This window comes from Vibrio sp. H11 (genome assembly GCF_004804295.1).
GTDB classification, from domain to species: Bacteria; Pseudomonadota; Gammaproteobacteria; order Enterobacterales; family Vibrionaceae; genus Vibrio; species Vibrio ostreae.
Window position 1 is genome coordinate 1 of the sequence record NZ_SSHN01000016.1, and the last position, 57671, is coordinate 57671.

Consider the following 57671-nt stretch of genomic DNA (forward strand, 5'->3'; position numbering starts at 1 on the left):
TGACTGCGCCACAGCACTTCAGCGATGTCAGCCATCCCCATCGGGGCGCCTGGGTGACCAGAGTTAGCCTGTTGTACACCATCCATGCTCAGCGCGCGGATTGCGTTAGCCAGTTGTTTACGGGAAGACATGTCAGCTCCTAAAGCAATATGCGAAAAATATCCGTCGGTCGCCAATTGACCTCACCAAGCCGCTTTCAGGGCGTGACGTTGAGGTCAATCGGGGAGAAAATTGGCCGATATTGTCGCAAAGCCGGATCGGCACTGCAAACCTTTTGCTGGCGCTTTGTTCCAATTTTGCAATGCTTTACGACATATTGATGCACAAAGCCTGCAAAAGTCCTGCCGATAAGCAAACGTTTGGTTAGCAATCAGACAAAAAAAGAGCTTGTAATTTAAGCATTCAAAACTAGAATAGACGTCTAGATGTAGAAACGCCTACATAATGAACGATTTTACAGAGCAGTGACCACGGCGCACTGCTCTTTTGATTATAGAATTGGAGCAATCATGGCTAAGCACCTGTTTACTTCTGAATCAGTATCAGAAGGCCATCCGGATAAAATCGCAGACCAAATCTCTGATGCGGTTTTAGATGCCATTTTGGAACAAGATCCAAAAGCACGTGTTGCTTGTGAAACTTACGTGAAAACCGGCATGGTTATGGTCGGTGGTGAAATCACCACTTCAGCTTGGGTTGATATCGAAGAGCTGACGCGTGAAACCGTACGTGAAATTGGCTACACCCACTCAGACATGGGTTTCGATGCGGACTCTTGTGCGGTACTGAACACCATCGGTAAACAGTCTCCAGACATCAACCAGGGCGTCGACAAATCTGACCCTAAAGAACAGGGCGCCGGCGACCAGGGCATCATGTTCGGTTATGCATGTAACGAAACTGACGTGCTGATGCCTGCACCAATTACATACTCTCACCGTCTGGTTGAGCGTCAGGCGAAAGTGCGTAAGAACGGCACCCTGCCGTGGTTGCGTCCGGATGCAAAATCTCAGGTCACTTTCCAGTACGACCAGGGCAAGATCGTCGGTATCGACGCGGTGGTTCTGTCAACGCAACACTGTGATTCAATCTCTACCCCGGATCTGCGTGAAGCGGTGATGGAAGAGATCATTAAGCCGGTTCTGCCAGCTGAATGGCTGAACAAAGAGACAAAATTCTTCATCAACCCAACCGGCCGTTTCGTTATCGGTGGTCCTATGGGTGACTGTGGCCTGACCGGTCGTAAGATCATCGTTGATACTTACGGCGGCGCAGCACGTCACGGTGGTGGTGCATTCTCTGGTAAAGATCCATCAAAAGTAGACCGCAGTGCAGCGTACGCCGCGCGTTACGTAGCGAAAAACATTGTTGCTGCCGGTATGGCTGACCGCTGTGAGATCCAGCTGTCTTACGCTATCGGTGTTGCGGATCCAACCTCAATCATGGTGGAAACGTTCGGTACTGAAAAAGTCTCACACGACATCATCATTGAAGCGGTACGTCAGTTCTTCGATCTGCGTCCGTACGGTCTGCAAGAGATGCTGAACCTGCTGCAACCTATCTACAAGAAGACCGCAGCATACGGTCACTTCGGCCGCGAAGAGTTCCCTTGGGAAGCCACTGACAAAGCCGCTGAACTGCGTGACTTCGCGGGTCTGAAATAAGTTCTTTCAACGGACATAAGTTCAGCCAGCGCACATCATAAAGCGCCACATTTCAAAGCCCTTGCCATCGCGCCAGGGCTTTTTTATTACCCCTCTTTCTTGCCCGCTTACTTGCCCGCTTAGCTCGCTGCCTATCAGTGCTTTCAATCTGCTATTGCCTGGTTAAATTTTATTCGTTTATTTGTGTTTTTGCTGCACGTCAGCAATAGTTAATACGAACATACCGAATAGTTAATACCAACAGACGCAATCGTTAATACCAACAGACGAAATAATGAATACCGATAGAATTGATACTGCGCTGCCCGGGGGACTTTCCTCTTCAAGACACCACGCTCTTGCAAGGCACCCCGCTGGCTGCGTTCCTTATCCCACTGCTGTGCCTAATCGATCAGGGAGGATTTATGCCTCGTACGGTTCACTCTTCCGACTTCGACCATAAGCAAAAAGAAGTCGGTCCACAGGAATACGCCCGCACGCTGCCATGTAACTCGGTGAGTGTGTCTGCTCCGTTTCACTGGCTGGCGCTCGGCCTGCATGACTTTATCCGCATGCCGCTCATCAGCGCGTTCTACGGGCTGTGCTTTATGGCCGCCGCGATCGGTATTGTGCTGCTGGTGCAGTGGCAAGGCACCCACCTGGTCATTCTGCCCAGTCTGGTGATCTATATGCTGATTGGCCCTTTCCTTGCGCTCGGTTTGTACGCCGCGAGCTGGGAACGGGAGAAAGGCCACTCCGCCGGTCTGCTCCATTCGATTAAAGCCATTACCCGTAACTCCAGTTCACAGTGGGCATTTGCGGTGATGCTGGCCGTGGCGATGATTTTCTGGATGCGGATTGCCGCGCTGCTGCACGCGCTCTATCCGTCGGTGCAGGGCGCGCCGCTGACCGACTTCCTGCCGTTTCTGGTGATTGGCTCGCTGGTCGGTTTCGTGATTGCCTGTGTCATCTTCAGTATCTCGGCGTTTTCGATTCCGTTGATGATGGAGCGCCGCGTCGATGTGATGACCGCCGTGTTCAGCAGCTTTAACGCGGTGAAGTCCAACATTCCGGCCATGATCGTCTGGGCCGGGGTGATTGGCGGCGGGATCCTGATTGGCTTTGCCACCTACGGTATCGGTATGCTGTTTACTATGCCGATTCTCGGCTACAGCACCTGGCACGCCTACCATGCGATCATCAAGAAGAAACATGACGGCTAATCCTGGCCACAAGCGGACAATGTGTAACAAATGACACTGATGTCAAAGGTCTCCAACCTGACTCACTGTCCCGTCCACTGGATACTACAGCGAGTACGGTCAACAGTGTTATGATAAAACCTCAGCCAAATGCTGAGGTTTTTTTTATCTTTTCTCTCGTGCCCCCGTGACCACACGCCGTTACTGAGCACGCTTCGCCGGAGTCCCTGTTTGTGGTCGATTTTGAACTGCAGTATCGCGCCAAAGCGCAAATTCAACGTTGTATCGACAAAGCCGAGCGCTATTTTAAGCGTCCCTTTGCCACTCCAAAGCTGAGCTTTCAACTGCGCGGTAAAGTGGCCGGCAAAGCCTATCTGCAGTTGCAGGAGATCCGTCTCAATCCGGTGCTGTTTGGCGAAAACCCGCACGCTTTCATCGAGGAAGTGGTGCCGCATGAAATCGCCCACCTGATCACCTATCAGATTTACGGCCGGGTGCGCCCGCACGGCAGCGAGTGGCAACACATCATGACTGAGGTATTTGGCGTGCCCGCCAATACCACCCACCGTTTCTCGGTCGCCTCAGTACAGGGCAAGACCTTTGAATATCTGTGTGCCTGTAACCGTTATCCGCTCTCGGTGCGCCGCCACAATAAAGTGCTGCGCAATCAGGCGGTGTACCGCTGCCAGCAGTGCCAGCAAACTCTGACCTTCACCGGCAAACAACTCTCTTAAAGCTGCGTCTGTGCGGCCATTGCCGAGCCTGATTTTATCGGACGTTATATGTTAACGGCCACCGCAGCGCGCAAGTTTTGGTCAGACAGTGCGCTGCGTTCCGTAATGATAAAAACATCTGCTCAAACTGCCATTTATGAGTGATAGACTGGAAAAAATCACACTATAACCAGTCTTTACTATGTTGCGTTTATTACTTGCGCTGGGCTTAAGCAGCCTGGTTTCGGCAGCCTGGGCTTCAGCACCGACCTCTTTTTATCAGGCCAAAAAGGCCGCACTGACGATTTATCAGGATCATCCGGTCAGCTTTTACTGTGGCTGTAACATCACCTGGCAGGGCAAAAAAGGCACACCGGATCTGCAGAGTTGTGGCTATCAGGTGCGCAAACAGCAAAAACGTGCCAGTCGCATCGAATGGGAACACGTTGTTCCGGCCTGGCAGTTTGGCCACCAGCTGCAATGCTGGCAAAAAGGCGGGCGCAAAGAGTGCTCACGTCATGACGCCACCTTCAAGCGTATGGAAGCGGATCTGCACAATCTGACCCCGGCGATCGGTGAGGTGAACGGCGACCGATCCAATCTCAACTTCAGCCAGTGGAACGGCATCGACGGTGCGACTTACGGCCGCTGCGAAGTACAGGTCAACTTTAAACAGCGCCGGGTGATGCCGCCGGAGCGCGCGCGCGGCGCGATTGCACGGACCTATCTGTATATGAGCGATCGCTACGGTTTTCGTCTCTCCAAGGCCCAGGCTCAGTTGATGCAGGCCTGGAACCGCCAGTATCCGGTTAACCAGTGGGAGTGCGTGCGCGATCAGCGTATCGAACGCATTCAGGGCAACCACAACCCGTATGTCATCGAGCAGTGCCGCAGCTACGCACTGAGCGCCAAACCTTAATCGTACGCGCTTTATCATCTGCGCGATAATCCGCGCGGCCACACCACAGCCTGACTGCCCGGCCGCAAGCGGCCTATGACCATGCTGACAGATGACCATGCTGACTTTGCGCCAAAACTGACTTTGTGCCAAAACAAGGGCAATCCGAGATTGCCCCTTGTTTTTTTGCTGTAAAGCGCCCATCTTAAGGGCCAGATAATTAGCATAATTTCAGGAATACCAGCATGCGAGTTCCCCGTATTTATCACCCGCACCCTATTACTCATCTTGGCGCGCTCACTTTGAGTGAGGATGCGGCCGGTCACATCGGGCGCGTACTGCGCATGCAACCGGGTCAGGAAGTGCTGCTGTTTGACGGCAGTGGCGCGGAATTTCCGGCTGTGATTACCGAATCCGGTAAGAAGCAGGTGGTGGTCGAACTTTCTGAGCGGGTTGAGAACAGTATTGAGTCCCCGCTCGATCTCCATCTGGGACAAGTCATTTCCCGTGGCGATAAAATGGAGTTCACCATTCAGAAATCGGTCGAGCTCGGCGTCAACACCATCACACCGCTCATCTCTGAGCGCTGCGGCGTCAAGCTGGATCCGAAACGGTTTGAGAAGAAACTGCAGCAATGGCAGAAGATAGCCATCAGCGCCTGTGAACAGTGTGGCCGTAATATCGTGCCGGAAATTCGTCCGATCATGAGCCTGGAAGCGTGGTGTGGCGAGCAGAGCGACGCGCTCAAACTCAACCTGCATCCACGCGCTAAATATTCCATCAATACCCTGCCACAGCCGGTAAGCAAAGTGCGCCTGCTGATTGGCCCGGAAGGCGGCCTGTCATCACAAGAGATCAAGATGACCCGCGATCACCAATTTGAAGAGACGCTGCTCGGCCCGCGCGTACTGCGCACCGAAACCGCAGCCTTAACCGCAATTACAGCCCTGCAAGTTCGCTTCGGCGATCTTGGCTAACGGAGATGAGCATGATTAAACTCGGCATCGTAATGGACCCGATTTCGTCCATTAACATCAAAAAAGACACCAGCTTCGCCATGATGCTAGAAGCGCAACGTCGCGGTTATGAGATTCATTATATGGAGATGAATGATCTACACTTAGATCAAGGCGTCGCCATGGCTGACACCAAAGTTGTCGAGCTGAAAGAAGATCCAACCGGCTGGTATGAATTCAAGTCCGAGCAATCCATCGCCCTGTCTGAACTCGACGCCGTGCTGATGCGTAAAGATCCTCCGTTTGATACTGAATACATTTACGCGACCTACATTCTGGAACGTGCAGAAGAAGAAGGTACCCTGGTGGTCAACAAGCCACAAAGCCTGCGTGACTGTAACGAAAAACTGTTCACTGCCTGGTTCCCGGAACTGACGCCGACCACGATGGTGACGCGTAAAGCCGAGAAGATTAAAGCGTTCCGCGAGCAGCATGGTGACATTATCCTTAAGCCTCTCGACGGCATGGGCGGCGCCTCGATTTTCCGGGTCAAGCAAGGCGATCCGAACGTGTCGGTGATCATTGAAACGCTGACCAACCAGGGACAAAACTACTGCATGGCACAGACGTTCGTGCCGGATATCAGCAACGGTGACAAACGTATCCTGGTGGTGGATGGTGAACCGATGCCTTACTGTCTGGCTCGTATTCCGGCCGCCGGTGAAACCCGTGGTAACCTGGCTGCCGGTGGTCGTGGTGAAGCACGCCCGATCAGCGACACTGATCGCAAGATTGCCGAAACCGTGGCACCGGTACTAAAAGAAAAAGGTCTGATCTTTGTCGGCCTTGACGTCATTGGCGATAAACTGACTGAGATTAACGTGACCAGCCCGACTTGCGTACGCGAGATTGAGGCGGCCTTCGATATCTCAATCACAGGTAAACTGATGGACGCGATTGAGCGTCGTATCAAAGCCTTGTCATTGTAAGGAGCTCCGCTCCTGAAAATTGGGCCTCACTCGCGGTGCAAATACCGCAGTGCCGGCCCTTGCAAGTGGAGACACAGATGAACCTGACCAACCATTTTCTCGTCGCCATGCCGAGCATGCAGGATCCTTACTTCAAGCACAGTGTGATTTACATCTGTGAACACAATGAAGAGGGGGCGATGGGGCTGATGATCAATGCTCCGATTGATGTCACTGTCGGCGGGATGCTCGAGCAGGTTGAAGTGGAAGCGGCGTATCCGCAGTCACACGCTGACAGCCTGAAACGTCCGGTATTTAACGGTGGGCCGATTTCGGAAGATCGCGGTTTTATTCTGCACCGTCCGAAAGATCATTATGAATCGAGCATTCATATGACCAACGAGATCAGTGTCACCACCTCAAAAGATATTCTGACGGTACTGGGCACCGATGCCGAGCCAAGCGGCTACATTGTCGCACTGGGTTACTCCGGCTGGTCGCCGGGTCAGCTCGAAGATGAACTGGCGGAAAACTCCTGGCTGACGATTGAAGCCGATCCGGAGCTGATCTTTAACACCCCGGTGCATGAAAAGTGGAATAAAGCGATTCAGAAACTGGGTATTAATCCGCACCAGCTGTCCACCCAGACCGGACACGCCTGAGCGGCGCGCAATTTAAGAGAAACACCCTATGTCACGCACTATTATGGCGTTTGATTTCGGTACTAAGAGTATCGGCAGCGCCATTGGCCAGGAAATCACTGGCACCGCCTCACCATTGAAAGCGTTTAAAGCCAACGATGGCATTCCCAACTGGGATGAGATTGAAAAGCAGATCAAAGAGTGGCAACCCGATCTGCTGGTGGTTGGCCTGCCGACTGACCTGCAAGGCAAAGCGCTGGAAACCATTACCCCGCGCGCCAAGAAGTTTGCCCAGCGGCTGCACGGCCGCTACGGCCTGCCGGTCGAACTGCATGATGAACGGCTGTCAACGGCCGAAGCGCGCGCCGAGCTGTTCTCGATGGGCGGCTACAAAGCGCTGAGCAAAGGCAACGTCGACTGCCAGTCGGCGGTGGTGATCCTGGAAAGCTGGTTCGAAACCCTGTGGGGCGAATAGCGACTGACTGCGCAGCATTTCCATCCTGCTCCAGCAACAGCATGTAAAAAACAGCCTGCTTCGGCTGTTTTTTATCATTCCCCATCACCCCGGGCGCTGAATCCATATACACTTAGTCCATATACACTTAGTCCATATAAACTTGGTCCATATAAACTTAGTCCATATCAATCTGCACATTCGCCAGTGAACCGCCGGACAGCGCAGAACCCTCTGTGCCCGAGCGGGTTTTGAGCATCAGACGCAGATCATTGGCCGAATCGGCACTGTGCAGCGCTTCCTGCTCATCGATTTTATCCTCTGCCACCAGCTGGTACAGCGCCTGATCAAAGGTCTGCATGCCGTTTTCACGTGATTTGGCCATGGTCGCTTTCAGTTCATGCAGATCGCCGCGCCGGATAAGATCCGCCACGCGCGGACTGTTGAGCAATATTTCAAACACCCCGTGCCGCCCCTGACCCTGTTTATCCGCCAGCAATTGTTGCGCGATAATCCCTTGCAGGTTGAGCGACAGATCAAACAGAAACTGCTCGCGGCGCTCTTTGCTGACCAGATGTAAAATGCGCTCCAGCGCCTGGTTGGCATTATTAGCGTGCAGGGTAGCCAGACACAGATGGCCGGTTTCGGCAAAGGTCATGGCGTATTCCATCGTCTCACGTGTGCGGATCTCCCCGATGACGATCATGTCCGGCGCCTGACGCAGCGAGTTTTTCAGCGCCACTTCAAAACTGTCGGTATCCAGGCCGACTTCACGCTGGGTCACGATACTGCGCTGATGGGGATGAACGAACTCAATCGGATCTTCCACGCTGAGGATATGCCCGCTGCGCTCGGCATTGCGATAGCCGGTCATCGCCGCCAGGGTGGTCGACTTACCGGAGCCGGTCGCTCCCACTACCAGCACCAGGCCGCGCTTGGCCAGTGCCAGATCTTTCAGTACCGGCGGCAAATCGAGCTGCTCAAAGGTCGGGATGTCGGTTTCGATGCGGCGGATCACCGCGCCCGGCTGCTCGCGCTGCATAAAAGCACTGACCCGGAAACGGCCAAAGTCACGCACCAGGGCAAAATTAGCTTCATGGCTGGCGGCAAACTCTTGCTGGCGGGCACTGTCCATCATCGCATCCAGCAGTTGCCCGACCTGAGCCGAGCCAAGTGCACTGCCCTCAGCCTCCAGTGCACCGTTGACCCGGTACAGCAGCGGCGCGCCGACCGTGATATAGATATCGGACGCTTTACGCGTCACCATGCCCTGCAGGCACTCATCGAGTTGCATCATGCTCTCTTTATCCTGATTACTCATAAACGCTCGGCCAGCAGCTTAAAACCCAGCAATATCGGTGGCGATTTTTTGCTGCACTTCAGCCTGATCCACCAGCCCTTTCGCCAGCAGCTGCTTGGCATTCTGCTCCATGGTCTGCATGCCGTGCATGGCACCGGTCTGGATAATCGAGTACATCTGCGCCACTTTATCCTCGCGGATCAAGTTACGGATCGCCGGTGTGGCCAGCATCACCTCATGACAGGCCACCCGGCCACCCCCGACCCGTTTGAGCAGCTTCTGGGCGATCACCGCGCGCAGTGACTCCGACAGCATGGAGCGCACCATAGATTTATCATTGCCGGGGAAGACATCGATAATCCGGTCGATGGTTTTCGCCGCCGAGCTGGTGTGCAGGGTACCAAACACTAAGTGGCCGGTTTCTGCGGCGGTCAGCGCCAGGCTGATAGTCTCCTGGTCACGCAGCTCACCAACCAGAATCACATCCGGATCCTCACGCAGCGCGCTGCGCAGCGCATTTTTAAAGCTATGGGTATCGCGGTGCACTTCACGCTGGTTAATCAGGCATTTATTGTTGCTATGGACAAACTCGATCGGGTCTTCAATGGTCAGGATATGTTTATTATGGTGGGCATTGATGTAATCCACCATCGCCGCCAGTGTGGTCGATTTACCGGAACCAGTCGGGCCGGTGACCAGCACCAGGCCTTTCTCATAGTTGGCGATTTTACTGAAGATCTCCGGCGCTTCCAGCTGCTCTAAACTTGGAATCGTGGTCGGGATGGTCCGCAGCACCGCTGAGGCACCACGCGCCTGATGAAATGCGTTGACCCGGAAACGGCCGACCGACGGCAGTTCAAAGGAAAAGTCCACTTCGAGCCGTTCTTCATACTCGCTGCGCTGGGCATCGTTCATAATTTCAAAAATTAATCGATGCACGTCAGCATGGCTAAAAGCAGGCACACCAAGCTTTCTCACCTCGCCGTCGATGCGAACCATCGGAGGAACGCCTGCAGAAAGATGTAGATCTGACGCATTATGTTTTACACTAAATTCCAGTAATTCAGAGATATCCATTTAATTTTCCTATGGTCAACAGACCCAAATAAGTCCGGCTATGAGTAGTATTCAACAAAATCTTGAACTTATCACGGCGCAGATCGCAAGCGCACAACAAAAGTGTGGTCGCGCTCCAGGCTCAGTGCAACTTCTGGCAGTGAGCAAGACTAAACCGGTTGAAGCCATTCTGGAAGCTGCCGCGGCAGGCCAGCGCAGCTTTGGTGAAAACTATGTCCAGGAAGGCTGCGATAAAGTGCAGTTTTTCGCCACCCAACATCCTGAGCTCGATCTGGAATGGCATTTTATCGGCCCGCTGCAATCCAATAAAACCCGCCTGATTGCCGAGCACTTTGACTGGATGCACACCATTGACCGCGCCAAGATTGCCCAGCGCCTCAGTGAACAGCGTCCGGCCCATCTGCCGCCGCTGCAGGTGCTTATCCAGGTGAATACCAGTGGTGAAACCTCTAAGTCCGGCATCAGTGCGCAGCAATTATTTCCGCTCGCGGAATTGATTTCTACTCTGCCGGGCCTCACGTTAAGAGGATTGATGTCAATTCCGGAGAACGTCACCGACTATCAGTCGCAGTTGGCCGCCTTTCAGCAACTGGCCGCGTTAAAACAGCAACTGGCGGACAAGTTTGACGGCATTGATACCCTGTCGATGGGCATGAGCGGCGATATGGACGCGGCAATTGAAGCCGGCAGTACCATTGTGCGCATCGGTACCGCGATTTTTGGTCAGCGCGATTACAGCCAGAAAGGGTAATCCGCGCCGTGATCCAGGGTGTGGTTAACGTACCATTTGCCGCACCGTTTTACCGTCTGTAACGATTTAAGCGGGTGCACCGCGCAGACAGACTGTACCCTAAGTCATCAGTCTGGTTGTGACACGAATTTGGAACTCAGGTCTGCGGCTCTGAGCCGGTATCGGCCGATATCAGCACAGGTCAGCAGCCACAATATTGGACAAGAGAAGCATGGAACAAAGAACCGTCGCCTTTATCGGCGCAGGAAACATGGCACACGCCATCATCGCAGGTTTGGTCAGCAGCGGCTATCCGGCGCAGAGCATCATTGCCACCGCACCTTCTGAAACCCGCCGCCTGCCGCTGGAGCAGAACTATGGTATCCGCACCAGCAGTGACAACCTGGCGGCGGCCAGCGAAGCCGATGTGGTGGTGCTGGCAGTCAAACCGCAGCTGATGGCTGAGGTTTGTAAGCCGCTGCAGGCGATCGATTTTTCCGGCAAGCTGGTGATTTCGATTGCGGCTGGTGTGTCGGCGGCGCGTCTCAATGAGATGCTGGCAACGCAACTGCGTCTGGTGCGCGTCATGCCAAACACCCCTTCGCTGGTGAACCGCGGTATGGCCGGTCTGTTTGCCTCCCCGCAGGTGGCCGAGCAGGATAAAGTGTTCACCGCAGATCTGATGCGCGCCGTGGGTGAAGTATGCTGGGTGGAACAAGAGTCAGGCATTAACAGCGTGATTGCTGCGGCAGGCAGTGCCCCGGCCTATTTCTTCCTGTTTATGGAAGCAATGCAGGCTGAAGCGATAGCCCAAGGCTTTGACGCGGCAACCGCGCGTCTGCTGGTGCAGCAGTCAGCGCTCGGCGCTGCGGAGATGGTTAAAGCCAATCCGCAGATTGAACTGTCGACCCTGCGTGAGCAGGTGACCTCGAAAGGCGGCACCACCGCCGAAGCCATCCGCACTTTCAATGAGCATCAGCTCAGTGAGATTGTCGCGCAAGCGATGCGCGCTGCCGTGAGCCGCGCACAAGAGATGGAAAAATTATTTTAATATTAACGATCGTTTCATTACCCTAGTGCACACTCAATACTTCCGCTGCCGCACCCGTGCCAGACAGTGGTAAATTGTGGAGTGTCAGACCCAACGATCATCCTACGCAGTAAGGGCAACCTATGAATGCAATGAGTTTTTTAATCTCCACCCTGTTTGATCTTTATATCATGGTCGTGATTCTTAGAATCTGGCTGCAGGCAGCGCGTGCTGATTTCTACAACCCATTTTCCCAGTTTGTGGTAAAAGCGACCCAGCCGGTAGTCGGCCCGCTTCGCCGTGTTATTCCATCCGTCGGCAGCCTGGATCTGGCCACGATCTTGTTCGGTTATGTGTTGTGTATTCTCAAATACGTTGCCCTGATCCTGATCGCCTCCGGCGGCAGTGTGGTATTCAGCGCTGACTTCCTGTTACTTGGCCTGTTGTCGCTGATTAAAGCGGCCGGTGGCCTGCTGTTCTGGGTACTGCTGCTGCGCGCGATTCTGAGCTGGGTTAGCCAGGGTCGCAGCCCGGTGGAGTACGTGTTCCATCAGCTGACCGAGCCGATGCTGGCGCCGATTCGCCGCGTGATCCCTGTGATGGGCGGTTTTGACCTCAGCGTACTGGTGCTGTTCATTGTGCTGCAGTTTGCTAACTTCCTGATGGGTGACTTTATCGGTCCTATCTGGTATCAGCTATAATGAAAGCAGCCTGGTTTGACGGGGACGATCTGGTGTTACGGCTGTATATTCAGCCCAAAGCGAGCCGTGACACGATTGTCGGTTTGCATGGCGATGAGCTCAAAGTGGCGATTACCGCCCCGCCGGTGGACGGCAAAGCCAACGCACATCTCAGTAAGTTCCTGGCAAAACAGTGTAAGGTAGCGAAAGGACTGATCGCGATAGAAAAAGGGGAGCTTGGCCGCCACAAACAAGTGCGCATCAGTGCTCCGGTCTGTCTGCCGCCGCCGGTTGCGGCACTGCTCAGTTAATTACATACTTCCCCACCTTATGGTGGGGATTGTTTTTAGAGCAGTGCCATTTTATTACCATCCCGAACCTGCGGGGCGGGTGGGTCTTTTATGGAGAAAGCCCTTATGCATCTGAAACATTCACTGCGCCAGCTCAGCGCGCGTCACTGGGCACTGGGCCTGCTGCTGATGGCCATTGCGCTACCGGCCAGCGCACAACAACAGATCACGATCAAGGATATTGAGGTACACTACTCGGCGTTTAACTCGACCTTCCTCACGCCGCAAGTCGCCACGCAGTACCAGTTGACCCGTAATGGCTACTCGGCCATCCTCAACGTCAGCGTACTCGATACGGCCGCGCTGGGTAAACCGGCCACCGAGGCTAAGCTCTCCGGCCAGGCCAAGAACCTGATCGGCAACATGCGCGAGCTGGAGTTTCGCGAGGTGAAAGAAGGCGATGCGATTTATTATCTGGCTGAATTTCCGATCAGTAACGAAGAAAACCTGACCTTTGACATTGACGTCAACGCCGGGATGAAAGGCGCCGGCAAGCTCAAATTCAGCCAAAAATTTTATGTAGAACCGTAAACAAAATTGAGATAAGCATGAACAAGATTGTATTGGCCACTGGTAACCAGGGCAAAGTACGCGAAATGGCCGACCTGCTGGCCGAATTTGGTTTTGACGTGGTCGCACAAAGCGAATTTAACGTCTCTGACGTGGCAGAAACCGGCACCACCTTTATCGAAAACGCGATTATCAAAGCGCGTCACGCCGCCAAAGAGACCGGTATGGCGGCGATTGCTGATGACTCAGGCCTGGAAGTGGATTACCTGGCCGGTGCGCCGGGTGTCTATTCTGCCCGTTACGCAGGTGTTGGCGCGACCGATGCCGACAATCTCAATAAGCTGCTTGAGGCGATGCAGGGCGTACCGCAGGAGCAGCGCACGGCGCGTTTCCACTGCGTGCTGGTACTGATGCGTCACGCTGACGACCCAACACCGCTGGTGTGCCACGGTAAGTGGGAAGGGCGTATTCTGGAGCAGGCTCAGGGCAGTAACGGTTTTGGCTATGATCCTGTGTTCTTTGTACCGCAAGAGAACTGCGCTTCGGCAGAGCTTGAACCGGCGCGTAAGAAGCAACTGTCACACCGTGGGCAGGCATTGCACAAGCTGTTTCAGGCGATTGAAGAACAAAAGCAGTTTGCCATTGAAGAGCAGAAGCTGTGATGTTAACTCCTCCGGCGCTGAGCCTGTATGTGCACATTCCGTGGTGCGTGCAGAAATGCCCGTACTGCGACTTTAACTCGCACGCCCTGAAAAATGATATTCCGGAAGATGAGTATATTGATGCCCTGCTGGAAGATCTCGATACCGATATTGAGCGTTATCAGCTCAATCAGGCCCCGCGCCCGCTGCATTCGATTTTTATCGGCGGCGGTACGCCAAGCCTGATTTCAGCCGAAGGCATCGGCCGACTGCTGCGCGGGATTGAAGCACGGATCCCGTTTCAGCCGGAGATCGAAATCACCATGGAAGCCAACCCGGGCACGATTGAAGCCGAGCGTTTTGCCGGCTACCGCAGCGCGGGCGTGACCCGGATTTCAATTGGGGTGCAGAGCTTTGAGCCGGAGAAACTGACCCGCCTCGGCCGCATTCATGGTCAGGCTGAAGCGGTCAATGCCGCCAAACTGGCGCACCAGATTGGCCTCAACAGCTTTAACCTTGATCTGATGCACGGCCTGCCGGATCAGAGCCTGGAGCAGGCGCTGGCTGATCTTGACCGCGCGATCGAGCTCGATCCACCGCACCTGTCCTGGTATCAGCTCACCATCGAGCCCAATACGCTGTTTTACTTTAAGCCGCCAACCCTGCCGGATGATGATGCGCTGTGGGATATTTTTGATCTCGGCCATCACAAGCTGACCGAGGCCGGTTATGTACAGTATGAGATCTCCGGTTACAGCAAACCGGGTTATCAGTGCCAGCACAACCTCAACTACTGGCGTTTTGGTGATTATCTGGGTATCGGCTGCGGCTCGCACGGCAAGCTCAGTTTCAGTGATGGCCGCATCGTACGGACCACTAAGGTGAAGCATCCGCGCGGTTATCTGGCGGCCTATCAGAATCTGACCAAGCCGTATCTGGATAACGAGCAGCTGGTGGCCGATATCGATCGTCCGTTCGAGTTCTTTATGAACCGTTTCCGTTTGATCGAGCCGTGTCCGAAAGCTGACTTCACCGCCACCACCGGCCTGCCGCTCAGTGTGATTGAACCTACCCTCAACTGGGCGTTGCAGCAGGGCTATCTGAGTGAGGATACCACCCACTGGCAGATCACCGAGAAAGGTAAACTGTTCTTAAACGATCTGCTGGAAGCCTTTATGGCGGAAGAAGAAGACAAGTAGCTTCCGTAGCTTGCTCACCTCATCGAGGTTATCTCAGCTGCTGTTCGTGAATGAGAAATAGCAAAAAGTCAGCCGATTGGCTGACTTTTGTCTCTGCAGAGCGAATGATCACACTCCGGTGCACTCAGAAGATAGAGCGGCCGATTCGCTGCGCCAGCAGCTCAAGTGCCCGGGTACCGGCCAGTGAGTTACCGCACGGATCCAGCTCCGGTGACCAGACCGCGATGGTCATTTCGCCCGGCACGATAGCGATAATACCGCCGCCGACCCCGGATTTACCCGGCATGCCGACCCGGTAGGCAAACTCCCCGGCACCATCATACAGGCCACAGGTCGCCAGCAGCGCGTTGATCTGCTTACTTTGCGTGGCAGTGATCACCGGCTCGCCGGTATGCACCGACACGCCTTTATTGGCCAGATAACTGAACATTTTCGCCAGCTCGACACAGCTCATTTTCAGCGCGCAGGCATGAAAATAGTTATTCAGTACCGGCAGCACTTCGTTGTCAAAGTTACCAAACGCACGCATCAGATAAGCGATGGCCGCGTTGCGGTCGCTGTGCATCATCTCCGACGCGGCGACCACTTTGTCATACACTAACTGTGCTTCGCCGCTCAGTTGGCGCGCGAACTCCAGCAGGCGCTGGCGCGGCGCCGACAAGCGGCTTTGCAGCAAATCGGCAATCACAATCGCCCCGGCGTTAATAAACGGGTTGCGCGGAATGCCCTTCTCCATTTCGAGCTGGATCAGCGAGTTAAACGCTTGTCCGGACGGCTCCTTGCCGACCCGGCGCCATAGCTCATCCGGCTGATACAGATTCATGGCCAGGGTCAGGCTGAGCGCTTTCGAGATCGACTGAATCGAGAAGCCCTCGTGCGCGTCACCGGCGGTGATCACGTCACCCTGATTGGTGTACACGGCGATACCCAGCTTGTCATTCGGCACCTGTGCCAGGGCTGGTATGTAGTCTGCGACTTTTCCTTGTCCGATCAGTGGGCGAACTTCATCCAGGATGTCCGCCAGTATGTCTGAGGTCGGTTTCATGTCTTCAACTGTCTTGGTTGTTATTGTTGTTGATAGGATATGAGGTGCAGCCAGCTCAGGCTGCGCAGTCAAAAAAGCCAACATTGCAGTCATGTTGGCTTCGTTTCACGTTATGCCCGGTCAGTATCAGTTGCCCGGTCTGGCTTGTCCAGCGTTAGCTGGCGGCCCAGATTAACTGATGCGCTGAAATTTGATGTCCCACACACCGTGGCCGAGACGGTGGCCACGCTGTTCAAATTTGGTCAGCGGACGATCCGCCGGACGCTCGACAAAATCGCCTTGCTGCGCGATGTTCTGGTAACCCGGCGCCTGATTCATCACTTCAATCATGTGCTCGGCGTAGTTTTCCCAGTCGGTCGCCATGTGGAAGATACCTTCACCCGGGATCAGCTTCTGACGCACCATCTCCGCGAACTCCAGCTGCACGATACGGCGTTTGTGGTGACGCTTCTTGTGCCACGGGTCCGGGAAGAACAGCTGCAGTGTCGTCAGGCTGCTGTCAGGAATCATATTGGCGAACACTTCCACCGCGTCGTGACACATCACGCGCAGGTTAGTCACCCCCGCCTCACGCGCCGAAGAGAGACACGCCCCCACACCCGGGCTGTGCACTTCGATACCGATGAAGTTTTTCTCCGGTGCATTCTTAGCCATCTCAACCAGAGAGGCGCCCATGCCAAAGCCAATTTCCAGTACCACAGGGTTACTGTTACCAAATACCTCGCTCCAATCCAACAGAGCATCCTGATAATCAATACCCATGGTTGGCCAACACTCTTTCATCGCGGCTTCCTGACCTTTGGTCAGACGGCCTTCACGACGAACGAAACTGCGAATTTTACGCACAATTTTGCCGTCTTCAGTGAACTCATTTTTGGTTACTTCAGTCATGGATATTGCCTGCTTAATTTTTACTCTCACTCAAAGGGCTTGTGATTATCCAAAGAATTGCTTTGGGTGCAAGTGTTATTGCTAACCAAAGAACCGCAAAGAGAGCGAAATAACCGCAAATATTGTCTGTTTTACTTCTGGTAAAATATGTGCTGCAATTTTGCCCCATTATTATTCTTAATACAGAGCAAGTCGTGACTCCTTTCGCTAAGGCTATTCTTACCTGGTATGACGCTTACGGGCGTAAAAACCTGCCGTGGCAACACAACAAAACCGCATACAGCGTCTGGCTGTCGGAAATTATGCTGCAACAGACTCAGGTTGCTACCGTGATCCCTTACTACCAGCGCTTTATGCAGCGCTTCCCGACCGTGACTGCGCTGGCCGCAGCCGAGCAGGATGAGGTGCTGCATCACTGGACCGGCCTTGGCTATTACGCCCGCGCGCGTAATCTGCACAAAGCCGCCAAGATTGTCGCCACCGAGTACGGCGGTGAGTTTCCGACCGACATTGAGCAGCTCAATGCCCTGCCCGGCATCGGCCGTTCGACTGCTGCCGCGATTTTGTCTTCGGTGTACAAACAGCCGCACGCTATCTTAGATGGTAACGTCAAGCGTACCCTGGCACGCAGTTTTGCGGTCGAAGGCTGGCCGGGGCAAAAGAAAGTTGAGAATCAGTTGTGGCAACATGCCGAGCAGCACACTCCGGCCACCGATGTCGACAAATACAATCAGGCGATGATGGATATGGGCGCGATGATCTGTACCCGTTCCAAACCCAAATGCAGCCTGTGTCCGGTGATGGAGTTCTGCAGCGCATACCAGCAAGGCAACCCGCTCGACTATCCGGGCAAAAAGCCGAAGAAAGACAAACCGGTCAAAGAAACCTGGTTTGTCATGCTGCATCACGGTGAAGACGTGTGGCTGGAGCAACGGCCGCAAAGCGGGATCTGGGGCGGCCTGTTCTGCTTTCCGGAAACGGCCGATGCCGCGATTGAACACGCTCTGGATCAGCGCAGTATTGCTGATAAGCTGGTAGTAGCGAAAAAGACTTTAATCGCTTTTCGCCACACATTCAGCCATTATCACCTCGATATTACTCCGGTTTTGCTGGAATTATCCGCCAAACCCGACATCATCATGGAAGCGGACAAAGGTCTTTGGTATAACTTAAACCAACCTGAAGAAATCGGCTTAGCTGCCCCTGTAAAGCAGCTGCTGCAAAGTCTTCCATTTGAAATTCATGCATAAAAAATTAAAGAGGAAGTCGTTATGAGCCGCACTGTATTTTGTGCTCGACTACAAAAAGAAGCGGATGGTCTGGATTTTCAGCTGTATCCGGGTGAACTGGGCAAACGTATTTTCGATAACATTTCGAAAGAAGCCTGGGCGCAATGGCAATCTAAGCAAACCATGTTGATCAACGAGAAGAAGCTCAACATGATGGATCCTGAGCACCGTAAACTGCTCGAGCAGGAAATGGTGAACTTCCTGTTTGAAGGTCAGGAAGTTCATATCGAAGGTTACACGCCACCAAGCGAGTAATTCGAGACCATTTCTATGAAAAACAATGACATCACAGCCTTCCGCTCTGGTGTCATTTTTGTTTTTAACCGTCTCAATCACGTTCGGGGAGCAAATGAGAAAGCTAGTTTATTGCCTGACGGCCATGCTGTTGGCAGGCTGCAGCCGGGAATTTGTCGAGAGCTTGTACGATGTCGATTACGAGCCTACTAACCGCTTTGCCACCAATCTGGCGCAGCTGCCGGGCCAGTTTGTCAAAGACACCGCGGCCCTCGATGCGCTGATCAACAGTTTCTCCGGCAATATCGAAAAACGCTGGGGCAGCCGCGAAATCAAGATTGCCGGTAAGCGTAACTATGTCAAATACATCGATGACTACCTGAGCCGGGCCGAAGTTAACTTCAACGACGGTCAGATCCTGGTCGAAACCATCTCGCCGACCGATCCTAAAGGTCACCTCAAGAAAGCCATAGTCACCACCCTGCTCACTCCGGATGATCCGGCCCATGTCGACTTATTCTCATCACAAAATATTGAATTAAAAGGGCAGCCTTTTCTGTATCGTCAGGTGGTCGATCAGGAACACAAGCCAATTCAGTGGAGCTGGCGCGCCAACCGCTACGCGGATTACCTGATTGCTCATCACCTTAAAGTTAAACAGGTCGACTTTAAACAAGCCTATTATGTCGAGATCCCTATGGTCGAAGATCAGGTCGAGATCCGCAGTTACCAGTACGCCAGTATTGTCCAGCGTGCGGCGCGCAAATATGACATTCCGGAAGATTTGATTTACGCCATCATCAAAACCGAGAGCAGTTTCAACCCTTATGCGGTGAGCTGGGCCAACGCCTACGGACTGATGCAGGTAGTGCCAAAAACCGCCGGGCGCGATGTGTTTAAGCTGGTCAAGAACCGCTCCGGCCAGCCGTCCCCCGAATATCTGTTTAATCCGGAGAACAATATTGATACCGGAACGGCCTACTTTCACATTCTCAAAACCCGCTATCTGCGCGATGTGCGCAACCCGGTCTCACTCGAGTACAGCATGATTTCAGCCTATAACGGTGGCACCGGCGGGGTACTCAACACCTTCGACCGCAACCGGCAGCGGGCGATGAATGACCTCAATTCACTCAAACCGAATCAGGTTTACTGGGCTTTGACCAAAAAACACCCGAACGCAGAGTCGCGCCGCTATCTGGAGAAAGTGACCCAATTTAAGAAACAATTTAACGCTGGCTGAGAAAAAGTTAACGCTGGCAAAGAAAAAGTGATGCATTTGCAGTAAAAACCACCACCTTGCTTAAAATAGCGGCGCTTAAGCGATTTTTTAATTTTTTTTAGAAAAACAGGTTGACGACTGGAGGGAAAATCCGTTTAATAGCGCTCCGTTGCCCGGATAGCTCAGTCGGTAGAGCAGAGGATTGAAAATCCTCGTGTCGGTGGTTCGATTCCGCCTCCGGGCACCACAATTTAAATGTTGTTGGTGCAGGTCACCAGCAGCAGTAAAAGAATACAGTGCGCCGACTTAGCTCAGTAGGTAGAGCAACTGACTTGTAATCAGTAGGTCACCAGTTCGATTCCGGTAGTCGGCACCATTCTTTTGCCTCGATAGCTCAGTCGGTAGAGCAGAGGATTGAAAATCCTCGTGTCGGTGGTTCGATTCCGCCTCGAGGCACCATATTATTTCCGGTGCTCACTAACCTTGTAAGGTTAAGTTGAAAATCATCGGTCAGTGCCCTGGGCGGGCCCGTTATTCCGCCTCGAGGCACCATTATTTGGTGCTTTACTCTGCAAAGAGTACACAAATAATTCCCCCTTAGTTCAGTCGGTAGAACGGCGGACTGTTAATCCGTATGTCGCAAGTTCAAGTCTTGCAGGGGGAGCCACTTTACAAAACCCAGTCTTCGGACTGGGTTTTTGCTTTTCTGGTCCAAAAAAACTGTGCGAAAATTCCATTTCTTTGTGAACGATGAATATGTCACAACCAGTAGGCTGGCCCGTACAAGTCCTGACAGCGGAAGCCACTTTTAGAAAACCTAATTTCTTTACAAACCTAGCTTCGGACTGTTTTTTTGCTTTTGTGCGCAATCAACAGTGCCGTATTAGACATTAACCGCTCCTGCCCGGTAACGGATAGCGCCCCGTATACTCACCAACAGCCGTAGTATTCAGTGCAAAAGATAGCCACGCAGCGTGAAGCTGCCGTTTAGGTTGATCCGCTTTGCCGAAAAAACACCCATTCCGAACTAACTATCTGGCAGCTAACAAGCCAGCGCCCTCGCCTGTCTCCCTGGCGCAACAGCTTTTAGGGCGCGGGATCTGGGCAAATAGTAGCTTCTGATGGATAAAAACAGGCCATTAAGTATAGAAAAACAACAAACGATATTTTTTTTGCATTTTACTGTTGACGGGAAATCGGAAAACTCGTTTAATACACCCCGTTGCCTCGATAGCTCAGTCGGTAGAGCAGAGGATTGAAAATCCTCGTGTCGGTGGTTCGATTCCGCCTCGAGGCACCATATTTTAGAATGTTGGTGTACATCACGAGCATGCAACAAAACATAAAGATTCGGTGTGCCGACTTAGCTCAGTAGGTAGAGCAACTGACTTGTAATCAGTAGGTCACCAGTTCGATTCCGGTAGTCGGCACCATTCTTTACAAGACCTTGAGTCTTAAAAATCTGTTCCCCCTTAGTTCAGTCGGTAGAACGGCGGACTGTTAATCCGTATGTCGCAAGTTCAAGTCTTGCAGGGGGAGCCACTTTTCCTCAATGAGCTTTAATAGCTGATTGAAAAGGCCGACTTAGCTCAGTAGGTAGAGCAACTGACTTGTAATCAGTAGGTCACCAGTTCGATTCCGGTAGTCGGCACCATTGTTTTGACAATAGCAAAACAGTGAACAACAAATAATTCCCCCTTAGTTCAGTCGGTAGAACGGCGGACTGTTAATCCGTATGTCGCAAGTTCAAGTCTTGCAGGGGGAGCCACTTTAGAAAACCCAGTCTTCGGACTGGGTTTTTGCTTTTCTGGTCCAAAAAAACTGTGCGAAAATTCCATTTCTTTGTGAACGATGAATATGTCGCAACCAGTAGGCTGGCCCGTACAAGTCCTGACAGCGTGAACCACTTTAGAAAACCCAGTCTTCGGACTGGGTTTTTGCTTTTCTGGTATATGGAAAATTCTTCATTTGTGAACGGTAGATATGTCGCAACCGAAGGTCGGCCCGTACAAGTCCTGACAGCGAGAGCCACTTTTAGAAAACCTAGCTTCGGACTGGGTTTTTGCTTTTCTGGCCCCCACCCTGACAGACTGACCAGCCGGCAAACTGCACAGGTAAAAAAGGCAAGCCGCAGCTTGCCTTGTGCTTGAGCACGCTCAGATTACTTGATGCCTTTTTCCTTTTTGATCAAGTCATAGGCATGCTGGATTTCCTGCGATTTCTCTTTGGCGACGTTCATCATCTCCGGCGGCAGGCCTTTGGCCATCAGTTTATCCGGATGATGCTCGTTCATCAGTTTACGGTAAGCGCGCTTGATTTCTTTCGCGTCGGAGTTTTCATCCACCCCGAGTACCGAATACGCATCGGCCAGACGGTCGCGGCTTGACGTTTGCTGCCACTGGCCGCCTGAGTAGTGTTGTTGCCCCTGTCCACCAGCGCCACCTTGCTGGAAACGAAACGCCGCTTCCTGCATGCGCAGGCGACGCTCTAGCTGGTCAGCCGAAAAACCTAATATCTGAGCAACACGGTGCAGCACATCGCGCTCACTCGGATGCAGATCGCCGTCGGCAAAAGCGGCTGAGATTTGCAACTCGAGGAAAAACTGCAGCAGGTCAAAACGACCGCCGGACGAAATGCGTACTTTTTCCAGTACCCGGTCAAGCGGGAAATCGGCATCTTTACCGTCACGAAACGCGTCCTGCGCGGCACGGCGCTGGTCGCCATGCAGGTTCATGCGATCCATCATGACACTGGCCAGTTGAATCTCTTGTTTGGTGACCTGGCCTTTCGCTTTGGCCACATGGCCCATCACAGCAAAGGCCGCTTTAAAGAATTCTTCCTGCCGTTCCGCCTGGCTCGGACCGGAACCAAACCCGCCGGAACTGAAGCCGGCACGGCTCATACGACGGGCTTTATCAAACTGATGCCCAATAAACAGGCCAAAGATTGCGCCTAGCGGACCGCCAAACAGGAGGCCGAAGAAAGCGCCAAGAATTTTGCCAAAAATATGCATTATGTGCTCTCAATCTATGAATTTTTTAGGTGTGCCGTGGTCTGATAGTGCCGGGAGCGTGAAATTCCTTTATGATAAGGAACGGTTTTTATTATACCCAAGTCATCTCATCGGCTGTGTCACAGCCAGGTTCAGGATGAATTTACATACAGGTGCTTGGGTGTATCATCTCCCAATATCGGACTTAAACAATTTCAACAGGATAGTACAATTCGATGTCACGTTTTTCCCGCACGTTTTTAGCCGCTTCGATTAGCGCCGCGCTCTTTGCGCCTCAGACTCAAGCAGACGCTACGGTGGATGACAGTGTGCAGGAACTGCCCACTATCGATCAATGCCTGGTGGATAAACCAGCAGCAGAGAATTCCGCCCAACAGCCTATCAATGTCGAAGCGGATAAGCTAGAAGCAATTAATGGCGATCGCGCCACCTACTCCGGCCATGTTGTTGTCATTCAGGGTAATAAGCAGATTCAGGCTGACAATGTGACCCTGCACCAGAAAGAGAACCTGGTGGTGGCTGAAGGTAATGTGAATTTCAGTGACGGCCAGGTCAGAGCGCGCTCAGATAAAGCCACCAATGATCTGACCAATGATCAGATGACACTGGAGAACACGGAATACAAATTCCTGTGTGAGCCAGGCCGTGGTAATGCAGCCTATATCTCCAAGACAGGTAAAGCGGTATACGAGATTGAAGATGGCTCGATTACCTCCTGTCCGGAAGATGACAATGCCTGGCGCCTGAGAGCCTCGGGGATTCATGTCGACCAGGATGAGGAACAGGCCACCTTCTATAACCCGCGTCTGGAAGTGCTCGACGTGCCGGTGTTTTACTTCCCGTACCTGACCGTGCCGATTGGTGATACCCGTAAAACTGGTTTCCTGTATCCGACCGTTTCTTACGGTTCGCGCGATGGTTTCGAACTGGAAGTACCATTCTACTGGAACCTGGCACCGCAGTACGATCTGGAAACCACCCTGCACTATATGGACAAGCGTGGTACTCAGCTCAACAGTATCTTCCGCTACCTGACTGATTTTGGTCAGGGCAGCCTCAAATCTGAGTTTTTGCCGGATGATGATCTGAACCCGGATCTGGGTAAGCGCTGGGCATTCCAGTATCAGCACAGCGGCATTTATGACCAGTCATGGAAATTCGATTTCGATTACTCCAAAGTCAGCGATATTAACTACTTCTCTGATCTGAGCTCGTCGATCGGTAACCGTGAAGACGGTCAGCTGATTCAGGAAGGTGAAGTTGCCTACCGCAGCCAGAACTGGGACAGCGCCATCCGGGTACGCCAATTCCAGCTGCTGCTGGATGATAACAACAGCACCCAGCAGCCTTATCGTCTGATGCCGCAACTGGCGTTTAACTACTATTCACCTCAGGCTCTGCGTTACATGGATCTGGACTTTAAATCGCATATTTCGCGTTTTGAGACCGATGCCAACGGCCGTCCTTCTGCGACCCGGGTACATATCGAACCAGGCATGCAAATCCCGATTGCCACCACCTGGGGCACCTGGACCACAGAAGCGCGCGTACTGGGCACTTACTACCAGCAAGATCTGGACGACGTCGATATGACCGACTCCGATAACCGCGATCTGGAAGAGAGCGTGACCCGCGTCATTCCTGAATTCCGCACTCACGCCGGTATCGTGCTGGAACGAAATACCAAGATCTTTGACAGCTACACCCAGACCCTGGAACCACAGATCCAATATCTGTATGTACCTAAAAAAGACCAGAGCAATATCGCCCTGTATGACACCACCCTGCTGCAAACCGACTACTACGGTCTGTTCCGCAGCCGCAAATACAGCAACATCGACCGTGTCGCCGCGGCGAACCAGCTAAGCTACGGCGCTTCCACCCGTTTCTTCGACGATGCGTATAAAGAGCGCCTCAATATCTCGTTCGGTCAGATTTTCTATATCGACAAAGATTTGAAAGTCCGCTCCACAGCATCGGATGAAGAGACGGAGTCGAACTACTCGGCCTGGGCAGTGGAAATGGATTTCAACTACGATGACTTCCTGTTTTACCACGGCGGCGTGCAGTATGACGTCGATACCAGCTCCATGCAGCTCGCCAACAGTACGCTGGAATACCGTTTTGATGGTGGTTTCATCCAGACCAACTACCGTTATGTGCCAAAAGAGTACATTCAGGAAACCGTGGACTTTGATGTCTCCAACATTACTGAAGACGGTATTTCTCAGGCCGGTCTGCTGGCCAGCTACCAGCTGTCACGCAAATGGAGCTTCAGCGGCCAGTACTTCTATGATCTGACCACAGATCAGGCGCTGGAGTGGCTGGCGGGCTTCCGCTATACCTCTGACTGCTGGTACATGGGTTTCAACTACAGCAACCAGCTTAAGGGCTGGAACCAGACCCTTAGCGACGGTTATGACAACTTTGGCGATCCTGATTATGAGAACAACTTCAGCTTCAATATCGGCATTATCGGCTTTGGTACCAGTGTTGGTTCCGACTCTGATCTGCTGAGCAGCAGTGATAACTCTCTGGGCTACGGTCGTCCGTTCTTCCTGAATAACTGAGTCTCTGAGTCACGAACAGACAGGCCTGCCCAAGGCAGGCCTTTGCAATAGATAGGACATGTAATGAAATTGTGGAAACACACCCTACTGACGCTTGTCGGGCTACTTACTATCGGTACTGCGCAGGCACAGCCGGTTGAAATGGACCGCGTCGCTGTCGTCGTCAATGACGGCGTTATTTTACAAAGTGATGTGGATGCCGCCATGCTGACCGTTCAGGCCAATGCCAAACAAAACGGTCGTTCACTGCCGGCGCAGGATGTGCTGCGTGAGCAGGTGGTGGAAAAACTGATCATTGATACCCTGCAACAGCAGGAAGCGGATCGGATCGGGGTACGCATCGATGATGAACGCCTTAATCAGGCCATCAACGATATCGCACGGGATAACAAACAGACTCCTGAGCAGCTGCGCGCGGCTGTGGCAGAACAAGGCCTGACCTACGCCGAATTCCGCGAACAGATCCGGAAAGAGATGTCCGCCAGTGAAGCGCGTAATGCACTGGTGCGCCGCCGCATCAACATTCTGCCGGCCGAAGTCGATACCCTGGCCGAGATTCTGGCCCAGGAAACCAATGCCACTGTGCAGTACAAAATCAGCCACATCCAGCTACGCTTCAATGACGGGCAGGATAAAGCTGATGTCGAAGCTCAGGCCAAGAAACTGGTCCAGGAGCTGAACGATGGCGCTGACTTCAGTAAAATGGCCAGCACCTACTCAAAGGGCCCGAAAGCGCTCGAAGGCGGTGACTGGGGCTGGATGCGCAAAGAAGAGATGCCAACCATCTTCGCTGACCAGATTAAAATGCAGAACAAAGGCACTATTATTGGTCCGTTCCGCAGCGGTGTCGGTTTCCACATCCTCAAAATTGATGATGTCAAAGGTCTGGAGACCGTGGCCGTGACTGAAGTCAATGCCCGCCATATCCTGATTAAGCCGACTATTATCCTCAGTGATGAAGGCGCTCAGAAGCAGCTCAATGACTTCATTCGCCGCATTAACAACGGTGAAGCGACCTTTGCTGAACTGGCACGTCAGTACAGCCAGGATCCGGGTTCAGCGGCTCAAAATGGTGAACTGGGTTATCAGACCCCTGACCTGTATGTACCGGAATTTAAACACCAGGTAGAAACCCTGCCAGTGGGGCAAATCAGTAAGCCATTTAAAACCGTGCACGGCTGGCATATTGTCGAAGTGATGGATCGCCGCGAAGTTGACCGTACCGACTCTGCACTGAAAAACAAAGCGTACCGAATTCTGTTCAACCGTAAGTTCAATGAAGAAGCCAGCGCCTGGCTGCAGGAGCTGCGTGCCGGTGCTTTCGTTGAAGTACTCAAGGACAACGAAGATGACAATTAAACGCATCGTCGTCACCGCCGGAGAACCGGCGGGCATTGGCCCGGATCTGGTGTTGGCACTGTCGCAGGAAGACTGGTCGCATCAACTGGTGGTGTGTGCCGACAAATCGGTGCTGGCTGAACGCGCCAAACTGCTCGGCCTTGATGTCACCTTATTAGACTACGATGCTGCAGCACCGGCCTCTGCGCAGCGTGCCGGCACTCTGGTAGTGGATCACATCGCGATCAGCAAACCTGTGGTTGCCGGTCAGCTCAATGAAGCCAACGGCCGCTACGTATTAAATACGCTAGAAAGAGCCGCTGCAGGCTGTATGAATGATGAATTTGATGCTATTGTCACCGGCCCCGTGCATAAAGGGGTGATCAACCGGGCTGGCGTTGCATTCAGCGGCCACACCGAGTTCTTTGCTGAGCAGTCCAATACCCCTCTGGTGGTGATGATGCTGGCAACAGAAGGGCTGCGGGTTGCACTGGTCACGACCCATATTCCATTGGCTTATGTGTCTAAAGCGGTAACCAGTGAGCGCCTGGAAAAGATCATTCATATTCTCCACAAGGATTTGGTCGAGAAATTTGCGATTGAGCAGCCGAACATTTATGTTTGCGGCCTCAATCCGCATGCCGGGGAAGATGGTGTACTGGGTCATGAAGAGATCGACACCATCACACCAACCCTGGAAAAATTGCGTCAGCAGGATGGTATCAATCTGATCGGTCCGTTACCGGCCGATACCATCTTCAGCGAAAAATATTTGCAGCATGCAGATGCTGTTCTGGGCATGTACCACGATCAGGTGCTGCCGGTACTGAAATACAAAGGCTTTGGCCGCTCGGTAAACATTACCCTCGGCCTGCCGTTTATTCGGACTTCGGTTGACCACGGTACGGCGCTTGACCTGGCAGGTACAGGCAGCGCAGACGTCGGCAGCTTCAGAACAGCCCTTGCGCAAGCGATTGAATTAGTAGACAAGAAGAAGGCTTCTTGACGACAGTAGAAGAATATTGAGAACACTATGAGAAACGATGTCCATTTAGGACACAAAGCGCGTAAACGTTTTGGTCAGAACTTTCTGAACGATCCATACATCATTGATGGCATCGTATCAGCCATTAACCCTCGTCCGGGACAAAACCTGGTTGAGATCGGTCCTGGTCTGGGTGCCATCACCGAGCCGGTCGGCCGTGAAGTGGATAAGTTCACCGTGATTGAGCTTGACCGTGACCTGGCTGAGCGCCTGCGCAACCATCCGGATCTGGCTGACAAGCTGACCATCCACGAAGGCGATGCAATGCGCTTTGATTTTACCCAACTGGTGAAGCCGGGTAACAAGCTGCGCATTTTTGGTAACCTGCCGTACAACATCTCTACCCCGTTGATGTTCCACCTGTTTGAATATCATAAAGATGTGCAGGACATGCACTTTATGCTGCAAAAAGAGGTGGTTAACCGCCTGGCAGCAGGTCCGGGCAGCAAGGCTTACGGTCGGCTGACCGTGATGGCGCAATACTACTGCAAAGTGGTTCCAGTACTGGAAGTGCCGCCGACTGCATTTGTGCCGCCACCGAAAGTCGACTCAGCCGTAGTCCGCCTGGTGCCTTACGAGGTTCTGCCACACCCGACGACCAGCCTGAAGTGGCTGGACCGCGTGGTACGTGAAGGCTTTAACCAGCGCCGTAAAACGGTACGTAACTGCTACAAAGGTCTGCTGGAACTGGAAGTACTGGAAGAGCTGGGTGTCAACCCGACCATGCGTCCGGAAAACCTGACCCTGCAGCAATTCGTTGCCATGGCCAACTGGCTTGACGCCAACCACGGCCAACAGGCATAAACAGAAAGGATGACCCTAACGGTCATCCTTTTTTGCATTCTTGCCCGCTTGAGTAATTTGTTCCCTTTCGTTGTTTCGTGTCCGGTATGCCTTTATGAGCGCATCTTGTCAGGTTATGTTTGCGTAACGGTGGTCATCTTCCATATCCTGCGGTAATGTCGACACAGCGATTCGGAAAAGGAGTTTTTATGGATACTGCCACGCCCTGTATTAAGGTACAGGTTCATACCAAATACATACCTGAGCAATCCACCCCGGAACAACAGCGCTATGTTTTCGCCTATTTGATCACGATAAAGAATCTCAGTAACCAAACCGTGCAGTTGATCAGTCGCCGCTGGTTGATTACCGATGCCAACGGCAAACAGATGACAGTCGAAGGCGATGGTGTGGTCGGCGAACAGCCGTTTATCCCCGGTCATGATGAATATACCTACAGCAGCGGTACAGCTCTGGAGACTCCGGTCGGCGTGATGCAGGGCCACTACATCATGCACGATGAAGAGGGTAAACAGTTTATCGCGGAAATTGAGCCATTCCGGCTTGCCGTCCCTCATGTACTGAATTAAAGGATACGGCGTGGCCAATTATATTGTCGGTGATATCCAGGGCTGCCTGGATGAATTACAGCTGCTGCTGCAACAAGCCCAGTTCTCTGCCGAGCAGGATACCTTATGGGTCGCCGGTGACCTGGTGGCGCGCGGGCCAAAATCGCTCGAAACATTGCGTTTTATCCGCGATCTCGGCACGGCCGCTAAAGTCGTACTGGGGAATCACGATTTGCACCTGTTGGCAGTCGCCAACGGTATCCACCCGGTCAAAAAGAAAGACAAGACCGAGCCGATTTTCGCCGCACCGGACGGGCCTGAGCTGCTGCAATGGCTACGTCGTCAGCCGCTGCTGCAGGAACATGATGAGTTTGTCGTTGCCCACGCCGGCATTTCACCGATGTGGGATCTAGCGACTGCCAGAGCGGCAGCGGAGGAAATCAGCGCCCTGCTCAGCGGTGAGCGCTGGTTGTGGCTGATTGAAAACATGTACAGCAATATGCCGGATCAGTGGAGCGCGGATTTAAAAGGTATCGACCGCTACCGCTATATCATCAACAGTTACACCCGGATGCGCTTCTGCCATCCCGACGGCAAACTGGATATGAAATGCAAGTTACCGCCGGATCAGGTCAGCCGTAAAAAGCTGCTGCCATGGTTTGAGCTCAAACAGCGGGTCGCACTGAATAAAACCGTATTATTCGGCCACTGGGCAGCGCTGGAAGGCTATCGCAGCAAGCAAATCATCGGCCTGGATACCGGCTGTGTCTGGGGCGGAACTCTGACTATGCTGCGCTGGGAAGATAAACGTTATTTTGCAGTTGAGGCGTTGCAGTACTGACCTGCAGCAACCTTGCGGTAGCAAATAAAAACTCGTCATAACGACGAGTTTTTTAGTGCTTACGGCCTGTTTCCGGTGCCGCAGGATTTGGACTCTAGATTTTCTCAAGCACAACAAAATCCATATCGTACTGGTTTTTTTCATCGGCACGGTAGTGCTCACGATGAGTTTCTGTCCAGTCGTTGCCCCATTGCGGGAAACGGGTATCACCATCGAGCTCTGCAGCAATGTATGTCAGATAAAGCTTATCGGCCTGGGGCAGACACGCCTGGTAAATACTACCGCCACCAATGATCATGACTTCTTCGGCACTGCCGGCCAGCTCCAGCGCAGCGGCAATTGAAGTCACCACATCCACGCCGTCAATCTTCAGTTCAGGATCGCGGCTGATAACAATGTTCTGCCGACCCGGCAGCGGGCGACCGATTGATGCGTAAGTCTTACGCCCCATCACGACCGGCTTACCCATAGTACAACGTTTAAACCAGACAAAATCAGCGGGAAGATGCCACGGCATCTCATTGTCTTTACCTATAACTCTGTCGCTTGCCATCGCGGCAATCATACTGATGATCATCAATTTCTTCCTGTTAAACAATCGGCTTGCGGCGATAGAATAACAGCCCCGGCACAGCAAGACCAACCGCAAGGCCGGCAATGATGAACATCGCTTTAAGAAAGTTCTCAAGCAGGGTTTCCAGCAGCTCCGGATTAAAGCCGAGATGGTTGATCTCCACCATGGCGATCATCGCCCGGTACGCAAATACGCCCGGCACCATAGGGATCAGGGCCGCAACAGTAAACACTTTCGGGTGCGCAAGAAATTTGTGCGACCAGTGCACGCCAATCATACCCACGATAGTAGCGGCGAAAAATGTCGCCCATTCAATCGGAATGCCAAAATGCATCATGATAAAGCGTGAGCCATGCCCTATCGCTCCGCCCAGCGCGCAATATTTGAGTGCCCGTACCGGTACGTTAAACACCAGCGCAAAGCCGACGGCTGGAATGGCGGCAAAAAACATATCGTTAATCAGTCCAAGTAACAGTTGCCAGTTCATCTTACCACCCCCAGATTCCGGTAATACTCATCGCGGCTATAATGCCAAGACAGGTCGACAGCGTCAGCAGACTGGCCATCACAAAACGGGCAATACCGATATCGATGTACCCCTTAAGCATATCTGCCACCGAATTGATCAGCGGGAAACCCGGCACCAGCATCAGCACAGAAGATGCCATCACCAGAGTCGGGTTATTGCCGAGCTGAAAGTTCACCGCCTGGGCGGAAATCACTGAAGTGACAAAAGCGGTCGCAGCAAAGTTAAGCAGCGGATTGAAATGACGATGGCCGATCTCCTGACGTACTGTCATACCGACCGCAGAGGCAATAAAGGTGATGGCAAACACGGTCCAGTCACCACCGGCCAGGCGGCTGAATGCCGCACACGACAAACCGATCATCACGACCACCACCCAGCGGTTGTAACGCTCTGGGCTGATCTGATTCAGCTTTTTTTGTGCCATGTTATGATCCAGCAAGCCACGCTCGATCATAATGCAGATGCGCTGGATCTCCGTCACTGCCCGCATGTTAATTCCGCGATCCGCGCAGCGGCGGGTCGTGGTAATACAGTGGCCCTGTTGTACTGTGGTAACCACCAGTGAACTGGCTGATAACGAGACTTCCACCTCGCTCATGCCACACGCCAGCCCGATGCGGCGCATAATATCCCCAACCAGGGTACTTTCCGCTCCATGAGCCAGCAGCATTTGTCCGGCCTGAGCAATCAAACGAGAAATACTTCTCTGTTGCGAGGTCATGATCCCTTTCCTAAACGTCAACTTACTTAAAATAAAACCCGCCAAACCAATGGCGGCAACAGGCTGCCAACCACACCGTAACCCAAGCGCTACTCGCAATGGTGCCCGGCGCGCAGGTTACAGTGTGCATGAAAAAAGCGCTTGGAAATATGATTTAGATACAAAAAAGCCGCAATTTCCATTGCGGCTCTGAATTGAGAGTTTTTTGCCTGATACGCGCAAAATCTCAGAATTTAGTCCGATTATTCACGCACATAGATGACGTGACCATCGTCTTCTTCGTCATCCCAGTCATCCCAGTCGTCGTCATCATCTTCGGTGATCACGTTACGACCAGCCATGGCGTCTTTGTGGTAATCATCCCACATAAACTCGACTTTCTGCTCTTCGCTCAGCTCTTCTTCGGCGCGCGGCAGAGTTTCCATGAAGTCAGCCAGCTCGCGACAAAGTTCCGCCGTACCTTGTTTGTTGACCGCTGAAACCTTGAAGTAAGGGCCTTCCCACGCGAGCGCTTCTAAGATCTCCTGGATCTTTTCATCCGCTTCTTCTTCCAGCATCAGATCCGCTTTATTGAACACCAACCAAACAGGCTTCTTGGCCAGCTTTTCGCTGTACTGCTCCAGCTCATCCATAATGGTCAGCGCGTTTTGGGCTGGTTCACTTCCATCGATAGGTAAAATATCGATCATGTGCAATAGCACGCGACAACGCTCAAGGTGTTTGAGGAAGCGAATCCCCAGACCGGCACCTTCAGCAGCACCTTCGATCAGCCCTGGAATATCAGCAACCACAAAGCTTTTCTCAGGTACCACACTCACGACACCCAGACTTGGGATCAAGGTGGTAAACGGATAATCCGCTACCTTTGGCTTCGCTGCTGACACAGAACGAATAAAGGTTGATTTACCTGCGTTCGGCAGGCCCAGCATACCGACATCAGCCAGCAGCAGCAGCTCAAGACGCAGTTCACGAACCTCACCTTTGGTACCCATAGTCTTTTGACGTGGCGCGCGGTTTACCGACGATTTAAAACGGGTGTTACCCAGACCGTGCCAGCCACCTTTGGCAATCATGACTTTCTTGCCATGCTCAGCCACTTCACCGACAATCTCATTGGTATGAATATCTACCGCACGAGTTCCCACCGGCACTTTCAGCGTAATGTCTTTACCGCGTTTACCGGTACAGTTACCGCCGCTACCATTTTGACCACGTTCTGCCGCGTAGAAACGCTGAAAACGATAGTCAACCAGTGTGTTTAAGTTCTCATCAGCCTGGATGTAGACATCGCCGCCATCGCCGCCGTCGCCGCCGTCAGGGCCACCTTTCGTTACGAATTTTTCACGCCAAAAGCTCACGACACCGTTACCGCCATCGCCTGCTTCGACTTTAATTACCGCTTCATCAACGAATTTCATTACTTACTCCGCATTACTTGCGTTGCAATATCACCGCGTTGCCATCCAAACCTGCTGCGACAACTGATTGTCGTCACTTAAGCCTGCGCTATGCCAATGATATAAATTTTAGCAGAAGTTTGCGTGACCCAGGATCGCGCCCCTCTGCTTGGGAACAGATAACAAGCCGCTCTGCAATGACGCTACCTGAGGTAACACTCGGCAGGGCCTCTTGTTATTGGCTCTTCTCTCCAGATAAATAAAAAACCCCACCTAACGGCAGGGCTTTTAAATTCATCGAGAAACTAAACTTATTCAGCGTCGATGCTAACGAATTTACGGTTTTTAGGACCTTTCACTTCGAATTTCACTTTACCGTCAGATAGAGCGAACAGAGTGTGGTCTTTACCGATACCTACGTTAGTACCAGCGTGGAACTTAGTGCCACGTTGACGAACGATGATGTTACCTGCAAGTACAGATTCACCGCCGAAACGTTTTACACCAAGGCGTTTACTTTCAGAATCGCGGCCGTTACGAGTAGAACCACCAGCTTTTTTGTGTGCCATTGTTAAACTCTCCTAATAACTTAAGCGTTGATACCAGTGATTTTCACTTCTGTGAACCACTGACGGTGACCTTGTTGCTTACGAGAGTGCTTACGACGACGGAACTTAACGATTTTAACTTTATCGCCACGACCGTGCTGTACAACTTCAGCAGTCACTTTACCGCCCTCTACCAGAGGAGCGCCAACTTGGATTTCTTCACCGTTAGCAACCAGCAGAACTTTATCAAATTCTACAGTTGCGCCAGTTTCAACGTCTAATTTCTCTAAACGAAGAGTTTGACCTTCGCTTACACGGTGTTGTTTACCACCAGATTGGAAAACAGCGTACATATTTTACTCCGCTCTTTCCGCACAGCCAATGCTTACATTTTGAGCAATAAGGGTGTGCGCTAAACTAATCATCAATAGGGCGCAGATTCTACGTGAATGACGACCCTATGACAAGCCATATTTGAAAAAAATTGGCGAAAAGCTAATCGCCAAATAAAAGTGCGCCAATCATGCCCTTAAGCCATGTATTAATCAACGTTTTTTAGTGTATTATTGCCGCATTCTTGAAGAACCAAATGCCTTACAAGTTCTAACTTCAGCCGGATGTACAATGGATTTTAAAGCTATCCAAACGCTTACTGCCGATGACATGGCAAAAGTGAATGAAACAATTCAAGCGCAGCTCAACTCTGACGTTTCTTTAATCAACCAACTTGGCTTTTATATCGTCAATAGCGGTGGCAAGCGTCTGCGTCCGCTGCTGGCGGTTTTATCGGCCAGAGCGCTCGGTTATCAGGGCCAGGGTCATACCCTCGCTGCTGCGTTTATTGAATTTACCCATACCGCCACACTGCTGCACGATGACGTGGTCGATGAATCGGACATGCGCCGCGGCAAAGCGACGGCCAACGCTGCGTTTGGTAATGCGTCCAGTATACTGGTCGGCGATTACATTTATACCCGCTCGTTCCAGATGATGGTGGAGCTTGGATCGATGAAGATCCTGCAGCTGATGAGTGAAGCGGTTAACGTGATTGCAGAAGGTGAAGTTCAGCAATTAATGAACTGTAATGATCCGGACACCAGCGAAGAGAGCTACATGCAGGTCATCTACTCCAAGACTGCCCGCTTGTTTGAAGCCGCTACTCAGATTGGTGCAATCTTAAACGATGCGCCAGCGCCTATTGAAATGGCCCTGCAAAATTACGGTAAATATCTTGGCACCGCATTCCAGCTCATCGACGATGTGATGGACTACACTGCCGACGGTAAAGAGATGGGCAAAAACGTCGGTGACGACCTGGCAGAAGGAAAACCGACCCTGCCACTGCTGCATGCGATGCGTAACGGCACGCCGGAGCAGGAAGCGATGATCCGTGAAGCGATCGAACAGGCCAACGGCATGGATCGTTTAGATGACATTCTCGCGGCAATGGATCAGGCCGGCTCGCTGGCATACACCGTTAAGAAAGCGCAGGACGAAGCCGATAAGGCGATTGCAGAGCTGGATGCGATTCCGGACAGCGAATACAAACAAGCGCTGATTACCCTGGCTCATATGGCGGTACACCGCAGTAAATAGGCCGGCGTCCCCACGCCCAGCGACTCGTCGCGCGACAGTCATAATTCGTCCTCAATGTGTAAACACATATCAGGACGAGACACCGCTAACAATAAAGCCTCGCACCCAGCGAGGCTTTTTTGTTACGTAACCGGACCGACCGTATCAGTTGCATAGCTTGCCCATGATCAACCGCAGCGCGCATAAAAAAACCGCTCGTCACAAGAGCGGCTTTTATGTGATTTTTCGGCAGGGCTGAGCGATCAGCCAGACGATTTACTTAACGAAATCAACACCGATTTGGATATCACCTTTCAGGGTGTCCAGCATGCCTTCCAGTGCGTCCTGCTCGAACGCGCTCAGCGCGCCGTAGCTCAGCACTTCTTCGATACCCTCTTTACCCAGCTTGACTGGTTGAGCAAAGAAAGAGGCATGTTCACCATCACCTTCGACATACGCATACTCGATAACCGCTTCATCGCCCTGCAGCGCTTTGACCAGCGACAGACCAAAACGACATGCAGCCTGACCCATCGACAGCGTTGCCGAGCCGCCACCCGCTTTCGCTTCTACCACTTCAGTACCCGCGTTCTGGATACGCTTGGTCAGTGCCGCCACTTCTTCATCGCTGAACTCAACGCCCTCTACTTGTGACAGCAGCGGCAGGATAGTCACACCTGAGTGGCCACCAATCACAGGCACACGGATCTGGCCTGGATCTTTGTCTTTTAGTTCTGCAACGAAAGTTTCTGCGCGGATCACGTCCAGCGTCGTGATACCAAACAATTTGCGTTTGTTGTAAACACCGGCTTTTTTCAGCACTTCGGCCGCGATTGGCACAGTGGTGTTGACCGGGTTAGTGATGATACCGATGCACGCATTCGGACAAACTACGGCGATACGCTCAGCCAGAGACTTAACGATACCCGCGTTAACATTGAAAAGATCCGCACGATCCATGCCCGGTTTACGTGCGACACCCGCAGAGATCAAGACTACGTCGGCACCATCCAGCGCAGGGGTTGGATCTTCACCAGAGTAACCTTTGATCGAAACCGGAGTCGGAATGTGGCTTAAATCAGCCGCTACGCCTGGCGTTACCGGTGCAATGTCATATAGAGCCAGATCACTACCGGCAGGAAGACGGTTTTTCAGTAACAGAGCGAGGGCTTGACCGATGCCGCCTGCGGCACCAATAACAGCGACTTTCATCGTAGTTCTCCTTGAGAGTGAATCTTCTTATAAGTTTTTAAATATTATGTAGGGTGGTGTTGTCTATCTTTTATCCAACCCTGAAAAAGCTATAGCAATCACAAAGTGATTACAATCAATTAACGTCAGCTTTGCGACCTTGCGCAACTCCGCTCGTAGCGGCCTTTGGCAAGGGGCGCGATTATGAAATGATTTGTGTTGGATGACAAAGATTTAAGTGCTTAACTGAACTAACCTTATCTATTTTACAGTGACCTTTTAGACAGTTTTAGGTGATAATTTGGCACGACTCCCCGACCTATGGGAAAATACTTTGAGGGGCCGTATCTCTTTCGCGCCAGTAAAACCGCGCAAGAGATACCGCTCTTCATCATCATTTCGCAAACAGTAGAAGAACAATGCGCCATACAGATAACAAACAAGACAATCTCGTCCGTGCTTTCAAAGCGTTGTTGAAAGAAGAACGCTTTGGCTCTCAAGGTGATATTGTCGACGCTCTCAAAAATGAAGGCTTCGACAACATTAACCAGTCAAAAGTATCACGCATGCTGACTAAGTTCGGCGCGGTTCGTACCCGCAATGCGAAAATGGAAATGGTTTACTGTCTGCCAGCCGAACTGGGTGTGCCGACCGTGTCCAGCTCGCTGCGTGAACTGGTCCTCGATATCGACCACAACAATGCCCTGGTTGTCATTCATACCGGTCCGGGCGCCGCGCAGTTGATCGCACGTCTGCTCGATTCTCTGGGCAAATCGGAAGGCATCCTCGGTGTGGTGGCCGGTGACGATACCATTTTCATTACCCCGACCTTAAGCATCAGCACCAAGCAACTGTTCACGTCCGTATGTGAACTTTTTGAGTATGCGGGCTAAGCTTTGCTATCGGCTACAGTAACCTGGTTTTACTGAGTCAATTACCAACAAAGCGTATTAAAAACAGCCAGATGGAGTCACTCAGCCTAGCTTTAGTGTGACTCCACTCTCAAGTTAACCAAGGGTTAACATCTGGAACAAAATCTAATTAACTGATTGATTTTCATCCCTTTCATGCCTAAAAATCACGCGACTAAGTGTGAATTAAACCAGTCTGTTTTCCTACATATTGAGACAATCCTATAATTATCTTTCAATTTTTTGCTATTATTCAGCGACTTTTTTAACTTGTCGGTTGAAAAAGCCATCGTTTCTCGATGAAGAAACGCCCAAAGCAACTACACTTGGTTTGGGGCAAAATAGTAAAAGAAGGAAGGGAAATTCATGGCATTGAATAAAATAATTAAGGTCGGTGCAATTGCTGCCGCAATATTGGGCGCAGGCGCTGTTAACGCACAGGAATTCATCACAATTGGTACAGGTTCAGTAACTGGTGTTTACTATCCTACCGGTGGTGCTATCTGTAAGCTGATTAACAAAGACCGCAAGGAACACAATATCCGCTGCTCTGTAGAATCGACTGGCGGTTCTATTTACAACGTCAACACCATTCGTTCCGGCGAACTGGATTTCGGTATCGTTCAGTCTGACTGGCAATACCACGGTTACAACGGTACCAGCGAGTTTAAAGACCAAGGCCCGTACAAGAAACTGCGCGCAGTGTTCTCTCTGCATACCGAACCTTTCAACATCATCGCTCGCTCAGATTCAGGCATCAACAACGTGAAGGATCTGGCCGGTAAGCGCGTCAACATCGGTAACCCGGGTTCTGGTGACCGCGCCACCATGCAGGTTGTGATGGATGCATTTGGCTGGACCAATGATTCATTCAAACTGGCTTCAGAACTGAAAGGCTCCGAGCGTTCACAAGCTCTGTGTGACAACAAGATTGACGCCTTCATCTACATGGTTGGCCACCCGAACGGTTCAATCAAAGAAGCAACCACTTCTTGTGATGCAAAACTGGTTCCTGCTACCGGTCCTGAAATCGAGAAAATTGTTGCTGACAACCCGTACTACGCTTACAGCACAGTACCGGCTGGCATGTACCGCGGTACTGACACTGACGTGAAAAGCTTCGGTGTGGCAGCCACACTGGTGACCAGCGCTGATGTATCAGACGATGTGGCTTACAACGTGGCCAAAGCGGTGTTCGAGAACTTCGACACCTTTACCCGTCTGCACCCTGCTTTCGCTAACCTGAAAAAAGAAGACATGGTCAAAGCGGGTATCTCTATCCCACTTCACCCAGGTGCAGTGAAATACTACAAAGAAGTTGGTCTGCTTAAATAATTAAGCCGGCTGACTGATGCCCCGCTAACATCAGCAGACCTACGTCTGCTGATGATGACAATATCAAGCCCGATCTTTATCGGGCTTTTAACAGTAGTGTTTTTAGTCACTACCGTGTGTTTAGTAACTACAGTGTGTTTAGTAACAACCATGTGTTTAGCTTTTCGTTTGCTTTGAAAGGCTGCCTTTCCATGTTTACCAAGACCATCAAATAATAAGGATAACATCCATGACGCAGACAACGACGCCGTCGCAAGATGTGCAAGAGATGGTTGCACAGGCTGATACCGGAGCAAGGAATCCAAAAGGGATCCCAGGCCGAATTCTGTGGTTTGTACCACTGTGCTGGTCACTGTTCCAGCTGTGGTACGCCTCCCCGCTGCCATTCATTTTTGATTTTGGCGTACTCAATGATACCCAGGCTCGCGCCATCCATTTAAGCTTCGCTATTTTCCTCGCCTTCACCGCCTATCCGGCGCTGAAGAGCTCTTCCCGTGAGCGTATTCCGGCGGTCGACTGGATTCTGGCTCTGGCGGGCAGCTTTTCCGCGGCCTACATTTATCTGTTTTACCAAGAGCTGGCCGGCCGTTCAGGCGCACCAACCACGCTCGATGTGGTGGTCGCCGGCACTGGGATGCTGTTACTGCTCGAAGCGACACGGCGCGCGCTCGGTCCGCCGCTGATGGCGGTAGCCGGTGTTTTCCTGCTGTATACCTTTGCCGGTCCTTACATGCCGGACGTGATTGCTCACAAAGGTGCCAGTCTGAATAAAGCCATGTCGCACCTGTGGCTGACCACAGAGGGTGTCTTCGGTGTGGCACTCGGCGTATCAACCTCGTTTGTATTCCTGTTTGTGCTGTTCGGCGCGATGCTGGAACGCGCAGGTGCCGGTGCTTACTTTATTAAAGTCGCCTTCTCGATGCTCGGTCACATGCGTGGCGGTCCGGCCAAAGCGGCAGTGGTTGCCTCCGGTTTGTCCGGCCTGGTATCCGGCTCTTCGATTGCTAACGTGGTGACCACCGGTACCTTCACCATTCCGCTGATGAAGCGGGTCGGTTTCCCGGGCACTAAAGCGGGGGCAGTGGAAGTTGCCGCATCAACCAACGGTCAGCTGACACCGCCGATTATGGGCGCAGCCGCGTTCCTGATGGTGGAATATGTCGGTATCTCCTATGTGGAAGTCATTCGTGCCGCCTTGCTGCCAGCACTTATTTCCTACATTGCATTGATTTATATCGTGCACCTTGAAGCGTGTAAGGCCGGTATGCAAGGTCTGCCACGCCGCCACAACCCGACCCTGCTGCAAAGCCTGGCGTCATTTATAGGCACCATTCTTGCGCTGTGTGTCATCAGTGCCGTGGTGTATTACGGCATTGGCTGGACCAAAGATGTGTTTGGCGCCGCCGCCACTCCAATGGTTACCATCGCATTGCTGATCGTCTACGTCCTGCTGGTACGCGTGTCAGCCAAGTACGCCGATCAAGCCGGTATGAATCTCGATGAGGAACTGACTGAAATCCCGGACACCGGGCCAACGGTCAAATCCGGCCTGCACTTCCTGCTGCCGATTGTGGTTCTGGTCTGGTGTCTGACCGTTGAGCGTTTCTCGCCGGGTCTGTCTGCATTCTGGGCCACGGTGTTTATGGTGTTCATTCTGCTGACCCAGCGCCCGCTGATGGCAATCTTCAATCAGACCGGAGATCTGTCCGGCAAGCTGAAAGAAGGCGTAACGGATCTGCTGGAAAGCCTGGTTGCCGGTGCGCGCAACATGATCGGTATCGGTGTAGCGACTGCAGCAGCAGGTACGGTTGTTGGCGTAGTGACTCTGACCGGTATCGGCCTGGTGATGACTGACTTTGTCGAGTTCATCTCTGGTGGCAGCGTGATCATGATGCTGATCTTTACTGCGGTGATCAGCCTGATCTTAGGTATGGGCCTACCAACCACAGCCAACTACATTGTGGTATCCACCCTGATGGCCCCGGTGATTGTCACCCTGGGCGCGCAGCACGGCCTGATCATTCCGCTGATTGCCGTACACCTGTTCGTGTTCTACTTCGGTATTCTGGCCGATGATACACCACCGGTCGGTCTGGCCGCGTTTGCTGCGGCAGCGATTGCCAAGTCAGACCCGATACGGACCGGTATCCAGGGCTTTACCTACGATATCCGTACTGCCATTCTGCCGTTTATGTTTGTGTTCAACACCCAGCTTCTGTTGATGGGGATTGATACCTGGTGGCACCTGGCGCTGACCGTGATATCGTCGATTATCGCCATGCTGCTGTTCTCGGCGGCCACTCAGGGCTGGTGGTTTACCAAGACCAAATGGTGGGAAATCGTCGCCCTGCTGGTGCTGACGTTCACCTTCTTCCGTCCGGGATTCTGGTGGGATATGGTTTATCCGGCGCAGAAACTGTATCCGGGTACTCAGCTTGAGCAGGTGGTCGAACAGACTCCGGTCGGCCAGTCGGTGGCGATGATTGTGGCTGGTGACACGCTCGACGGTGATCATGTCTCGAAAACCGTATTGCTGCCGTTTGATGATCGTGCCCAGGGCGCGGATGAGCGCATTGCTTCAATGGGACTGATGCTGAAACCGGAAAACAATCGTATGCTGATTGATATGGTGGAATTCGGCAGTCCGGCAGAAGCGGCCGGTATCGACTTTGACTGGGAGATCCGTTCGATTGTGGTCGACAGTGATCGTCCGATGAAAGAGTGGGTATTTCTGCCAGCGCTGTTGCTGACCCTGTTACTGGGCTGGAACCAGAAACGCCGTGCGGCGCGCGAGCAGAATATTGCCTGATGCGATTGATCAGATGCCCTGCCTGGCAGGGCATCTGTGATCAGGCCCCCGGCAGCCAAATCCTGCTCAGATATACTGGGTAGTATGAAGGCCCTACCCTACACAGAGATTACGCATCATGTATAAACATATCCTTGTACCGGTTGATTTAAACGAAAAAGGCTTTGGTGATAAAGCCCTGCAACAGGCAATCTGGCATGCCAAACAAGCCAATGCCACCCTGCATCTGCTTAACGTGTTACCCGGCATCCATATGTCGATGGTCGCGACCTACTTTCCGAAAGATGCGGCCGCCAAAATGAAGCAGGATGTGCGTCAACAGCTGACTGCATTTGCCGAGCAACAGATTGGTGATGCCGTGCCTTATCAGTTGCATGTTGCTGAAGGCAAACCGTATTCGACCATCCTCGACTACGCTAAACAACTGCATGCTGATCTGATTGTCATGCCAAGCCACAAGCGCTCGAAACTTGATAAAGTCATGCTCGGTTCAGTGGCCAGTAAAGTCGTGGAGCTTTCACCGGTTCATGTACTGGTGGTCAAACCCCAGGCTTAACTCTGCTTTGCCCGCAGCGGCCATCTTAGTGATAGAAAAAGACGCTCAATGCGTCTTTTTTATTCGGTAAAACCTATCAAATAAATCGTTCAAACCCATTTTTGTTTTTGCGAATAATTATCAATAATACTCGCATCAAACAGATACAGGGTTGGACCGATCATGAAAAAGACACTCAGCTTTGCCGCTATTCACTTCACCATTGCGTTTAGCGTCGCCTACATTCTGACCGGGGATGTCATCATCGGCAGCCTGATCGCCATGCTGGAACCTATGGTCAATACCGTGGCTTTTTACTTTCATGATCAAGCCTGGAACCGTTACGCTCAACGCAGCGGTAAGACGGTCAATGCGCGCATCAAAACCGCGACCTTTGCACTCATTCACTTCAGTGTCGCCTTTAATGTCGCCTATCTGCTGACGGGGAGCTGGTTAGTCGGCGGGATCATGGCGCTGATTGAACCCAGCATTAATACCTGTGCTTACTATCTGCATGAGAAAAACTGGCAAAGTAAACACACCACTTCGTGGGAATGTGCTCACTAAGTATAAAGAATCAGTCATGCCAGCGCCGCTCTGCTGAAAATAGAAATCCCGCCTGCCTGCGGGATTTGTTGACCTCTGTCGGAGCTTAAAGCGCAGTGACCTCGGCTCAGAGCGGAATGACGCCACCGATAGCTCATAACGGGAAATGGCTGACGCACAGATCCTGATTTAACCCAAGCTGGAACGCCAGTATCTGCCCGTCCAGCTCAATCCGGACATCATAACGGGCTTGGTTTTCCGGCCGCTGCGGATCAAAGTATTGCGGAGCCTCAACCTGGAACAGTGCGCTGGCACGGCTGCTGCGTACATCAATCGGCAGCTGATAAGTCATGCTGCCAAACTTAACCGTCGCCGCAATCAGTCCGGGTGAATAGGTCTGAAAGAACAACTCCACCAGCACTTCACAACCACCGCCATGGTGCCAGATCTGCTCGGTCGCAACATGCTCAAGCCGCACATGGCGGATACACTGCAAAAACGGCGCACGCCAGATGCCGATCCGGCTGTCATAAGGTTTGGCCTGCTCAGCCGATAAGGCACACAGCTGGGCCGGCTCTTCATCAAGCAGCCACTCTTCCTCCTGTTCAAGGAACAGGATTTCAAACCGGTTACGGCCCGGATTCAACCAAGGTCGAATATCTTTACGATACACAGCCTGCAAGCCATCGCAGTCAAACAGGGCAACTCCGTTGAGACGCACTTCAGCATGATAGTCGATCCCCTCCAGCACCAGATCAATCGCCGCAAAGCTGAGCAGAGTGTCGTCGACCTCGATGTCATGCATCAGATGCCATTCCTGCTCAGCAATGCTCTGTTCAGACAGCTCATCAGGCAACACGGCGCTGAGCGGCGCCGGAAAGGTAATGTCATTCTGGGGAATGGATAAATCGGTCAGAGGAGAGAGCTGCCAGAGGCCGGCAAGAGAAAGCTGCATGAGATCCGTCGTTAGATAATAATCAGTTAAGGGCTTGAAGCACGGTTTACCTCATTCAAACATGCAGGGTAAAAAAATACCAGCCAAGTGGCTGGTATTTGTAACGATTATTATTTATGCGTCGTCGTCTTCATCTTCTTCGTCGTCACCGTACAACGCATCTTCACCCTCATAGTAGGTGCCCCAGCCGTCGTAAATGACGTCGTATTTTTCCGCCAGGTTGACCAGCTTCTCGACCTGCGCATCAATGCTGTCTGCATTCAATGCAGACTGCATGGTCGCATCGAAACACAACAGCTTGTTGCCGTCTTCATCTTCGGTTTCTTCCGCTTCAAGCACTTCGAAACCCATCTTGAACGCTTCGACTGCCGCTTTCTCTAGCGTGTCAAAATCTTCGGCAAAGAAGTGGTGTTCGATCTCGTACTCAGCTTCTGGATCACTGCCGTCCTCAAGGAGTGCCTGAATGATATCGCGAGTCTCTTCCTTTTGGATCTCGAGTAACTCTTCAACTGACAGATATTCATCTTCATGAGACATAAGTGTGCTCCAGAATGGTTAAATTAGGTCAAATTTCAGTGCGACGAAATATGGCACGGATCGTCAGTAATTACCACCCACAAAACGATCCGGATCCGATCTTTCTGCCGCTGTTGGTTGATAAATATGCCAAAACCACCTCACGCCAGCAAGCCGCCAAAACAAAGCCGCATCACTGCGGCTTGGTTATGATATGAGCTGACGAATTAGCTATGAACTGATATTCGTTATGCACCGATATTCGTTATAAAGCGGTATTACTTATAAAACGGCATTAGTGATGAACCGATTCTCTACTCGGTACCACCCACGGTCAACGCATCCAGCTTCAGCGTTGGCTGACCAACACCGACCGGCACGCTCTGGCCGGCTTTACCGCACACGCCGACCCCGCGGTCGATACTCAGATCGTTACCGACCATAGAAACTTGCTGCATCGCTTCAATCCCGGAACCGATTAAGGTGGCGCCTTTGATCGGATGAGTCACTTTACCGTTTTCAATCATGTAAGCTTCAGAAGCTGAGAACACAAACTTACCGGAGGTGATGTCAACCTGACCGCCACCGAAGTTCGGTGCGTAGATACCTTTCTTCACTGTCGAGATGATCTCTTCCGGCGTATGCTGACCAGGCAGCATGTAGGTGTTGGTCATACGCGGCATTGGCAGATGGGCATACGACTCACGGCGGCCGTTACCGGTCGGTGCCACCCCCATCAGGCGCGCATTGTGCTTGTCCTGCATGTAGCCTTTCAGAACACCTTTTTCGATCAGCACATTGTACTGACCGTTCACACCTTCATCATCAACGTTGAGTGAGCCGCGCAGATCTTTCAGCGTGCCGTCATCGACGATGGTACACAGATCAGAGGTGACTTTCTGGCCAATCTTGCCGGAGAAGACCGACGATTCTTTGCGGTTGAAGTCGCCTTCCAGACCATGACCTACTGCTTCGTGCAGCAGTACGCCCGGCCAGCCAGAGCCCAGTACCACCGGCATAGTACCAGCCGGGGCCGCGACCGCTTCCAGGTTAACCAGCGCCTGACGAATCGCTTCGTCAGCAAAAGAGTACGCCATCTGCTGACCATTTTCTTCCGAGAGGAAAAAGTCGTAATTGAAACGGCCACCGCCGCCTGAGCTGCCGCGTTCACGGCGATCGCCTTTTTGCGCCAGAACACTGATCGACAGACGCACCAGCGGACGGATATCACCGGCATAAGTACCATCGGTCGCTGCGACCAGGATCTGCTCATGCACACCACTCAGGCTGATAGAGACTTCCTGAATCAGCGGCTCTTTGGTGCGGATGTAAGCATCCAGCTGTTTGAGCAGTTCGGTTTTCTGCTGTTTCTCCCAGCACTCCAGCGGATTAACCGCAGCGTAGTAACTCTGGTTACTGCTGCGTTGAAAAGCCTGAACTTTGCCATTCTGGCCTTGCTGGGCAATGCCGCGCGCTGCGATAGCGCTCTGTTTCAGCCCGTCGAGCTGGATTTGGTCAGAGTAGGCAAAACCGGTTTTCTCGCCGGTAATCGCACGCACACCGACACCACAGTCAATGTTGAATGAACCGTCCTTGATGATGCTGTCTTCGAGCACCAGTGACTCATGCCAGCTGGACTGAAAGTAGATGTCAGCATAATCAATTTCACGAGTGGCGATGGTCGCCAAAGTGTCAGCGATATCCTGCTCTGTCAGCCCGGCGGGGGTTAATAGTGCTTCTTCAATACGGGTAATACTCATAGCTAACTCTTTATCTCTTTAAATTGATTATCAAAGCGCGTGTGCTCAATGATAGGCATGGTACGTCTTAGCCTGTCCAGCTGGTCCAGTTCAATATCAGCCACCAGATTGGCAGGGCTTTGTCCCAGCGAAGCCACTACTTCACCCCAAGGGTTGATGATCATGGAGTGGCCCCAGGTTTCACGTCCGCACGGATGGTGACCGCCCTGACCGACCGCGATCACCCAACACTGGGTCTCGATTGCGCGGGCACGCAGCAACACTTCCCAGTGCGCGCGTCCGGTTACCGCGGTAAACGCGGCAGGTACCAGCAGAATCTGAGCCCCGAGGCGGCGCAGCTCTGCGTATAAATTAGGAAAACGAACGTCATAACAGATAGACAGCCCAAGCTGTCCGAACGGTGTCGGTACGACCACCACTTGGTTACCCGGGGTAAAGGTTTCCGACTCCCGATAACGCTGATGGCCATCGGCAACATCCACATCAAACATATGCAGCTTATCATAATGTGCCACTGCTGCGCCCTGCGGATTAAATAAAATCGATGTGGTTGTCACGCCCTCAGCTCTGGCGATCGGCATACTGCCTACCAGTAACCATAGCTGATTGTCGCGCGCAATGCGGGATAGCTCAGCCTGCATCGGCCCCTGGCCGAACGCTTCAGCATGACTGTGGTAGTCTTCGCGATTGCCCAGTACCACCGCGTTTTCCGGTGTCACCACCCATTCCGCACCCTGACCGGCCAGCACTTGTGCCTGCCTGGCGATGTAGGCCAGATTCTGTTCTACATCCGGACCTGAGGTCATCTGAATTAATCCGACACGTTGCATGTTCTCACTCCCTATTCTGCTAACTTTCTCAGCTTTTCCGGCAATTTGAACTCACCGCGGGTACGCGAGAGCTCTTTGACCGTCGGCGCATCCAGTGGCCCTTTCACTTCATAGTTGACCTGGGTAAAGATCTCGACCACAGGTGAAATCAGCGTATTAACGGCCAGCACATACAGCGCGGTGGCCGGCGTGACCGCAAATGCGCTCAAAACCGGAATACCGGAGGTCAGATCCGGCACAAAATTCACTTCCGCATCAACCGTTCGGGTGTTGAGATCCGCCAGACCTTTAATGGTCATCTCGCCCGCCACCGCATCCATTTTGATGTTATTGGTGACAAACACCCCCTGGGAAATTTCGCCGTTACCGGTGATCGAGTTAAATGCCATGCCGTCATCAAACACGTCACTGAAATCAAGCTGCATTTTACGAATGATCGAATCGAGGCTGAACAGCCCCAGCAAGCGGGCCGCGCCGCTGACATTCGAGATCACGCCTTTGCCGAGCTCAGTCTCCAGCTTGCCCTGCAGAGTGTTGACCTTCATTGACCAAGGCGCCCCGTCCCACTGCAGCTGGCTGGTCATATCAAACGGCGCTTTCTGAATACCGGAGCTGATACCGAAACGCTCCATCAGATCGCTGTTATTGTCACCTTTCATGGCCAGATTCATCGTGGTATGGCTGCGGTCATTGTGCAGCGTCCAGCCACCGTTGATGTGCACTTCATTGGTACCGCTGGTCAGATCAATCTGTTTCCAGTTCAGGGTATTGTGCTGGCGTTCCATCGCCATCGCCAGCTTACCGACTTTATAGCCCTGCAACCAGAAGTCACTGATATCCAACTTAAGATCCGGCATCAGCGCGTGGAACTGACGATCAAAATCAGAAATCAAGGGGGCATCCTGTTTCTCGATATCGACCAGCGGCGCTTTACCATCCTGCTCATCGAGCTGCGGAATATAGAGATGCAGACGCTGTAAGTTAACACTGAGCTTGTCCGGCAGTTGATAATCCGCCACACCCTGCGCTTCCTGACTGTCGATCATCATCTGCCACAACTGATCTTTCTGACGCGCATTAAAAACCACATCATGCCAGTCCAGATCCGCCACATGCAGCTCTTTGACTCGCACGTCGACCCGCTGCGGGATCGGGATCTGCAGGGTATTCACAGTCGCCAAAGCTGAGGTTGACTTGCTTTGTGGCTCAGGCTGCAGCAGAGAAATCCACTGGTCGAGATCTAACTTGTCAGTACGGATCTGCGCATCATGCCCGACCACGGGGCTGATGCGAAAACTGCCCTGGCCGACCACCAGATTGGTGGCGGTCAGGACCGGAACGGACTTGGTAATGTCGATTTCAGCCTGGTACTTGGCATTCGGCACCTGAACCCGGGCACTGATCGACTGCTGGTTACCGGAGGCTTGCAGCAATGCCGTCCCCTTGCTATTAACCGGCTTATTGAGCGGATACGGATAACGGCTTGCCACCCGGTTCAGATTAGCACGTGCATCAATCTGATAGGTAAAGCCGACATCGTTAAGCTGAATATCGACGCCCATCTGCCACGGCGCATGGCCCTGGAGAGGATTGATCCAGCGCGCGCCGACATACGGCGCGAGCGGTTTCAGTTCCCAGTCACCGACCAGATCGATATTAACCGCATAGCCCTGCGCGGCACTTTCGCCCCGAAAATCAAACGAAATCGGCTGCTCAAGCAGCGAAGCCGACAAACCGGCGGCGGTCACCACATCATTGTCAAACTCAATCCGGCCGCTGACTGCTTCCAGCGTCATCGGCGGCGCATCAATCTCGACATGGTTTTTATCCAGGTCCACCCAGCCCCAGGCACGCGGCTCCTGCTCGGAGCTAAACGGAATATTGAGCTGGAATTCAGACGTCACATCACCGCTGACCTGAATCGCAGTCAGTGCCGCCCCCACCGAGTCGACCAGCGGCGTCGCGGTCATGTAATCACGCACCGTATTGCCCTGCGCCACTGCGCTGGCTTCAATTTCAATATGTCCGTCCGATTCAAGATGCGGAATACGGCCGGTAATACGCTGCGCTTTGACCTCTTTCAGTGTTGCGGCATGTGAGTCAAGGTACATGGCATCATTTTCAAACAGCAGATCAAGCTGCATATCGGTAATCGCCGGCCAGGCGGTATCAAAACTAAAGGTCGCCTGTTTGAGACCAACCCAGGCCTGGAACATGCCGTTGTGATTCGAATAAGGGAAATCGCCCAACTCACCGTACCACAGCAGCTTGGCAGTATTGACTTTACCGCCCTGAATCGCGGTTGAGAGATAGTCGGTCAGCTCATGACCCAGCGCCAGGGTCGGCAGATAACGCCAGGTCTCGCCGGCATTATGCAGATCGGCTTCGGCGTAAAAGGACAGAAACGGACTTTTATCCTCAGGAAAATCGAGCCGGAACGCGCCCAGCACCTGCAGATCCGGGGTCGCCGCGGTGACTTTATCCGCCCACAGTGACCAGCCGCTGTCATCGCGCTGCCACACCATATCGACCTGACCCTGGCGAATATTGAGCGGCGCCTGGAACACGTCACCATACGGCAGCACATCATCAATCAGACTGGCGTGAATCACCGCCTTATCCGGCGTTCCGCTCACTTTAGCCTGCAGATTATGCACTTCCGGCAGCAGTTCCCACTGCTTGATACCGATATCTTGCAACGTGGCCGAATAGCGCAGTGACTCAGGCGTCACACCTTGCTGCACACGCAGGTTTTCCACCAGACCGCTCGGACTGAGCTCATCAAGTAACTGATTGGTTTGCTGGGATTCCGGCACCAGACGGGCCAAGGGCAGCAGGGCCGCAATATCCAGTTGGGAGACGTTGAGGCGCCACTGCTGCGGCTGCCAGTCCAGGGCGAAATCGAGCTCCGGCCACGGCGTATCGTCAGTACGAGCTTTTAGTGAGTGCGCACTTACTTTCCAACCCTCTTTATGCGGAGAAAGGACCAGAATACCCGATTCAAGCAGCAGCTCATGGCGCTGCGAATCTGTGGCTTGTTCACTGCCGGATGACAACTCGGCATCCTGCTCAGCTTCTGACTCGGCAGGAGCCTGCTGCCAGATAAGCTCAGACGGTTTTAAGGCGACATAGCCATCGACCGGCTGATTGTTCTCCAGTGTCATCCAGCCGTCGAAGCTGACCACACCGCGCTGAATCCCGGTCGCATCTTTCAGATAACGGGTCAGCCACGGCAGGACGCGCAGCTTATCGGCACTGACATAGAAATCACCGGAAATGTCACTCAAAGAGCCGTGATCGCGAAAGTCAGCACTCACTTTGAGCGAGTTGATTTCCGCATCGGCCAGGCTGACTACCCCTTCGGCCAGATGGCGCTGGCCCTGGTTTTTCCAGTGCAGCTTATCAATATCGAGCTGGCGCATATCGCCGGCCAGACTTTGATACTGAATGGTGGAGTTCTGCAAAGAGAAGTCATCTAACTGACGTAAGAAAAGATCATCCAGGCGGCGTAATACCCGCCCCTGAGCGCCGGGCAGCGCCTCGTCACCGGAAGACGGGTTCAGCTGGTTGAGATCAACCGAACGGATATCAAGCCTGAGCTGATGGATAACCAGATTAGCGACCACCGGCTCTTGCTGTAGCAGCGAGTCAAACAGATCAAACTCGACATCAATCCGGTCGGTGTTAAATTGAATCTGACTGCCGTCAGGGAAACGGGCCTGAACGCCCTGCAGGGCCAGCGACGGGTGGGTATTGCGCCAGAAGCCACGTACATCCGAGATTTCAAACTGAATGTGGCTCTGCGCGCTGACCCAGCCCTGGATCTCATCCTTAAAGCGATTCATTTCCGGCAACAGAACACGCAGCGCCGTGATGGCAATTGCCAGCAGCACCAACAAACTGACCAGCAGCCAGGTTACGATCCGCCCAAGGCGAGTTAACATTGAGATCACTCGCTGTCCTATTACATCATTACGACATCAAATTGCTCTTGCACATACAAAGGTTCAGCCTGAATACGTACTTCCTTCCCGATGAAGACTTCCAGCTCCGCCAGAGAGTGTGATTCGTCGTCGTGCAGCGTTTCTGCCACCGCCGGTGACGCATAGACCACAAACTGATCCGCATCGTAGGCCCGGTTAACCCGGGTAATTTCACGCAGGATCTCGAAACACACGGTATCAACGGTCTTCACGCTGCCACGCCCTTCACAAGTTGGACAAGTGGAACACAGCACATGTTCAATACTTTCGCGCGTCCGTTTACGGGTCATTTCCACCAGACCAAGGTGGGTAAAGCCGTTAATGTTGGTTTTCACCCGGTCTTTGCTCAGCGCTGCATCAAGTGAAGTAAGTACCCGCTTACGGTGTTCTTCGGATATCATATCGATAAAGTCGATAATGATAATACCGCCCAGGTTACGCAAACGCAGCTGGCGCGCAATCGCCTGAGTGGCTTCAATGTTGGTGTTGAAAATCGTCTCTTCCAGATTACGACGCCCGACAAACGCACCGGTGTTGATATCGATGGTGGTCATGGCTTCGGTCTGATCGATGATCAGGTAACCGCCGGACTTCAGTTCGACTTTACGCTCCAGGGAACGCTGAATCTCGTTCTCGGTGTCGTACATATCGAAAATGGGCTGATCGCCTTCGTACAACTCAAGCTTATCGGTCAGCTCAGGCACAAATTCCGAGGTGAACTCAAGCAGATTTTCATATTCCTGCCGTGAATCGACCATAATTTTGGTCAGGTCAGTACCGACGAAATCACGCAGAATGCGCTGTGCCAGGCCCAGTTCGCCATACAGGGTCGAACGACTCTTGTATTTAGCCCGGCGCTCCATCACTTTACCCCACAGACGCTTAAGGAAAGCGGCATCCTGGGACAGTTCTTTCTCTTTCGCCGCTTCGGCAGCGGTACGGATAATAAAGCCACCGTGCTCATCGCAATATTGCGAGACCACATTTTTCAGACGATCACGTTCAGATTCGCTTTCAATCCGCTGCGAGACACCGACATGGCTGGCACCCGGCATGTAGACCAGGTAACGGGAAGGAAGAGTGATATCTGTGGTCAGACGCGCGCCCTTAGTGCCAAGCGGATCTTTCACCACCTGCACCACGATATCCTGCCCCTGACGCACCAGTTCCGAAATATCACGCACCTGGAATTGCTGTTTCTCGTTCTCGGCCACGCATTCAGTGTGCGGAACGATATCAGAAGCATGCAAAAACGCCGCTTTGTCTAAGCCGATATCAACAAACGCAGCCTGCATACCAGGCAGAACCCGGCTCACTTTGCCTTTGTAGATGTTGCCGACAATACCCCGCTTTGCTTCACGTTCAATGTGGATTTCCTGAAGGACACCGCCTTCAATCATCGCCACCCGCGTTTCACTCGGTGTGACGTTTAAGAGCAACTCTGCACTCATGAGCGCACCTCAATGTTTTAAATTATAAGAATTCGCGCAAGAGCTGGTCAGTTTCGTAGAGTGGTAGCCCGACGACGGCGTAGTAGCTGCCTTCTAATCTTGTTACAAATCGTCCACCCAATCCCTGAATGCCATAACTGCCAGCTTTATCGCAAGGTTCACCGCTTTGCCAGTACTGTTCGATTTCTTGTTCGGTCAGAGCTTTAAACCAGACGTCTGTGGTCACCACGACAGAGCGATGCTGCTGTGCTGTAGCCACCGTTACCGCGGTCATCACCTGATGGCGATTGGCCTGCAGATGCAGCAGCATGCGGCGGGAGTCCGCAAAATCGTGCGGTTTTTCCAGCACCAGTCCGTCCTGCACCACTATGGTGTCGGAGCCAATCACGACCATATCATGACTTGCTACCGTATGATTGCTGGCTGCTGCCAGGGCTAAGCCAGCCAGCGCTTTATCACGGGATAAACGTGCTACATACTGCCGCGCACTTTCATCCGCTTGCTGCGCTTCTTCGACATTGGGGACCAGGACATCAAACTGATAACCCAACTGAGCTAACAATTCGCGCCGTCTTGGCGAGCCGGAAGCTAAGATCAGTTTTTTATCGCTCATCGCGTTATCACTTAATATGCCAATGACGTCGAACCCGACGCAGTAATAAGAACATCCACGGCCAGAGTATACAGCTAATTAAGCCACTCCAGAGTGACAATGGATTAAATGTCACGTCCTGGATCAAATATTCGCCAAAGAAAATCAGGATTTCCAGCACCATAGAAAGCACGGCAATCACCATTGCCTGCTGCCACAGTGCCATATTACGCAACACCAGGAAGTTGAGTGCGACCAGGTAAACCACGATCGACATCATCATGCCGCGAATACCCAGCGTCGAGCCGAGCAGTAAATCCCACAGTAAACCCAGTATCAGTGCGCTACCGACGTTGACCCGGTGCGGCAGCGCCAGCACCCAGTAACAGGTCACCAGCAGCAACCAGGATGGGCGCAGCAGATCGAGCGCACCTGGCCAGGGAATGGTTTGCAACACCAGAGCAAAAAAGAATGAGGCCCAGATAACAACACGGCCTGCCCAATCATTACTGGCCATTATTATTGTCCTCTGCATTGCTGCCAACTGTTGTCGGTTGCATATCAACGTTAATCACTTGCTGCTGGCGGTCTTCATTCGGCCAGATCAATAGCAGGTAGCGTAAGCGGTCAAAATCGACCACCGGCGTTGCTTGAATCGCCGCAAATTCACGCCGGGTATCTTTATCGACCTGGGCAACGTAACCCACCGGATAACCTTCCGGATAAACTCCGCCCAACCCCGATGTCACCAGCATATCGCCGACTTCAATATCGGTACTGGTGGCAATGTGCTCAAGCTGAATCTCATCGCTCTGGCCGTTCCCGGACGCGATGACACGGATATCATTGCGGATATTCTGCACCGGAATGGCATTGTTGGGGTCAATCAGCAGCAATACGCGGCTGTTATGCGCCGCAACAAAGGTCACCTGACCGACAATCCCTTTTTCATTGATGACCGGCTGGCCTTCGTAAACGCCATCCACGCGGCCTTTATCAATCACCACCTGATGACGATACGGTGAGGTATCGACCGCCATCACTTCCGTCACGACTTTTTTCTCATCTCGCACAAAAGTAGAGCCAAGCAGTTTACGCAGGCGCTGGTTTTCTTCGCGGTATTGGTCAAGCAGGATCAGATCGCTTTTCAGCGTCAACACGTCCTGTTTCAGCGTGCGATTCGATTCCATCAGTTGCTGACGGGTGTTAAAACGCTCGTAGAATCCATCAAACATACTGCGCGGCAGGTCGGCAGCATATTGAATAGGCGCAACTAAACTGTTGAGCAAAAAACGTACATGAGTGAATGTACCTAAACGACTATCAGCCAGCATAAGGCTGGCTGATATAATGACCGCGAAAAACAGACGCAACTGAAGGGAAGGCCCACGGCCAAATATTGGCTTCATCTTAAACCATCCTAAAGTTGAATTCGGGCACTCCGCAGAGTGCCAGACAAGCCATTATTCATCGCTGAACAGATCGCCACCATGCATATCGATCATTTCAAGAGCTTTACCGCCACCACGCGCCACACAAGTCAGCGGGTCTTCAGCGATAACAACTGGGATGCCGGTCTCTTCTGTCAGCAGACGATCCAGATCTTTCAGCAGTGCGCCGCCGCCGGTCAGAACCATGCCGTTCTCGGAAATATCAGACGCCAGCTCTGGCGGACACTGTTCCAGCGCCACCATCACCGCCGAAACGATACCAGTCAGCGGCTCTTGCAGCGCTTCCAGGATTTCATTCGAGTTCAGGGTAAAGCTGCGTGGCACACCTTCGGCCAGGTTACGGCCGCGTACTTCAATTTCCTGAACTTCATCGCCCGGATAAGCGGAACCGATCTCGTGTTTGATCTTCTCGGCCGTCGCTTCACCGATCAGGCTGCCGTAGTTACGGCGCACGTAGTTGATGATCGCTTCATCAAAACGGTCACCACCGATACGCACTGATGATGAGTACACCACACCGTTCAGAGAGATAACCGCCACTTCAGTGGTACCACCACCGATATCGACCACCATAGAACCGGTCGGCTCAGATACACGCAGGCCCGCACCGATCGCCGCCGCCATCGGCTCATCAATCAGATACACTTCACGTGCACCGGCACCCAGCGCCGATTCACGGATTGCACGACGCTCAACCTGGGTTGAACCACATGGCACACAAACCAGCACGCGCGGGCTAGGTTTCAGAATACTGTTGTCATGCACGCTGCGGATAAAGTGCTGCAGCATTTTCTCTGTCACGTAGAAGTCAGCAATCACGCCGTCTTTCATCGGACGAATAGCGGAAATATTGCCCGGCGTACGGCCTAGCATCTGCTTAGCTGCGTGACCCACAGCCGCAACAGTTTTGCCACCACGACCTTTATCCTGGCGAATGGCAACGACGGAAGGCTCGTCTAGAACGATACCCTGTCCTTTAACATAAATAAGTGTGTTGGCTGTACCTAAATCGATCGATAGGTCATTTGAAAACATGCCACGAAGTTTTTTGAACATAATCTTCGTTCGTCCTGCAAGAAATGAAGAGAAAAATTGCACTAAATGTACCAATGCCTTGCCATCACAGCAAGGCATTGAGGTCTAAACATGGGCTGAAACACGCAATTTCTAACAGATTCCTAACCTGGGGGGTGAAAATGACGGGATCATTGCCCGGTCAGGCGTGCTTCACCACGGAAAATCACCCGATCGTTGCCGCGATGCACGCCGAAGGTCACCACTGCCGACGGATCCTCATCACCAACACCGCGCCAATTGTATTGCAGCCAGGGATTATCGGCCCCCTGCGGACCACAGGTTATGCTGCTGTCGGCCAGCTGCGGCGAGCGGCTACTGCTGTCATCAAGTCGCAGCCAGAAACGTACCTGTTCACGCACACTGTTCTGCTCCTGCTCGGAATGGGGAGTCGCCATCAGTTGATCGCTCTCTCCTGCCGCTACTGTCGGGATTTGCAGTGACGCCTGGCGCGGCTCGAGTGATGAATTGAACTTATCGGCATCTGCAGTCCATATGCTCTGGCGGCAAACCGAATTGGCGCTCGATCGGAACCAGCTGCCGTTATCATCACGGTTGGTGACAAAGCGGCTGCCCTGCCAGTATTCCGTCCGCAGCGGTACATTTATCTTACTGACGGTGGTACCGCCGACGTCATCCAGCACCATACGCCCGTAACGAATATCCGGTTGCGAACCAAACACCGCACCGCGATCCACTGTCGTACCATCCTGAGTTAATGTCAGTTGCGGTGAAGTAAAGTCCACACCATCCACTTTATCGGTCACCCGCAAGCCAAATCCGCTGGTAAACGGACCATCCGCGCTGGTGGTATAAGGAGAGGGATTGGTTACACGCTTGCTGAATGTCAGTGAGTGCTCACCTGACAACACACCATCCGACCAGGAGCCGGAGCCATCCCAGAACTGTAGGTCGTAATCGGCAATCCGCGCGCCGAGATCGCCACCACTGCTGTCCACCGCCAGCAGCTTAATATCGGCGATCAGAGCCGGATCAAATGATGAATAGTTTTGGGTAACCTGGCCCTGGCTGTTCTGCGCTTCAACACTAAACCCATAACCAAACGGCTGATTCATGTAAGCAAAACCTGTCTGACCATCGGGATAATCCCAGTCGTTGGCGCTGAGACTGAGCCAGGCCGGATAAAAGCGGCCAATTTCGCGATAACCCGGATTGACCGTCATGCCGAGGTACTCATCACTCAGGCCCGCTTGTACCCGCAACACCCCGACTTCACTCCAGTTGAGATCGCTAAAGGGCAGATATTCATCGTTAACCCCTGAGGTATTGTATCGTTGCAACTCACCATTGAGCGTACCGTTCGCTCCATCTTCGGGTTCAGCAACCCGATAGCTGAGTTCTGCCTTTGCACTGAGTTGTGCGGCAGACGAAAAGAAGTTTTGCGTCACCGGCCGGGCACACAGGCCTGAAGTTTCAATCTCACCTTGTGCGGCGCCACCACTGATCCAGCGTAGCGGACGCACATTCAGCCCGAATGTGTTGCCGGCCGCAGTAAAGGCAGTGCTGTTGCGATCGGTAATATTGCCGTCCATCGCACTGCTGTCACCGGGCGAACAAATGGCTAAGGTCCACGGACGTGAATAGACAGTAAAACTGCCCTGCAACGTGCCTTTACCTTTGATCGGGCAATCGTCGCCCAGCTCGCGGCAGTTAAAGTTGCTGTCTTCCAGCAGCACGGTTTTGATGCCGCTGTCGTCCATCACTAAATCCGCCGTCGCTTCCCCATCTTTGAAAACAGGAGAAAACTTCAGCTCACCAACGCCGTTAGCTGGTGCCTGCCATTCAGAGCTGATCGTTGGCGTGCCTTGGTAGGCCAAATCTTTCGGGCTGCCATCCGCAGTACAGGTTTGGGCCGTGATGGTCACTGGCTGCGGTTTGCTGGCAATCACACGCTGGTCTTCGGCGGCCAGTTTATACGGTACAAAATGGTACTCACCGGATACCGAAGGCTGGCCATCACTATCAAGTAAGGTAGCACTCACATTGACCAGATTCGATCTCCCAGCCGAGCTTAACTGGAACCATAGTTCTCCTGCGGCATTAGCCTGGTAGAGACCCGCAGCCAGTTTCGTCCCTTTGCCGGCAACCAGCGTCAGGTTGTTATCCGGTGTTACCGCTATCTTACCCCGATAACTGCCGGTCGCTTCTCCCTCGGTCGCTACCTGAAAATGAATATCCTGCGTGGTACAAATCAGGCTGTAGTCCAGCTCTGGAATGACTTGCAGCTGGTAGTCGGTCTGGGTAGTGATGTCGCTGGCCGAACAGGCCGCCCCCGGATAATAACGGATGCTGGCGCTGCCTGAGAGGATCGTCTGATCGGCAATAACTGCGCCGGTAAATACGCCGGCACCGCTGACGGAAAAACGCCGCCGGCTGAACACATTGGCACATAAGTTGGCACTACCATCCACGTTAAAATCGGCCTGCCCGGCACTGCTGGGATCGAACCGATCATCTAAAGCATACAGGTTGACCTTTTTACCCTGTCCTTTACCGGAACCATTGAGGTTGACCTTGTTAGCCACCAGCGTGACG

Annotated in this window: 55 protein-coding genes and 9 tRNA genes (1 of these 64 running past the window's edge); 40 read left to right on the top strand and 24 right to left on the bottom strand. The window is 52.6% G+C overall.

The genetic code is table 11. From position 1 onward, the window contains the following. A partial coding sequence (locus tag E6C74_RS21245; protein WP_168797061.1) for a hypothetical protein occupies nt 1-131 on the bottom strand: 131 nt, incomplete at its 3' end. Between the two features lie 378 nt (nt 132-509). On the opposite strand from E6C74_RS21245, the gene metK reads away from it, so the two are divergent. The 8 genes from metK to ruvX all read left to right on the top strand — a co-directional run bounded on the left by metK (nt 510) and on the right by ruvX (nt 7496). Further along, nucleotides 510-1664, top strand: a complete 1155-nt coding sequence (gene metK / locus E6C74_RS18605; protein WP_136487555.1) for a methionine adenosyltransferase — start codon at nt 510-512, stop codon at nt 1662-1664. 404 nt (nt 1665-2068) lie between these two features. Then, nucleotides 2069-2866: a DUF2189 domain-containing protein gene (locus E6C74_RS18610; protein WP_136487556.1), complete on the top strand. Its 798-nt coding sequence runs from the start codon at nt 2069-2071 to the stop codon at nt 2864-2866. Between the two features lie 206 nt (nt 2867-3072). Beyond that, nucleotides 3073-3579: a SprT family zinc-dependent metalloprotease gene (locus tag E6C74_RS18615; protein ID WP_206208448.1), complete on the top strand. Its 507-nt coding sequence runs from the start codon at nt 3073-3075 to the stop codon at nt 3577-3579. 181 nt (nt 3580-3760) lie between these two features. Then, nucleotides 3761-4477, top strand: coding sequence for an endonuclease (locus E6C74_RS18620; RefSeq protein ID WP_136487558.1), 717 nt, complete (start codon nt 3761-3763; stop codon nt 4475-4477). Nucleotides 4478-4701: 224 nt separating this feature from the next. After that, the gene (gene rsmE / locus E6C74_RS18625; RefSeq protein ID WP_136487559.1) at nt 4702-5433 is read left to right on the top strand and encodes a 16S rRNA (uracil(1498)-N(3))-methyltransferase; all 732 of its coding nucleotides are present in this window, start codon (nt 4702-4704) and stop codon (nt 5431-5433) included. Nucleotides 5434-5444: 11 nt separating this feature from the next. After that, nucleotides 5445-6401, top strand: a complete 957-nt coding sequence (gshB, locus tag E6C74_RS18630) for a glutathione synthase (protein ID WP_136487560.1) — start codon at nt 5445-5447, stop codon at nt 6399-6401. Between the two features lie 77 nt (nt 6402-6478). Then, nucleotides 6479-7042 carry a YqgE/AlgH family protein gene (locus tag E6C74_RS18635; RefSeq protein WP_136487561.1) on the top strand — a complete coding sequence of 188 codons (564 nt, stop codon included), beginning with the start codon at nt 6479-6481 and terminating at the stop codon, nt 7040-7042. A gap of 28 nt (nt 7043-7070) precedes the next feature. After that, the gene (gene ruvX, locus E6C74_RS18640) at nt 7071-7496 is read left to right on the top strand and encodes a Holliday junction resolvase RuvX (RefSeq protein ID WP_136487562.1); all 426 of its coding nucleotides are present in this window, start codon (nt 7071-7073) and stop codon (nt 7494-7496) included. A 157-nt stretch (nt 7497-7653) separates the two neighbouring features. Here the strand turns inward: ruvX and E6C74_RS18645 are convergent, their stop codons facing one another. Continuing rightward, nucleotides 7654-8769: a PilT/PilU family type 4a pilus ATPase gene (locus E6C74_RS18645; RefSeq protein ID WP_136487630.1), complete on the bottom strand. Its 1116-nt coding sequence runs from the start codon at nt 8767-8769 to the stop codon at nt 7654-7656. 45 nt (nt 8770-8814) lie between these two features. Next, entirely contained in the window at nt 8815-9852 is a 1038-nt protein-coding gene (locus tag E6C74_RS18650) for a type IV pilus twitching motility protein PilT (protein ID WP_136487563.1), read from the bottom strand. Nucleotides 9853-9892: 40 nt separating this feature from the next. Between E6C74_RS18650 and E6C74_RS18655 the strand changes: the two genes are divergently transcribed. From E6C74_RS18655 to hemW, 7 genes are all read left to right on the top strand, one after another. Further along, nucleotides 9893-10603, top strand: coding sequence for a YggS family pyridoxal phosphate-dependent enzyme (locus E6C74_RS18655; RefSeq protein WP_136487564.1), 711 nt, complete (start codon nt 9893-9895; stop codon nt 10601-10603). A gap of 211 nt (nt 10604-10814) precedes the next feature. After that, nucleotides 10815-11633, top strand: a complete 819-nt coding sequence (gene proC / locus E6C74_RS18660; RefSeq protein ID WP_136487565.1) for a pyrroline-5-carboxylate reductase — start codon at nt 10815-10817, stop codon at nt 11631-11633. A gap of 122 nt (nt 11634-11755) precedes the next feature. After that, nucleotides 11756-12313 (top strand): YggT family protein, encoded by a 558-nt coding sequence (locus E6C74_RS18665; RefSeq protein WP_136487566.1) that lies wholly within the window; start codon nt 11756-11758, stop codon nt 12311-12313. Further along, nucleotides 12313-12603, top strand: a complete 291-nt coding sequence (gene yggU / locus E6C74_RS18670) for a DUF167 family protein YggU (protein WP_136487567.1) — start codon at nt 12313-12315, stop codon at nt 12601-12603. Before E6C74_RS18665 ends, yggU begins: the two co-directional genes overlap by 1 nt. A gap of 168 nt (nt 12604-12771) precedes the next feature. After that, on the top strand, nt 12772-13173 hold the full coding sequence (locus E6C74_RS18675) for a DUF4426 domain-containing protein (protein ID WP_168797063.1): 402 nt from the start codon (nt 12772-12774) through the stop codon (nt 13171-13173). Between the two features lie 17 nt (nt 13174-13190). After that, a complete protein-coding gene (locus E6C74_RS18680; RefSeq protein WP_136487569.1) occupies nt 13191-13814 on the top strand; it encodes an XTP/dITP diphosphatase in 624 nt (207 codons plus the stop codon). Next, complete coding sequence (gene hemW, locus E6C74_RS18685) at nt 13814-14992, top strand: radical SAM family heme chaperone HemW (protein WP_136487631.1); 1179 nt, start codon at nt 13814-13816, stop codon at nt 14990-14992. Before E6C74_RS18680 ends, hemW begins: the two co-directional genes overlap by 1 nt. 124 nt (nt 14993-15116) lie before the next feature. Here hemW and glsB read toward each other — a convergent pair whose 3' ends face one another. Together glsB and trmB are read right to left on the bottom strand one after the other, a co-directional pair. After that, the gene (glsB, locus tag E6C74_RS18690) at nt 15117-16037 is read right to left on the bottom strand and encodes a glutaminase B (protein WP_136487570.1); all 921 of its coding nucleotides are present in this window, start codon (nt 16035-16037) and stop codon (nt 15117-15119) included. 171 nt (nt 16038-16208) lie between these two features. After that, nucleotides 16209-16928, bottom strand: a complete 720-nt coding sequence (gene trmB / locus E6C74_RS18695) for a tRNA (guanosine(46)-N7)-methyltransferase TrmB (protein WP_136487571.1) — start codon at nt 16926-16928, stop codon at nt 16209-16211. A 194-nt stretch (nt 16929-17122) separates the two neighbouring features. On the opposite strand from trmB, the gene mutY reads away from it, so the two are divergent. The 12 genes from mutY to E6C74_RS18755 all read left to right on the top strand — a co-directional run bounded on the left by mutY (nt 17123) and on the right by E6C74_RS18755 (nt 21441). Then, the gene (mutY, locus tag E6C74_RS18700) at nt 17123-18178 is read left to right on the top strand and encodes an A/G-specific adenine glycosylase (protein WP_136487572.1); all 1056 of its coding nucleotides are present in this window, start codon (nt 17123-17125) and stop codon (nt 18176-18178) included. Nucleotides 18179-18199: 21 nt separating this feature from the next. Next, on the top strand, nt 18200-18472 hold the full coding sequence (locus tag E6C74_RS18705; protein ID WP_136487573.1) for an oxidative damage protection protein: 273 nt from the start codon (nt 18200-18202) through the stop codon (nt 18470-18472). A 94-nt stretch (nt 18473-18566) separates the two neighbouring features. Continuing rightward, nucleotides 18567-19694, top strand: a complete 1128-nt coding sequence (gene mltC, locus E6C74_RS18710; RefSeq protein WP_136487574.1) for a membrane-bound lytic murein transglycosylase MltC — start codon at nt 18567-18569, stop codon at nt 19692-19694. Between the two features lie 150 nt (nt 19695-19844). Beyond that, a tRNA-Phe gene (locus E6C74_RS18715) sits at nt 19845-19920 on the top strand. Nucleotides 19921-19973: 53 nt separating this feature from the next. Beyond that, nucleotides 19974-20049, top strand: a tRNA-Thr gene (locus E6C74_RS18720). Between the two features lie 7 nt (nt 20050-20056). Continuing rightward, nucleotides 20057-20132: transfer RNA gene (locus E6C74_RS18725), tRNA-Phe, on the top strand. A 132-nt stretch (nt 20133-20264) separates the two neighbouring features. Continuing rightward, nucleotides 20265-20340, top strand: a tRNA-Asn gene (locus tag E6C74_RS18730). Nucleotides 20341-20897: 557 nt separating this feature from the next. Further along, a tRNA-Phe gene (locus E6C74_RS18735) sits at nt 20898-20973 on the top strand. Nucleotides 20974-21030: 57 nt separating this feature from the next. Then, nucleotides 21031-21106: transfer RNA gene (locus E6C74_RS18740), tRNA-Thr, on the top strand. A gap of 33 nt (nt 21107-21139) precedes the next feature. Further along, nucleotides 21140-21215: transfer RNA gene (locus E6C74_RS18745), tRNA-Asn, on the top strand. Between the two features lie 36 nt (nt 21216-21251). After that, a tRNA-Thr gene (locus E6C74_RS18750) sits at nt 21252-21327 on the top strand. 38 nt (nt 21328-21365) lie between these two features. Further along, nucleotides 21366-21441: transfer RNA gene (locus E6C74_RS18755), tRNA-Asn, on the top strand. A gap of 393 nt (nt 21442-21834) precedes the next feature. Here the strand turns inward: E6C74_RS18755 and djlA are convergent. Next, the gene (djlA, locus tag E6C74_RS18760) at nt 21835-22686 is read right to left on the bottom strand and encodes a co-chaperone DjlA (protein ID WP_136487575.1); all 852 of its coding nucleotides are present in this window, start codon (nt 22684-22686) and stop codon (nt 21835-21837) included. 215 nt (nt 22687-22901) lie between these two features. Between djlA and lptD the strand changes: the two genes are divergently transcribed. The 6 genes from lptD (at nt 22902) to apaH (ending at nt 29832) form a co-directional block, all read left to right on the top strand. Beyond that, nucleotides 22902-25256: an LPS assembly protein LptD gene (gene lptD / locus E6C74_RS18765; protein WP_136487576.1), complete on the top strand. Its 2355-nt coding sequence runs from the start codon at nt 22902-22904 to the stop codon at nt 25254-25256. 63 nt (nt 25257-25319) lie between these two features. Further along, nucleotides 25320-26615, top strand: coding sequence for a peptidylprolyl isomerase SurA (gene surA, locus E6C74_RS18770; protein WP_136487577.1), 1296 nt, complete (start codon nt 25320-25322; stop codon nt 26613-26615). Then, a complete protein-coding gene (gene pdxA / locus E6C74_RS18775; RefSeq protein ID WP_136487578.1) occupies nt 26605-27600 on the top strand; it encodes a 4-hydroxythreonine-4-phosphate dehydrogenase PdxA in 996 nt (331 codons plus the stop codon). The genes surA and pdxA overlap by 11 nt, the downstream gene beginning before the upstream one ends. 27 nt (nt 27601-27627) lie before the next feature. Then, entirely contained in the window at nt 27628-28443 is an 816-nt protein-coding gene (gene rsmA / locus E6C74_RS18780; protein WP_136487579.1) for a 16S rRNA (adenine(1518)-N(6)/adenine(1519)-N(6))-dimethyltransferase RsmA, read from the top strand. Nucleotides 28444-28631: 188 nt separating this feature from the next. Then, a complete protein-coding gene (gene apaG, locus E6C74_RS18785) occupies nt 28632-29012 on the top strand; it encodes a Co2+/Mg2+ efflux protein ApaG (protein ID WP_136487580.1) in 381 nt (126 codons plus the stop codon). A 10-nt stretch (nt 29013-29022) separates the two neighbouring features. Next, a complete protein-coding gene (gene apaH, locus E6C74_RS18790; protein ID WP_136487581.1) occupies nt 29023-29832 on the top strand; it encodes a bis(5'-nucleosyl)-tetraphosphatase (symmetrical) ApaH in 810 nt (269 codons plus the stop codon). Nucleotides 29833-29926: 94 nt separating this feature from the next. Here the strand turns inward: apaH and folA are convergent, their stop codons facing one another. The 6 genes from folA to rplU all read right to left on the bottom strand — a co-directional run bounded on the left by folA (nt 29927) and on the right by rplU (nt 33954). Then, nucleotides 29927-30409, bottom strand: a complete 483-nt coding sequence (gene folA / locus E6C74_RS18795) for a type 3 dihydrofolate reductase (protein WP_136487582.1) — start codon at nt 30407-30409, stop codon at nt 29927-29929. A gap of 13 nt (nt 30410-30422) precedes the next feature. Beyond that, nucleotides 30423-30893 carry a threonine/serine exporter family protein gene (locus E6C74_RS18800; RefSeq protein WP_136487583.1) on the bottom strand — a complete coding sequence of 157 codons (471 nt, stop codon included), beginning with the start codon at nt 30891-30893 and terminating at the stop codon, nt 30423-30425. A 1-nt stretch (nt 30894) separates the two neighbouring features. Next, nucleotides 30895-31656, bottom strand: coding sequence for a threonine/serine exporter family protein (locus tag E6C74_RS18805; RefSeq protein WP_136487584.1), 762 nt, complete (start codon nt 31654-31656; stop codon nt 30895-30897). Between the two features lie 242 nt (nt 31657-31898). Further along, nucleotides 31899-33074: an Obg family GTPase CgtA gene (gene cgtA / locus E6C74_RS18810; RefSeq protein WP_136487585.1), complete on the bottom strand. Its 1176-nt coding sequence runs from the start codon at nt 33072-33074 to the stop codon at nt 31899-31901. 290 nt (nt 33075-33364) lie between these two features. Beyond that, nucleotides 33365-33622 (bottom strand): 50S ribosomal protein L27, encoded by a 258-nt coding sequence (gene rpmA / locus E6C74_RS18815; protein WP_136487586.1) that lies wholly within the window; start codon nt 33620-33622, stop codon nt 33365-33367. 20 nt (nt 33623-33642) lie between these two features. After that, nucleotides 33643-33954: a 50S ribosomal protein L21 gene (rplU, locus tag E6C74_RS18820; protein WP_136487587.1), complete on the bottom strand. Its 312-nt coding sequence runs from the start codon at nt 33952-33954 to the stop codon at nt 33643-33645. 271 nt (nt 33955-34225) lie between these two features. Here rplU and ispB point away from each other — a divergent pair, with 271 nt between their 5' ends. Next, a complete protein-coding gene (gene ispB / locus E6C74_RS18825; protein WP_136487588.1) occupies nt 34226-35197 on the top strand; it encodes an octaprenyl diphosphate synthase in 972 nt (323 codons plus the stop codon). 255 nt (nt 35198-35452) lie between these two features. Here ispB and mdh read toward each other — a convergent pair whose 3' ends face one another. Further along, complete coding sequence (gene mdh, locus E6C74_RS18830) at nt 35453-36388, bottom strand: malate dehydrogenase (protein WP_136487589.1); 936 nt, start codon at nt 36386-36388, stop codon at nt 35453-35455. Nucleotides 36389-36786: 398 nt separating this feature from the next. Between mdh and argR the strand changes: the two genes are divergently transcribed. The 5 genes from argR (at nt 36787) to E6C74_RS18855 (ending at nt 42524) form a co-directional block, all read left to right on the top strand. Beyond that, entirely contained in the window at nt 36787-37260 is a 474-nt protein-coding gene (gene argR / locus E6C74_RS18835; protein WP_136487590.1) for a transcriptional regulator ArgR, read from the top strand. A 384-nt stretch (nt 37261-37644) separates the two neighbouring features. After that, on the top strand, nt 37645-38613 hold the full coding sequence (locus tag E6C74_RS18840; RefSeq protein ID WP_136487591.1) for a TAXI family TRAP transporter solute-binding subunit: 969 nt from the start codon (nt 37645-37647) through the stop codon (nt 38611-38613). Between the two features lie 229 nt (nt 38614-38842). Further along, nucleotides 38843-41422: a TRAP transporter permease gene (locus tag E6C74_RS18845; RefSeq protein WP_136487592.1), complete on the top strand. Its 2580-nt coding sequence runs from the start codon at nt 38843-38845 to the stop codon at nt 41420-41422. 118 nt (nt 41423-41540) lie between these two features. Then, entirely contained in the window at nt 41541-41978 is a 438-nt protein-coding gene (locus E6C74_RS18850; RefSeq protein WP_136487593.1) for a universal stress protein, read from the top strand. A gap of 162 nt (nt 41979-42140) precedes the next feature. Then, nucleotides 42141-42524 carry a DUF2061 domain-containing protein gene (locus E6C74_RS18855; protein WP_136487594.1) on the top strand — a complete coding sequence of 128 codons (384 nt, stop codon included), beginning with the start codon at nt 42141-42143 and terminating at the stop codon, nt 42522-42524. 133 nt (nt 42525-42657) lie between these two features. Here the strand turns inward: E6C74_RS18855 and E6C74_RS18860 are convergent, their stop codons facing one another. Both E6C74_RS18860 and rraB read right to left on the bottom strand, forming a co-directional pair. After that, a complete protein-coding gene (locus E6C74_RS18860; protein WP_136487595.1) occupies nt 42658-43458 on the bottom strand; it encodes a hypothetical protein in 801 nt (266 codons plus the stop codon). A 114-nt stretch (nt 43459-43572) separates the two neighbouring features. Beyond that, nucleotides 43573-43995 carry a ribonuclease E inhibitor RraB gene (gene rraB / locus E6C74_RS18865; protein ID WP_136487596.1) on the bottom strand — a complete coding sequence of 141 codons (423 nt, stop codon included), beginning with the start codon at nt 43993-43995 and terminating at the stop codon, nt 43573-43575. 14 nt (nt 43996-44009) lie between these two features. Between rraB and E6C74_RS18870 the strand changes: the two genes are divergently transcribed. Beyond that, nucleotides 44010-44192: a hypothetical protein gene (locus E6C74_RS18870; RefSeq protein WP_136487597.1), complete on the top strand. Its 183-nt coding sequence runs from the start codon at nt 44010-44012 to the stop codon at nt 44190-44192. A gap of 96 nt (nt 44193-44288) precedes the next feature. Here E6C74_RS18870 and tldD read toward each other — a convergent pair whose 3' ends face one another. The 9 genes from tldD to E6C74_RS18915 all read right to left on the bottom strand — a co-directional run. Further along, nucleotides 44289-45734, bottom strand: a complete 1446-nt coding sequence (gene tldD / locus E6C74_RS18875; protein ID WP_136487598.1) for a metalloprotease TldD — start codon at nt 45732-45734, stop codon at nt 44289-44291. A 2-nt stretch (nt 45735-45736) separates the two neighbouring features. After that, on the bottom strand, nt 45737-46564 hold the full coding sequence (locus E6C74_RS18880; RefSeq protein WP_136487599.1) for a carbon-nitrogen hydrolase family protein: 828 nt from the start codon (nt 46562-46564) through the stop codon (nt 45737-45739). Nucleotides 46565-46575: 11 nt separating this feature from the next. Further along, on the bottom strand, nt 46576-50517 hold the full coding sequence (locus E6C74_RS18885; protein ID WP_136487600.1) for a YhdP family protein: 3942 nt from the start codon (nt 50515-50517) through the stop codon (nt 46576-46578). A gap of 11 nt (nt 50518-50528) precedes the next feature. Beyond that, nucleotides 50529-51998 carry a ribonuclease G gene (rng, locus tag E6C74_RS18890; protein WP_136487601.1) on the bottom strand — a complete coding sequence of 490 codons (1470 nt, stop codon included), beginning with the start codon at nt 51996-51998 and terminating at the stop codon, nt 50529-50531. Nucleotides 51999-52020: 22 nt separating this feature from the next. Continuing rightward, nucleotides 52021-52611, bottom strand: a complete 591-nt coding sequence (locus E6C74_RS18895) for a Maf family protein (protein ID WP_136487602.1) — start codon at nt 52609-52611, stop codon at nt 52021-52023. 7 nt (nt 52612-52618) lie between these two features. After that, nucleotides 52619-53107 carry a rod shape-determining protein MreD gene (mreD, locus tag E6C74_RS18900; RefSeq protein WP_136487603.1) on the bottom strand — a complete coding sequence of 163 codons (489 nt, stop codon included), beginning with the start codon at nt 53105-53107 and terminating at the stop codon, nt 52619-52621. Further along, the gene (gene mreC, locus E6C74_RS18905; protein ID WP_136487604.1) at nt 53097-53999 is read right to left on the bottom strand and encodes a rod shape-determining protein MreC; all 903 of its coding nucleotides are present in this window, start codon (nt 53997-53999) and stop codon (nt 53097-53099) included. The genes mreD and mreC overlap by 11 nt, the downstream gene beginning before the upstream one ends. A 54-nt stretch (nt 54000-54053) precedes the next feature. Then, nucleotides 54054-55097 (bottom strand): rod shape-determining protein, encoded by a 1044-nt coding sequence (locus E6C74_RS18910; protein ID WP_020332232.1) that lies wholly within the window; start codon nt 55095-55097, stop codon nt 54054-54056. Between the two features lie 149 nt (nt 55098-55246). Continuing rightward, nucleotides 55247-57671, bottom strand: the 3' portion of a protein-coding gene (locus E6C74_RS18915; protein ID WP_136487605.1) for a DUF6701 domain-containing protein. Its footprint extends 962 nt past the window's final position; the window shows 2425 of its 3387 coding nt (coding positions 963-3387); its start codon lies off the right edge, out of view; its stop codon occupies nt 55247-55249.

Bases quoted from the DNA above. Each gene is read 5' to 3' on its own strand.
- metK (WP_136487555.1), top strand. From the start codon at position 510: ATGGCTAAGCACCTGTTTACTTCTGAATCAGTATCAGAAGGCCATCCG.
- E6C74_RS18610 (WP_136487556.1), top strand. From the start codon at position 2,069: ATGCCTCGTACGGTTCACTCTTCCGACTTCGACCATAAGCAAAAAGAA.
- E6C74_RS18620 (WP_136487558.1), top strand. From the start codon at position 3,761: ATGTTGCGTTTATTACTTGCGCTGGGCTTAAGCAGCCTGGTTTCGGCA.
- rsmE (WP_136487559.1), top strand. From the start codon at position 4,702: ATGCGAGTTCCCCGTATTTATCACCCGCACCCTATTACTCATCTTGGC.
- gshB (WP_136487560.1), top strand. From the start codon at position 5,445: ATGATTAAACTCGGCATCGTAATGGACCCGATTTCGTCCATTAACATC.
- E6C74_RS18635 (WP_136487561.1), top strand. From the start codon at position 6,479: ATGAACCTGACCAACCATTTTCTCGTCGCCATGCCGAGCATGCAGGAT.
- ruvX (WP_136487562.1), top strand. From the start codon at position 7,071: ATGTCACGCACTATTATGGCGTTTGATTTCGGTACTAAGAGTATCGGC.
- E6C74_RS18645 (WP_136487630.1), bottom strand. From the start codon at position 8,769: ATGCAACTCGATGAGTGCCTGCAGGGCATGGTGACGCGTAAAGCGTCC.
- E6C74_RS18650 (WP_136487563.1), bottom strand. From the start codon at position 9,852: ATGGATATCTCTGAATTACTGGAATTTAGTGTAAAACATAATGCGTCA.
- E6C74_RS18655 (WP_136487564.1), top strand. From the start codon at position 9,893: ATGAGTAGTATTCAACAAAATCTTGAACTTATCACGGCGCAGATCGCA.
- proC (WP_136487565.1), top strand. From the start codon at position 10,815: ATGGAACAAAGAACCGTCGCCTTTATCGGCGCAGGAAACATGGCACAC.
- E6C74_RS18665 (WP_136487566.1), top strand. From the start codon at position 11,756: ATGAATGCAATGAGTTTTTTAATCTCCACCCTGTTTGATCTTTATATC.
- yggU (WP_136487567.1), top strand. From the start codon at position 12,313: ATGAAAGCAGCCTGGTTTGACGGGGACGATCTGGTGTTACGGCTGTAT.
- E6C74_RS18675 (WP_168797063.1), top strand. From the start codon at position 12,772: ATGGCCATTGCGCTACCGGCCAGCGCACAACAACAGATCACGATCAAG.
- E6C74_RS18680 (WP_136487569.1), top strand. From the start codon at position 13,191: ATGAACAAGATTGTATTGGCCACTGGTAACCAGGGCAAAGTACGCGAA.
- hemW (WP_136487631.1), top strand. From the start codon at position 13,814: ATGTTAACTCCTCCGGCGCTGAGCCTGTATGTGCACATTCCGTGGTGC.
- glsB (WP_136487570.1), bottom strand. From the start codon at position 16,037: ATGAAACCGACCTCAGACATACTGGCGGACATCCTGGATGAAGTTCGC.
- trmB (WP_136487571.1), bottom strand. From the start codon at position 16,928: ATGACTGAAGTAACCAAAAATGAGTTCACTGAAGACGGCAAAATTGTG.
- E6C74_RS18705 (WP_136487573.1), top strand. From the start codon at position 18,200: ATGAGCCGCACTGTATTTTGTGCTCGACTACAAAAAGAAGCGGATGGT.
- mltC (WP_136487574.1), top strand. From the start codon at position 18,567: ATGAGAAAGCTAGTTTATTGCCTGACGGCCATGCTGTTGGCAGGCTGC.
- djlA (WP_136487575.1), bottom strand. From the start codon at position 22,686: ATGCATATTTTTGGCAAAATTCTTGGCGCTTTCTTCGGCCTCCTGTTT.
- lptD (WP_136487576.1), top strand. From the start codon at position 22,902: ATGTCACGTTTTTCCCGCACGTTTTTAGCCGCTTCGATTAGCGCCGCG.
- surA (WP_136487577.1), top strand. From the start codon at position 25,320: ATGAAATTGTGGAAACACACCCTACTGACGCTTGTCGGGCTACTTACT.
- pdxA (WP_136487578.1), top strand. From the start codon at position 26,605: ATGACAATTAAACGCATCGTCGTCACCGCCGGAGAACCGGCGGGCATT.
- rsmA (WP_136487579.1), top strand. From the start codon at position 27,628: ATGAGAAACGATGTCCATTTAGGACACAAAGCGCGTAAACGTTTTGGT.
- apaG (WP_136487580.1), top strand. From the start codon at position 28,632: ATGGATACTGCCACGCCCTGTATTAAGGTACAGGTTCATACCAAATAC.
- folA (WP_136487582.1), bottom strand. From the start codon at position 30,409: ATGATCATCAGTATGATTGCCGCGATGGCAAGCGACAGAGTTATAGGT.
- E6C74_RS18800 (WP_136487583.1), bottom strand. From the start codon at position 30,893: ATGAACTGGCAACTGTTACTTGGACTGATTAACGATATGTTTTTTGCC.
- E6C74_RS18805 (WP_136487584.1), bottom strand. From the start codon at position 31,656: ATGACCTCGCAACAGAGAAGTATTTCTCGTTTGATTGCTCAGGCCGGA.
- cgtA (WP_136487585.1), bottom strand. From the start codon at position 33,074: ATGAAATTCGTTGATGAAGCGGTAATTAAAGTCGAAGCAGGCGATGGC.
- rpmA (WP_136487586.1), bottom strand. From the start codon at position 33,622: ATGGCACACAAAAAAGCTGGTGGTTCTACTCGTAACGGCCGCGATTCT.
- rplU (WP_136487587.1), bottom strand. From the start codon at position 33,954: ATGTACGCTGTTTTCCAATCTGGTGGTAAACAACACCGTGTAAGCGAA.
- ispB (WP_136487588.1), top strand. From the start codon at position 34,226: ATGGATTTTAAAGCTATCCAAACGCTTACTGCCGATGACATGGCAAAA.
- mdh (WP_136487589.1), bottom strand. From the start codon at position 36,388: ATGAAAGTCGCTGTTATTGGTGCCGCAGGCGGCATCGGTCAAGCCCTC.
- argR (WP_136487590.1), top strand. From the start codon at position 36,787: ATGCGCCATACAGATAACAAACAAGACAATCTCGTCCGTGCTTTCAAA.
- E6C74_RS18840 (WP_136487591.1), top strand. From the start codon at position 37,645: ATGGCATTGAATAAAATAATTAAGGTCGGTGCAATTGCTGCCGCAATA.
- E6C74_RS18845 (WP_136487592.1), top strand. From the start codon at position 38,843: ATGACGCAGACAACGACGCCGTCGCAAGATGTGCAAGAGATGGTTGCA.
- E6C74_RS18850 (WP_136487593.1), top strand. From the start codon at position 41,541: ATGTATAAACATATCCTTGTACCGGTTGATTTAAACGAAAAAGGCTTT.
- E6C74_RS18855 (WP_136487594.1), top strand. From the start codon at position 42,141: ATGAAAAAGACACTCAGCTTTGCCGCTATTCACTTCACCATTGCGTTT.
- E6C74_RS18860 (WP_136487595.1), bottom strand. From the start codon at position 43,458: ATGCAGCTTTCTCTTGCCGGCCTCTGGCAGCTCTCTCCTCTGACCGAT.
- rraB (WP_136487596.1), bottom strand. From the start codon at position 43,995: ATGTCTCATGAAGATGAATATCTGTCAGTTGAAGAGTTACTCGAGATC.
- E6C74_RS18870 (WP_136487597.1), top strand. From the start codon at position 44,010: ATGGTTAAATTAGGTCAAATTTCAGTGCGACGAAATATGGCACGGATC.
- tldD (WP_136487598.1), bottom strand. From the start codon at position 45,734: ATGAGTATTACCCGTATTGAAGAAGCACTATTAACCCCCGCCGGGCTG.
- E6C74_RS18880 (WP_136487599.1), bottom strand. From the start codon at position 46,564: ATGCAACGTGTCGGATTAATTCAGATGACCTCAGGTCCGGATGTAGAA.
- rng (WP_136487601.1), bottom strand. From the start codon at position 51,998: ATGAGTGCAGAGTTGCTCTTAAACGTCACACCGAGTGAAACGCGGGTG.
- E6C74_RS18895 (WP_136487602.1), bottom strand. From the start codon at position 52,611: ATGAGCGATAAAAAACTGATCTTAGCTTCCGGCTCGCCAAGACGGCGC.
- mreD (WP_136487603.1), bottom strand. From the start codon at position 53,107: ATGGCCAGTAATGATTGGGCAGGCCGTGTTGTTATCTGGGCCTCATTC.
- mreC (WP_136487604.1), bottom strand. From the start codon at position 53,999: ATGAAGCCAATATTTGGCCGTGGGCCTTCCCTTCAGTTGCGTCTGTTT.
- E6C74_RS18910 (WP_020332232.1), bottom strand. From the start codon at position 55,097: ATGTTCAAAAAACTTCGTGGCATGTTTTCAAATGACCTATCGATCGAT.